Here is a 57,671-nt window from a genome sequence, read left to right as displayed (position 1 = left end):
AAGACAGAGGAGACATTCCATTTGAACGTTTCTTCTTAGGAGGTGATGGTTTAGGATCATATAGTTTAGACGGAAGAGAAACCATTGGCTTACGTGGTTATCCAAACCAGTCCATTCAACCAGTTGATGATAATGGAGTGCCAACAAATGATGGTGGAACCATTTACAACAAGTTCTCTTTAGAATTAAGATACCCAATTACCTTAAAGCAACAAGCAAAAATATTTGTTTTAGGTTTTATGGAAGGTGGAATTTCATTTAACAACTTTAAAGATTATAGTCCTTACGATTTAAAACGATCTGCAGGTGCTGGACTACGTGTATTTATGCCAGCCTTTGGACTATTAGGTATCGATTTAGGCTACGGATTCGACCCGGTTCCTGGTCAAACGAAGGCAAATGGATGGGAAACACACTTTATTATTGGGCAACAATTTTAATTTGGCACGGTATTTTCTTATAACAATTTGATTATTTACGTTGTGAATTAAAATTTATAAAGTTAAATTTCGTTAGTTTTGAAAATACTAATTCCAAAAATGTGCAGATAACTTTAAGAAGCTGGTGTTTTTAGAATTTTTTGACTCATAAATTATAATATATGACACAGATGAAATTAAAAGTTCTTTTCTTACTGATTATAATCTCAACAATTAGTATATCTGCTCATGCACAACGTGGTGTAAGAATAGGTTATATAGATACAGAATATATTTTACAAAATATTCCAGAATATCAAGAAGCAACAGCTCAATTGGATAATAAGGTTCAAAAATGGAAAACAGAAATTGAAACCCAACTAAGCGAGATTCAGCAAAAAAGAAAAGATCTAAGCAATGAAAAAGCGCTTTTAACCAAAGAGTTAATTGAAGAGAGAGAAGAGGATATAACTTTTGAAGAAAAAGAAATTCTCGACTATCAGCAAAAACGTTTTGGACCAAATGGGGATTTAATGATTCAAAAGAAACAATTAATTCAACCTATTCAAGACCAAATTTTTGCAGCTGTTCAAGATATGGCTGAAAAAAGAAAGTACGATTTTGTTTTTGATAAAGCAGCTGATGTGGTGATGTTGTATTCGGCAGATAGATTCGACTTTAGCGACGAAGTAATACGTAGTATTTCAAGAAGCTCAAAACGAACACAAGCACAAACAAAACAAGAACGAAAAGCAGCAGAAGCCGAAGAAAATCTTCCTGAAATAAACGAAGAGCAAGAAGCTAGAGAAAAAGCAGCAGAAGAAAAAAGAGAAGGAATTTTAAACGAACGCGAACAAAAACAACTGGACGCCCAAAAACGAAGAGACAGCATTATTCAAGAAAGACAACGTCTTAGAGATGAAAAATTAAATGCTAGAAATGTTCAAAATGAAGAAACAACGGTTACCGAAGATGGTGAAGAAGTAAAAGAAGGTGCCGAACCTGTAGAGCAGAAGTCCAGAGAAGAAATTTTAGAAGAACGCAGACAGCAAAAACTAAAAGACAGAGAAGACAGACAGAAAGAATTGGATGCTAGACGACAACAAATTCTTGACGACAGACAAAAAGCACAAGAAGAAAGAGAAAAACAAACACAAGAAAATAAAAATACCGATGGCACACCGCCTGAAGACACCAATAACAATTAAATAAATTATAACACTTATTAATACTATTTAGAAATGAAACATTTTAAAACCTTTTTATTTGCAGCCGCCTTATTTATTGGAGCAACAAGTTTTACACAAGCTCAAAGTAAAGTCGCTCATATTAATACCCAAGATTTAATAAAATCAATGCCTGAGATGAATACAGCTCAAGCAGAAATGGATAAACTAGGTAAAACTTATGAAGCAGATATTCAGTCTATGGTTACAGAATATCAAAACAAAATGAAACAATACGAAGCAGAATCTGGAACAAAAACAGACGAAGAAAACCAAAAACGTATTGTTGAAGTGCAAACTATGCAACAAAACATCCAACAGTACCAAGGCCAAGCACAACAAGAAATGCAGAAAAAAGAAATTGATTTATTAAAACCAATTACTGAAAAAGCAAAAGCTGCCATTTTAAAAGTTGCTAGAGCTCAAAGTTTCGATTACGTTTTAGATTCTACCCAAGGTGGAGGCGTAATTATGGCTGACGGTAAAAACTTAATTGATGATGTTAAAAAAGAATTAGGTATCTAATTTATTTTTAAAAAGATATCATAAAAGCCACTTAAATTAAGTGGCTTTTTTTATTTTTGAACTTATGAGCACGCAAGCTATTGGTATTTTCGATTCTGGTGTTGGTGGCACTTCCATTTGGAAGGAGCTAAATCTGCTATTACCACATGAGAACACCATATATCTAGCAGATAGCAAACATGCTCCCTACGGCGAAAAAACGAAAGAAGAGATTATTACTCTTAGTAAAAAGAACATCGATTTACTTTTAAGTAAAGGCTGTAAACTAATTGTAGTTGCATGTAATACCGCCACTACCAATGCCATTAAGGTTTTAAGGGATACTTACTCTGTTCCCATTATAGGCATTGAACCAGCCATTAAACCGGCTGCACTTCAAACTAAAACCAAAACCATAGGAATCTTGGCCACTAAGGGAACTCTTTCTAGCGAATTGTTCCATAGAACCACAGATTTGTTTACCAGTCATATAAAGGTCATCGAACAAGTAGGTGTAGGCCTTGTAAGTTTAATAGAATCTGGAGAAATTAATTCGGAGGAAATGAAAGCCCTTTTAAAAATCTATTTAAAGCCCATGGTAGACGCCAATATAGATTATCTGGTGCTGGGCTGCACACATTATCCATACCTTATTCCACAACTACTGGAACTGCTGCCTAAGCATATAAAAATTATCGATTCTGGAAAAGCTGTAGCAGTACAAACCAAAGCTGTTTTAGAGCAGCACCATTTATTAAACCCAAGTTTAAAAAAGCCGAAACTTCAATTTTATTCTAACGGCTCACTAGAGGTGTTGATATCTCTTATAGGCGAAACATATCACGTAGAATATTTAAATTTTTAGCTGTCTAATTTCTTTTAAATTTGAAGTCGACTTTCATAAAATCTCCATCAATGGTTCCTTCAATCCACGCATGAATGACATCTTTTTCAGGATTTGAATACGAGATCCTTGTTGGGAAATCATGTTCTGGATTTTCAAAAGTGAAGACATCTTTTTGCAAGGGCAACATTTTAAAAACTACTGGCTCCTCATTCTTTTCATTATACGCAACAACTGTCAAAAATACGTTGTCTTTATTTTGTTCGAGGGTCAAGTGTTCAGCAAAAACAGTGTCATTTTCAACTAAGATAAAACTATGCGAAAACAAGGTGCTATCGTTTATTTTTGTCCAATTCTCATAAGATTGTTTTTGATTGGTTAAATGCGACCAATTACCAATAAGCCATTGGAGTTTTTCAATTTTATCATAGCCTTTAATTGTTACTTCAACAGGCTGCCGTTCATTTTTGCACGCAACTATACCCACAAAAATACATGTTATAAAAAATAATTTTTTCATCTAATCTTCTTTAAACCAACTGGAATATTTAACATAGTTTTCGGCAATTCTATGAATTTCGCCAGAAATCAATTCTTTACTAATATCTTTCACCTTTTTGGCTGGAACACCCGCATAAATACTCCCAGCTTCTACCCTAGTGTTTTGAGTAACTACAGCTCCTGCTGCTATAATACTATTGCTTTCTACCACACAATTATCCATAACAATACTTCCCATACCAATTAACACATTATCGTGCAAGGTGCAACCATGAACAATGGCGTTGTGCCCAATAGATACGTTGTTACCAATATTTGTAGGGTGTTTTTGATAGGTAGCGTGAATTACCGCTCCGTCTTGGACATTTACCTTATTCCCCATTTTTATATAGTGTACATCGCCTCTAATAACGGCATTAAACCAGACGCTACAATCATTTCCCATAGTAACATCTCCAACTATAGTTGCATTTTCGGCAATATAGCAAGTGTCTGGAATTTGAGGAGACTTTCCGTTTACGGGTTTTATTATTGGCATGAAGACTTGGTATTAAATATTAAGGTGTACAAGATAAAAAAGTCGCTCTTATTTATAGTTGAAAATATAGAAAGATACTTGTAAAAAAAAAGCCCTGAAAATTTCAAGGCTCTAATGCTTTTAGTTAACTGCAGGACAGTTACAGTGGTAACGTTCTTTTTTACAACCAAATTTATAACCTAGTGTTAATTGATGGAATCCACTATTATTATAAACTACAGAGTTTGCTTGGTACGAATACGTATAAGCAAACATAAATTGTTCATAATCTATACCAAGAATTGGAGTGATATATTGTAGTTTTTGACTAGAAACTCCTGAACCATCCTGAAACTCGGCACCATCCAAACTTCTTCTGTATGAAAGTCCGCCCCAAAGTTTCCCAAATTCAAAATCTTTGTAAGCTTTAGCATTTACATCTATAGAAGATTCCTTTGTACCATCTTTATACATAAACATTAAAGAAGGTTCAAAACTCCATTCACTGTCATATTTCTGGAACACATTACCAGCACTAAGTAAAAACTGTCTTGGATTATCGTAAGCAAAAAGCCCATTTTCATTGGCGTTTACCCCATCATTTTTAAGCATATTCTTTACAGTAGCATGTGCGTAAAAGTTAAATAAGAAATACGAAAATCCGAAATCAATATTAAAATTAGTAGCACTTTGTTCTATCCCAGCAATAATAGGATCGAAAGGCTCATTTATAAAAGCTGTTTCATCCAACTTATATTGTAAGGCTCCAATACTTAATCCAAAAGAAAGCATGTTTAAATCAACTTCTGATCTAGAAAACATAAGATGGTGAGCATACGTTAAATACACGCCGTTTTGTGAGTGATATCCATTTTTATCAGAATAGAAAATAGCTCCAATTCCAGAATTAGACTCGCCTATTCTTCCATTGACACTCATAGTTAAAAGTCTGGGAGCATTATCGTCTCCAAACCATTGTTGACGACCAGTAACTCTAATTTTCGCACAATTGGCTGCACCAGCCATGGAAGGATGTATCAGGTAGTAGTTATCGGTTAAGTAATCGGAGTATACAGGCATACCCTCTTGAGATATGGCAGTTTGCGCTAGAAAAAGCACAAAAGCTAACATATAAAACCTTTTTAATATCATAATTTTAGTTTTCAGGGACTCTGTTCAAGTGTTTCTAAAATGCTATTAATAAAACTAAATTTTTAACAAAAAATTATAAACAGAAACCAAATATATAAAAATTACTTTTTATCAGACTCACAATAAAGTTAAAGGTTTACAGTATTTTGAGAATGTGTGACAAAAACAAGCTATTAAAAGCTAAAAAGCCAAATATATGGATATCTAAAATTATCTTTTGTATTTTTGTTAAAAATTTTTATCTTATGACTACTTTTCAAGTTTCTATTAAAGAAACCACCAATAATAGCATTATAAAATTCGAGATAAATCAGTTTGTTACCCAACATCAAAGTTTCGAATTTAGCAATATAGACGAAGCCAAGGCATCCCCATTGGCTCAACAATTATTCTATCTACCTTTTGTCAAAAAAGTATATATTTCAGGCAATTTTATTGCTATTGAAAGGTATAATATTGTAGAATGGAAAGATGTCCAAGATGAAGTTGCCGAACAAATAAAAACTTACTTGAACAATGGAGGCGTTGTGATTGAAGAAACAGTTACACCCAAAAAAGTTCCAGTAACAGTTTATGCAGAAAGTACGCCAAACCCATCGGCTATGAAATTTATTGCCAATAAAATATTAGTTACAACTTCGTACGAGTTTACTTCTATAGATGAAGCCAAAATGTCGCCCTTAGCCTCTGAATTATTTCATTTCCCATTTGTAAAAAACATCTATTTTGATGAGAATTTCGTTTCCATAACAAAATACGAAGTAGCAGATTGGAACGATATTACTATGGAACTTCGTGAATTTATTAGAAGTTATATCGAACAAGGCAAAGAGGTTATGGTAGCCAATGCACCCAAAGTATTGGACAAAACCAATGAGCAATTGGATGAGAATTTTGATAAATTGGACGATATTTCAAAAGAAATCATCAATATTCTTGAAGAATATGTAAAACCTGCTGTTGCTAGCGACGGTGGAAACATCCAGTTCACTTCTTACGATCCAGAAAGCCAAATAGTTGAAGTGGTTTTACAAGGTGCTTGCAGTGGATGCCCTTCGTCCACATATACCTTAAAAAATGGAATAGAAAACATGTTAAAAGAAATGCTCCCAGGTAAAGTTAACAGTGTAATTGCCATAAACGGCTAATTATTTCTTAACTTTAAGACTCGCGAAAGTTTCACTTAAAAAATACAAAATTATGCCAGTATTAAAAGTTATTGAAGTTTTATCCAGTTCGAAAGATAGTTGGGAAGATGCTACAAAGAAAGCAGTAAAAGAAGCCTCTAAAACAGTTAAGAACATTAAATCTGTATATATTAAAGAACAAAGCGCCGTAGTAAGTGGCGATAATGTAACAGAGTTTCGAGTAAATGTGAAACTTACTTTCGAAGTAAAGTAAGTTCTGTAAAAACTTAAAAAAAGCGTTCCTTGTTGAACGCTTTTTTTGTTGTTATAATTCTTAACTTTGATACATGAAATACGTTCCCTTACTAGTAATCAGCATTTTAATAAGCTGCCAAGGACAAACAAAAGACTCCATGAAACACGCATATACAAACAATCTAATTCACGAAACCAGTCCATATCTTTTACAGCATGCCCATAATCCAGTAGACTGGAATCCATGGAACGACACAGTTTTAGCACAAGCCAAAAAAGAAAATAAACTCATATTAATAAGTGTGGGTTATGCAGCTTGTCATTGGTGTCACGTTATGGAACACGAAAGCTTTGAAGATACTGAGGTAGCTCAATTAATGAATTCGAAATTTATAAACATAAAAGTTGATAGAGAAGAGCGTCCAGACATAGACCAGGTATATATGAATGCTGTACAACTTATGACAGGAAGTGGTGGCTGGCCCATGAACGTAGTGGCTCTTCCTGACGGCCGACCAGTTTGGGGCGGAACCTATTTTAGAAAAGAACAATGGATGAGTGCCCTGGAGCAAATTTCCGATTTATACAAAAGAAGCCCAGAAAAACTTTACGAGTATGCCGATAAATTAGAAAAAGGCATCAAAGCCATGGATGTGGTTACCTTAAATAAGGAGGAAGCAGAATTCAACATAGAATATATAGACGCCACCGTAAAAAAATGGGAAGTACATTTCGATCATCAATTTGGAGGTTTAAAACGTGCTCCTAAATTTATGATGCCTAACAACTATCATTTTTTATTACGCTATGCGTATCAAAATAATGATAAGGAACTCCAAAATTTTGTAAACCTTACATTAACACAAATGGCTTATGGAGGACTTTACGATCAAGTTGGAGGCGGTTTTTCTAGATATTCTACAGATGTGAATTGGCACATTCCTCATTTTGAAAAAATGTTATATGACAATGCCCAATTAGTAAGTTTGTATTCAGATGCTTATTTAATTACAAAAAATCCATTATATAGAGACATTGTTTACGAAACCTTAGCCTTTGTAGAACGTGAATTAACCGCCGGAAATGGTGCTTTTTACTCATCCTTAGATGCCGATAGCACTACTCCGGAAGGTCGCTTGGAAGAAGGCGCTTTTTATGTTTGGGAAAAGGAAGAGCTGCAACACTTGTTAGGTTCCGATTTTGAAATGTTTTCAGACTATTATAACGTGAACGATTATGGTTTCTGGGAAAACAAACATTATGTTTTAATTAGAAAAGATAGTGATAAAGAGATAGTGATGAAATACAATCTTTCGCTTGAAGTTTTAACTAAAAAGAAAGCTGAATGGAAACAACTTCTTTTAAAAACCCGTGAAAAAAAATCCAGACCAAGGTTGGACGACAAAACCTTGACCTCTTGGAATGCCTTGATGATTAAAGGCTATGTAGATGCTTATCGTGTTTTTGGTGAAGAACGCTTTTTAAAAACAGCTGAAAAAAATGCCAATTTCATATTAAATAACCAATTGCGGGAAGATGGTGGTTTAAACCATAATTACAAAAACAACACAAGCACTATTAACGGCTATCTAGAAGACTACGCAGCAACTATAGATGCTTACTTAGCACTTTATGAAAACACCTTAAACGACAAATGGTTGCTAACAGCTAGAGATTTAAGCAATTATGTATTCGATTATTTTTACGAAAAAGCCAATAGCATGTTTTATTTTACCTCCAATCAAGATGCGCTTTTGGTAAGCCGAAATACGGAATACAGAGACAATGTTATTCCCGCGAGCAACTCGATGATGGCGAAAAACTTGTTTAAACTCTCGCGTTATTTTGATAATAATTATTACTCCAAAACGGCAATTAGCATGTTAAATAATGTAAAACCAGAGATGCAGGAATATGGCTCCAATTATTCCAACTGGTTCGATTTAATGTTAAATTATACGCAGCCATTTTACGAAGTAGTTATTGCGGGACCTGAAGCTCATGGAAAAATAAAGAATTTAAATCTGGAATATATACCTAACAAAATAGTTGCTGGAACTACTCAAGAAAGTTCCTTACCCTTATTGGAAAATAGATTTTCAAGAAACGAAACATTTATTTATGTTTGTGTAAATCAAGCGTGTAAACTTCCGGTCAAAGAAGTTTCTGAAGCTATAAAGCAATTAAAAAACTAATACAAATGAGTCTGATTTCTATTTTTTTAATCTGTTTTGTTGCCTTGGAACATCTCTATTTTTTAGTTTTAGAAATGTTTTTATGGACTAGCCCAAAAGTAATTAGAACTTTTGGACTAAAATCTAAAACATTTGCTCAAGAAACTAGGGTTTTAGCGGCTAACCAAGGATTATACAATGGATTTTTAGCAGCAGGGTTAGTATTTGCATTGGCAAACAATGATATAAAAACCCTTCTCTTCTTTTTGATTTGCATTATAGTAGCCGGAGTTTTTGGAACAATAACCACTAAAAAACCCAAATTATTTCTATTGCAATCCGTACCAGCAATTTTTGCTATAATTTCGATATACTATTATTAAATATAATTACTTGTTTTTAATTGAAAACCAGAATTTAATCTATTTTTTTTAACTTTACAATCTAATTTAAAACACACATATGGACATTGAACATTGGACAGAGAAAGGCATTGAGTTTATAACCGCATACGGCTTAAAGCTTATAGGAGCTATTCTTATATGGCTTATTGGATCGTGGATTATCAAAAAACTAATAAACGCTACCAAAACAGTCATGGATAAGAGAGGTTTGGAGGTAAGTCTTCAAAAATTCTTAACAAATCTGTTGGGTTGGATTTTAAAAATTCTTTTAGTACTAACTATATTATCTCAAATTGGAATTGAGACCACTTCTTTTGCTGCTATTTTAGCTGCCGCAGGTTTGGCTGTAGGCTTGGCACTTCAAGGCTCTTTAGCAAATTTTGCTGGAGGGATTTTAATCATGGTTTTTAAACCTTTTAAAATTGGCGACTTTATTACCGCCCAAGGAGAATCTGGAACTGTAAAAGAGATTGAGATATTTACCACCAAATTAACTACTCCAGATAATAAAGAAGTTATTATTCCTAATGGAAGTTTATCTAACGGGAATATTACAAACTTCAGTACTGAAGATACCAGGCGTGTAGACTTTACTTTTGGAGTGGGATACAACTCGGACATCAAAAAAACAAAAGAGGTTATTTTAAGTGTCATTATGTCTAACCCTTCCATTTTACAAGAACCCGCGCCATCGGTAAATCTTTCGGGATTAGGAGATAGCTCTATAAACTTCTTAACAAGAGTTTGGGTGAAAAAAGAAGATTATTGGGCCGTAAACTTTGATACCATTGAACGCACCAAAGAAGCACTTGATGCCGCAGGAATAGACATTCCTTATCCACATCAAGTTCAAATACAAAAAGAAGGTTAATTATTTGGCTTTAGGCTTTAAAGCAATAAAATCTTTTAAATAATAAGGTTCAAAATAAGCGACATCTTCGATGTCGTTTTTTTTGTACTTAGCGTAAGCTATTTGGCCCATCTCATTTGCAGAAGGCAACTTATCTTCAATAAAATATGCGTTTACATGTTGGATGAGTGCTTTTGTTTTTTCAACACCGCTTCCAATAAAATACACTGGACCATTTTTCAAATAATCAGCAAAAGAATCTACTTCCAAAATTTCGGCTTCTACTGGTCTAATAAGGTTATAAGTTTCATCAAAAACAGCCGAATAAACCTCCATGCGTCTAGCATCCAGCATGGAAACTATTACCCCTTTTTCAATAGTAAATTGATGTGCTAAAGCTTCTAAAGTAGAAACTGCTATTAAAGGTTTGTCTAAAGCAAAACAAAGCCCTTTTGCTGCCGAAACACCTATTCTTAATCCTGTATAAGATCCTGGGCCTTTACTAACTGCAATGGCATCTAATTGGTTTGCTGTTAAATTATTTTCAGCTAAAAGTCTTTCCATATAGACGTGCAAACGCTCGGCATGGGAAAACTCCTTGCTATTATCTTCTAAAAGCGCAAAAGTCTCTCCTTGTTTAGAAAGAGAGACCGAGCAATTTGTTGTAGATGTTTCTATGTTTAATATAATAGCCACGATAACTAATCTGTTAAAGGTTTACCAAGGTAGAAATCAAGGACTTTGGTTGTGAAAACAAAATTATATTTCGCATTTATTAGATTGGCTTCTGCATTGACAAATCTATTTCTAACTTGTTCAAATTCAAAGGAATTCATAACTCCGGAATTATAGCTTTCTTGAGCGTTTTTAAACGATTCTTCCTGTGCTTCTAATGAAACGCGTGAAGACTCAAATTGTTTAAAAGCCGCTCTTGCATCCACATAAGCTTGTTCGATGGTTGAACGTAAATCTTGTTTCGCTTGGTCCAAAGAATAAGCAATCTGCTCATTATTAATCTTAGCTTTATTAACACTTACTTTTGTTTGCATCCTATTAAAAATTGGGATATCAAGTCTAAAACCTAGATTATACCCTAAATTATCTTCAAGTTGTTGTCCAAAACCATTTGGAACTATTTCAAAATTTGCAGGATCTGAAGGGTCTGGAAAAACAACTCTTAAATCTTCTTGCCCTTGAAAATGTTGATATGATGTTCCTAAACCAGCACCAAAACTCAAGGTAGGATAATAAGCACTTTTAGCTATATCAATGGCCAATTCAGAATTTTGTATGTCTAGTTCTGCTTTTTTTATTTCAGGTCTATTTTGAAGGGCATAGTCATAAATATCATTTGAATTTTTATGCTCCATTAAAACTTCCGGAAGTGTTAATTCTATTTCTTCAACATCAAAACCGTCATTTGATATTTGTAAAAGTTGCGCCAATGCCAATTTTGCAAGATCTAAACTATTTTCAACATTGGTCAGTTTTTCATTATCGCTAGCTAATTGGGCATTAACATCAAGTAAATCTGCTCGAGGTCTTACTCCTGAATCTACCAATTCTGTTACTTGAGTAACTTGTTTCTCTGTAATTTCTACTTGCTCTTGAGCTACTTTTAAATTTTCCTTATTAAGTAATATGTTTAAATACTGATTAACAACATTAACCGAAATATTATCTTTTAAAATATTTAAGTTTAAGATACTAGACTCGATTCCAAGCTGAGCCTGTTTGTAAATACTTGTATTACGGAAACCATTGAATAATATGACCCCAGTGTTTAAGCCAAAACTATTTCCTCTAGAATCTCTACTAACCCGATTACCATCTTGCCCAATAAACGACCCAAAGTTCCAATTTTGTGAGGCGCTACCACTTAAATCAGGCAGGAAATTACCTTTAGCAGATATTAAATCTTGATCTGCAGTTTTAGTGTCCAATTCAGTTTGCTTTATGGAAATATTGTTTTCCAGCGCATAATTAACACATTCTTCCAGAGACCATTTTTTATCTTGGGCAAATGCAGATATACCTATAAAAACGGTTAGAAATGCGGTTGTTATTATGTTTTTATTAATCTTCATCGTTATTGTCTTTAGATGCTTTGTTCCACACTTTTATTTTGTCTCCTTCTTTTACACCGTCTAAAATTTCAACATTAATACCATCTGAAATTCCCAATTCCACATATTTCTCTTCAAATTTATTGTTGCTAGTTAAAACTTCAACATACGGTTTTTCGGTAATTCTATTAAACTGAAGTAAGGCTTCTTTAATAACTAAAACACTGTCTTTGCTTTCCATGTCAATTTCAGCATTAGCACTATAACCTGCTCTAATTCTTGTGGAAGGTGTAACTTCAACATCGGCTTTAATGGTAAATTGAACGGCACCATTTTCTTCTTTCCCTTTTGGGGCAACAAAGGTCAATTTTGCAGGAAATTCTTGTTCATTTAAAGCTCCAAGTATTACCTTAATTTGTCTGCCTTCTTCTATTTTGCCTACTTCAGCTTCGTCCACTTTTCCTTCAAAAATCATTTTACTCATGTCGGCAATGGTAGCCACGGTTGTTCCAGCATTAAAACTATTGGATTCGATAACCTGATCTCCTTCACGTACCGGAATCTCCAAAACTGTTCCAGAAATTTGTGCTATAATATTTGTGTTTGCAGAACCTCCACCAGAAAGAGATCCTTGTCTGATAATTTGATAATCGTTTTGAGATTGGATTAACGATTCTTTAGCTTGATTGAAAGATAGCTCACTATTTTCAAAATCTTGTTTAGAGATTACTCCTTTTTCAAAAAGGCCTTTATTTCTATCGTATAAAATTTGCGCATTGTCTAAAGCTAAACGAGCTGTACGTGTTCTACTGTTAGCACTTGCTAGGTTTTGCTCGTTTGGTACCACTCGAATTTTAGCTATTAAGTCGCCTTTTTTAACAACATCGCCTTCTTCTACCATGATTTTATCGATAATTCCTGCAATTTGAGGTTTTAGTTCAATTTCCTCTTCAGGGTTAAGCTTTCCTGTTGCCACAACTTTGGTGTTTATAGACGAGTAAAAAGGCTCTTCTAATTTAAAGTCCTCAATAGCTTTTGAATTTGAATCTTTAAAATATTTGATGACCCATACAAACAGCACAAGTAATACAATTCCAATTATGATTTTTAGCGTTTTATTCATTTTTAATTCTTTTTATAATTCTTGCTTGGTTTTATACTCATCGTTAAACCATGTTTTAAAGATGATATATGATTGATTTTTAATTGATTATTCTTCTCTTAAGGCATCTATTGGTTTAATACTGGTTGCTTTAAAAGCTGGAATCAATCCTATTAATGTTCCTAAAACAACTAGTATTATTAAGGATAGAAAAACCACTCCTATAGATACTGAGGCATTTACAATAACGGCTTCGTCGCCTTGTCCAAAAGCACTATCTAAGGCAATAAGAATCCAGCCTCCTGTTATAATTCCAAGAAATCCAGCTAAAAGCGTAATAAAAACAGCTTCTACAACTATTTGTCTTTTAATTTCGAAAGGTGTGGCTCCCAAAGCGCGACGCACCCCAATTTCCTTGGTCCGTTCTTTTACCGTTATCAATAAAATATTTCCAATAGCAAACACTCCCGCAATTAAAGTAGCTATTCCAACAAACCAGGTTAAAAACTGCATACCTACTAGAAATCCAGTGATTTTTTTAAATTCCTTTCCAAGGTTAAAACTTCCAAAAGCACGCTCATCTTTAGGGTGTACGTCATTTAGGTTTTTAAGAATAAGCTTGGCATCGGCTTCAATTTGAGTAATATCAAATTCAGGTTTCCCTGTAATCATCATAAAACCTATATTGTCTCCTTGATTGAATATTTGCTGAAAAGTTGTAAAAGGAATATGAATATCGCTGGTTGGCCCCATATTGACATTGCCATTTTCAAACATGCCGACCACAGTAAAATTCATGCTATTTATTTGAATTAATTGGCCAATCATGTCTTCGTCTTTTTCGAACAATTGCTTATAGATATCTTCTGAAATTACTGCTACTTTTCTGTTATCGTCTATATCACTCTGATTGAGAAAACGCCCATGAATCAACTTCTTTTTCTGAACTTTATCCAATAATGGAAAATCTCCATTAATTGAAAAATTCCCTGATAAGAACTTCCTAACTACCTGACTCTGATTTTGATTTCTTGGTACAACAAACTCAATTCCTTCAACGTTTTCTTCAACTTTTTTAGCATCTGTAAGTGTTAATCGAACAAGCTTTCCTTCTTGAAAACCTTTAAAAGGTATGCTGGTATTTTGACCCCAAACAAACACACTATTAGTAGCAAAGCTTCCAAAAAGTCTATTAAATGAATTTTCCAAACCTTTAGCAGAGCCCAGTAAACCAATTAGGAGTAAAATGCCCCACCAAACACCAACCATAGTAAGCATGGTTCTTAGTTTGTTTTTACTAAGACTATCCCATACTTCTTGCCATGTATCTCTTGCAAATAAAAACTTTATCATATTAATCGTCTCTTAAGGCAACAATTGGTTTAATCTGTGATGCTTTTTTGGCTGGTAAATATCCAGCAATTCCACCAGCAACAATTAGTGTTATGGTTGCTCCAATAACTAACGTTGTGCTAACACTTGGGTCTTTTATAAAATAAGCTTCTAGACTTGGACCGATAAATTTTAAAACACCTACTCCTATTAAAAGGCCTACATAACCTGCAATGGCAGTAATTAAAATAGACTCCATTAAAATAATGGAAATAATAGATTTAGGAGAAGCTCCCAAAGCTTTTCTAATCCCAATTTCCTTGGTGCGTTCTTTCACAATAAAAATCATGATATTACTAACACCTACCACGCCTGCAATTAAAGTTCCAAAACCAATAACAATAATTATAACCCCAAGACCAAAGGTCATTTGGTTAACAGTTTTCGACTCGTTGGCCAAATTTCTAATTCGAATGGCTCTTTGATCACTACTGGCAACATCAAACCTGTTTTTTAAATCTTTCGTTAAGTCGTTACTAAAAGCAATGGCTTTGTTGTAATTCATTTTTGGGTTATACGTTAGATTGATTTGGTCTATATAGTCGTTATTTCCATAAACACGTTGGGCCGTGCTAATTGGCATGTATATAATACGTTCTTCATTGTCGCCACCATCGTCTTCAAAAACGCCAACAATTTTATATTGTAACCCATTTAAACTGATATATTTTCCAAGAGCTGTTGTTTTTAAAAACAAGTCTTGTTCTACCAACCTTCCAATGACAACCACTTTGGTCTTATTGTCTAAATCCAATTGGTTGATAAATCGTCCTTCTCTAATTATTGTATTTTCTAAAAACTGATGGTCCGGATGAACAGCTCTTAGCGGATAAGTACTTTTTTCATTTCTAAAAGTGGCATTAACAGTTAAATACAACCTAGAAGTTATGTATTGAACCTTGTCTCCGTATTCTTCCTTAATATAATCGAGGTCTTTATTTTTAAATTGAATTTGTCTTCCTGCCTGATAGCCTTTATTGGCCTTGGTAGTAGTTCCGGATTGAATAAAAATAGAATTATTAGCATCGTCTGCGAAAGCTTCGGCAAACGTATTATTTAGTCCATTGGCAATACCAAAAAGTATGGTAAATAACAAAATTGCAAATGCCACAGTAAAACCAGAGAGCACACTTCTGGTTCTATTCATATTAATACTTTGAAATATTTCCCTCCACAGGTCTCTATCGAACATATTGCGAGGCTCTAACTTGTTCTACTTCTACATCTTCCACAATAAGGCCATCTCTCAATCTTACAATGCGCTTACACATTCGGGCAATATCTTCTTCATGGGTTACTATTAGGATGGTTTTCCCTTCATCGTTCAATTGTTGGATAAACTCCATAATCTCGTACGATGTTGTTGTGTCTAAAGCTCCTGTAGGTTCATCGGCTAATAACAATTTTGGATTTGCGGCTAAGGCTCTAGCAATGGCAACACGCTGTTTCTGACCTCCAGACAACTCGTTAGGCAAGTGGTTTGCCCAAGGCTTTAGTCCTACTTTTCCTAAATGGAACATGGCCAACTCCTGTCTTTCCTGACGTTTCATCCCTTGATAATATAAGGGTAAAGCGACGTTATCTAATGCGTTTTTGTAGTTTATTAAGTTGAAGGACTGAAAAATAAATCCGAGAAATTTATTTCTATAAATAGCAGCTTTTTTCTCTGTTAAGTTTTTAATAGGAACGCCATCTAGAATGTACTCTCCTTCATCCGCTTCGTCCAGCATGCCTATAATATTCAATAAGGTCGATTTTCCAGATCCTGAAGAACCCATAATCGCAACCATCTCGCCGTCGTCTACAGAGAGATCGATACCTTTTAATACATGTAAACTTGAATCTCCTATAGGATAGGATTTATGAAGTTTTTTTATGTTTAACATTTTTATTAGTTGTTGGTTAAAGTAGCTTTCTATAGTAAGACTATATAAAAGTCTATTTGTTACAACAAAACTAATTATATTTTAGAGGCCGTTTTTTTTAGATTTGTTAAAATTTCTATAAATAAAAAAGCCAATTCCAGCAATAAGAACGTATGGAACAGCCATTAGGTAAACAATTCCATTATTTATACCTTTTGCTATGTCTTGACTTTCCCCGGTTTCTAAAACCGCACGACACATAGCACATTGGGCATTTGTATCTAGGAGAAAGATAAAAGAAAAGAGAATAAAGAGAATAATGCGTTTCATGTGTTTTTTATTTATTTATAAAATGGAACATCCATATAATTATACCCTTTTATGTTTAATGAGTAGTTTTAGATGTTTCATAAATTTAAACATTAGGTGTAATAAGGCGAAATCATAAGATAAACAATAACTCCTGAGGTTGCAACATATAACCACAAAGGAAATGTAATTCTAGCTATTTTTTTATGTCTTTCAAAATTTCCGGCCAAGGCTCTAACAAAAGTTATTAATACAAAAGGAATAATAACGATAGATAATAAAATATGTGTTATTAAAACAAAATAATAGACATATTTAATAACTCCTTCTCCTCCAAACTTTGTAGAATCGCTTGTCATGTGATAAGCCACGTACAAAATTAGAAAAATAACAGAACACCCAATGGCTGTTTTCATTAAGCTTTCGTGAAGTGCTATTTTCTTGTTTTTAATAGCAAGAAAAGCAAGCACCAAAATAACAGCAGTTAGAGCATTGATACTAGCATAAATAGGTGGCAAGAAGGTTAAGGGTTTTACATCGAAGCCCAAGTCTCTTAAATTAACTCCAAACAAAGCAGCTACAACCAGTGGAATGGTTATGGACAAAACAAGTATCCATTTGTTATACTTCTTTTCTCTCTGTAAAATGTCTTTACTCATTTAGCAATTTCTTTATATCTTCCTTAAGCATGGATATTTGTTCTTCCTGACCGTCTTCATCTGTTTTTTCTGCTTCCGAAATAATTCCATTGTAATAAATTACTGGATTTCCATTTAAAACTCTAGATCTAATAAATCCATTTTTATCTATAAGGGCGAAATTCCCGGAATGCTCGAAACCTCCTTCAACTTCATCATCTTGGGCGGTATACAAATTAAAGCCTTCGTTGGATAATTTATAAATATCTTCTTTTTTACCTGTAAGCAAATGCCAGTTAGGATTTGTAATTCCGTGTTGACTTTCATATTCTTTTAGCACTTCTGTGGTATCGTGCGCTGGATTTATAGAAAAAGAGGCTACGCCAAATTCTGTATTTCCTTTAAAAGCATCTTGAATATCCACTAAGTTCTTATTCATTTTTGGACAAATAGATGGACAGGTTGTAAAGAAAAACTCCACGACATACACTTTCCCTAAATAGTCCTTATTGGTAATGGTTTTACCATTCTGGTCGGTAAAAGAAAAATCGGGTACTTTTTTTGCTTCTCCATTAATTTCAAGGAAAATCAATTTACTGTTGTCTTTAAAGTTATTGTCTTGGCCTTGACTCATTCTATCGTTACGAGTAATGTCTTGATTTTTTATTCTATCAACAATTCTTGGAACGAAAATAATTCCAAATACCAAGATAATAAAGGCCATACCTACGTATGAATAATTTGTTTTATTGCTCATGATTGTTTTTTTAAATCGTTAGCCCGTCTGGTGGACGAGTCGTAATTTCCTTTTCTTTTTTCTCTGTATTCTTGAATTAGCACACGCAAATCGTCTGCACTCATTTTGTTTTTTATTTCTGAAACCTCAATACAATTATAAGAATACAAAGGATATGCTGGTTTGTCCTTTTCTATTTCCTTATCGGTTCTGTCGTCCAGTCTTCCTCGTTGGTTCAAATCTTTATCCACAATAAACACCTCGTGGGTGCCTAGGTCATCGTCTAGTTCCTTCATGGATTTTAAACTATTAAAAACACGTTTAATATCGGCTTCTTCGCCATAAACAAAGTGCCAATATTTTAAATCTTCATAAGATTTGATTTCTTTTTTAAGCAAATCGATGTCACTATCAGAACCAAAAGGTAATAACAATACCACTTGGAAACCTTTAAACCCTTTAAATTTATTATAAACCAATTCTTTTAAGTTAGAAGCAGCCATCACATTGTCCATAGGATTTTTACCCAAAAAACCTAAAACGGTAATATGATCCTTTAATACCACTTCTTGATCATCTTCTGAAGTGAAATTATTTAATTCGGATATCCCTTGATGAACAACGCTCAATGGACTATAATTATGTTTGGCTGGAAACAACATCAATAAAAACACCACTGGAAGAAAGAATAATATTCCCAAAGTTGTATAACGTATTATAAGCTTTTTTTTCATTTATATAAGGCGTGAAAATGGTTTAAAATACATGAAACTTATTTTCAATTTTAATATTGCAAAAATAAAAAAAGACGGTCTAATAACCGTCTCTTTATATCTATTTAACTTTTAATAAGTTGTTTAAAAATCGTTCTTAACGAAACCGTTTGTAAAAACGCTTCCTACATATTCTCCTTCTTGAAGTAATATAAATATGAGGTAAGCAATCAAGAAAACCCCAGTCCATACCACCATACGTCTTAAACTTGCTGTTTCATCTCTCATGTGCATAAAATCCCAAGTAATATAATATGCTTTCACTAGGGTTAAGATAATGAAAATCCAGTTTAAAACTTTCAAGCCTATAAAATGGCCATTAAAAACCTCAGGTTTATAAATTCCTAAAACAACTTCAATAGCTGTTACAATTGATAAGAAGATTAATACACCCCAGATTTTTTGGGTATTGGATTTAAATTTAATTAATCCTCTAAATATTTCTAATTTATGTGCGTCTGCTGCCATGTTTAAAATAAATTATCTAAAAATTATACTAAATAGAAGAATGTAAATACAAACACCCATACTAAATCCACAAAGTGCCAATACAATCCTACTTTCTCAACCATTTCGTAACTTCCTCTACGTTCGTAAGTTCCAAGAATTACGTTAAAGAAAATAATAATGTTTAGCATCACCCCTATCGATACGTGGAAACCGTGGAATCCAGTAATAAAGAAGAAGTAGTTAGCAAATAATGGTGGGCCGTATTCATTGTGAATAAGGTTTGCCCCTTCCACGACATCTTTTCCTTTAGTTTTTAATTCTTTTAAAGATTCGCTTCTAGACAAAATAGTTTTGTGTCCAGTAGCCGGATCTGTATATGTTGTTTTAACCAGTAAATTTTGATTTGCTTCAAAACCAGCTACAACCTCATCAAAGGTATAACTTGGTAAACCACTTTCTTTATTAAACCACAGCCCGTTTTTAGCTAAATGCTGTGTACGTTCTGCAGGTTGCCCAATAGCAAAATCCTTTAAAGCCACTCGATTTCCATCGTTATCAACAAAATGAATAACGTTTCCTCCGTGGGTTGTAACAGCTCCATAATCTCCTTTAATAAAGGTGGACCATTCCCAAGCTTGAGAGCTTAAGAATATAAAACCTCCAAGAACAGTTAAGAACATATAAATGGTTGTTCTTTTCTTATCTAATTTACTCCCCGCATCTACAGCTAATACCATAGTTACGGACGACATAATTAAAATAAAGGTCATGAATGCCACGAAAATCATTGGGTAATTTCCATGAATAAAAGGAACGTGTGTAAACACATCGTCTGCAATTGGCCAAATTTCGGAAAATTTGAATCTTGAAAATCCGTACGATGCTAAAAATCCGGTGAAGGTCAAGGAGTCGGAAGTAATGAAAAACCACATCATCAATTTCCCGTAACTTGCTTTTAAAGGTCTTTTCCCTCCTCCCCAAGTTTTTTCGTCTGTACCAGCATCTACAACTGTCGTATTCATATTTTTGGTTTAGTATTTATTTAAAAGTTGAACAAAAATAATCAATTTATCTTTCTAACGAAATTTACACCTCTAAAATTTACAGACTCTAAATAAGCTTCGCTATAGATATGAGGCTATATTGTTAGAATTCAAGACTAATTATCCTATAAAATATAAAAACAAAAACAGATATAACCATAGGATATCTATAAAGTGCCAAAACGTTGCGGCTAACTCCAGCCCCAACATTTCACTTGAATTATATTTTTGTTTAAAATGATTATAAATAACAACTAACAAACAGATTATGCCTACCGCCACATGCAAAATATGCACAACAGCAATTAAATAAATGTAAGACATAGTAATATTGCTAGTAGGTCCTGTAAAATTGTAACCTAAATCTATTATTTGTTGAAAGCCTAAAAACTGACTTGCTATAAAAGAAACTCCAAGAATTAAGGTAGCAAGTAACCAAAGCATGGTTAGTTGTCTATTATTGGTTTTTAAGGCTCTTTTAGCCAAGGCAAACGTTAAACTGCTAAGAACTATAAATACGGTGCTAATAATAAACGCATTTGGCAATTTAAAATCGTGAAGCCAATCTGGTCTACTACTACTAACAACAAAAGCACTTGTCCATCCTGCGAAGGACATAACTAGTGAAATAATTCCAAACCAAAGCATCATTTTTTTTGCTCTGCCTTGTTTCTCTTCTAAAGTACCTTGGGTTAAATCCATGATTTATCTAATAAACTTATCTATTACGTAAACTATTTGCAACAATGTAATGTATATTACACTTGCCAACATAAGATGTCGTGCTGCTAAAACAGTCATTTTTTTATATAATTGAACGGCATAATACAACATGCCTACTCCTAGTAAAAACACAATAATCGCTGAAACTGGGGTTAAATACAAACGTCCTGTAAATCCAAATGCTGGAACTATTGATATTAAAATAGTCCAAATGGTGTACATTATGGTTTGTACTGCGGTGCCCTTATCTTGTTTTCCGGTAGGCAACATAAAGAAGCCTCCTTTTTTATAATCGTCGTATAAAAACCATCCTATAGCCCAAAAATGTGGGAATTGCCAAAAAAACTGAATGGCGAATAAAGTTCCTGGCTCCACACCAAATTCATTTGTAGCTGCAACCCAACCTAACATAAAAGGAATAGCTCCTGGGATGGCTCCAACAAAAACAGATAGTGGGGTTTTAGTTTTTAAAGGTGTATAAGCACAAGTATAGAGGAATATAGAAATAGCTCCAAACATAGCCGTTTTTGGATTAATGCTATATAAAATAGCAAGTCCTAAAATGGTAAATAACGTAGCTATTACAAAGGCCGAAGTTACAGACATACGCCCTCCAGGAATCGGCCTGTTTTTAGTACGATCCATTAAGATATCTAAATCCTTTTCTATAATTTGATTAAAGGCATTAGAAGCGCCTACCATAAAATACCCACCAAATGCCAAAAGAATTAAGGTGGTATAATCTACGCTTTCTACTCCTAAAAGATATCCCGCCAAAGAAGAAAAAACCACACTAACCGACAAACGGATTTTGGTGATTTCTTTAAAATCTGAAACCAACGAATATTTAATTGATGAAGTGACTGTTTGACTCAATGTAATTAATGCTTTGCCTGAGGCTTTATATTGCGTTTGCAAAGATACTTTGAAAAGTTAATTCTACAAATCAAAATACCAATTAAATAGGTCGGTTCTAATTCCTATGTTAAACCAGAGCGTGTTACTACTTATTGTATTGAGGGTTTGAGCTTCAGGGTTAAAATCCCTATAGGTAACATCCGTAAAAATCTTTAGATTGGTAGCTGGATTTATAACATAACCTGCTTGAAGGTTAAAGAAAAACGTATTGGTTTTATTTCCTTGGCCTACTTTTATCCCTGTATCGTAAGGTCTTTCGTTGTAATTTCTATAAATATCCTCTCCATAACTGTAGTTATCTGTACCATCGTTAAAATCGTAGCCCCTGGTACCAAGAACCATTTGAGCATTCCCAAACCAACGCTTGTAATGATAACGCCCAATTAGCACAAACTCGCTAAAGTTAGCTCCCCAAAGATGCGCCATGGATTGATTGCTATGCCCATAATTTAACACTACGGTATTATGCGAGTACGTATATGGTCTTACCCTATTATATTCCGTTTGTAACATTAAGTTTTTTACTTTGAAGGCGTTATAATATTTAAAGCCTAGTTGATATCCGTATTTGTTTTTCCAGCTTTTTTCTCCACCAGACATATCGCTTAACGAAAATTCATCCAGAATAAATTGCCCGTAGATATTCATGTTATCGTTTAACTTATATTTTCCAGACATTCCCATAAGTGCATTTCCTGCACCTTGACCCGTTTCAAATTCTATAGCCCTAAAAAAGATAATAGGGTTTAGGTAATTTATATCAAAGCCTCTATTATTGGCATTGTTCCAGATAACCGATTCGAAAAGTCCAACATTCAATCTTTTAGAAACATTCCAGCTTAAAAAATGGGTTGCCATGTATTTTGGCATATAGGCACCATCTACTTTAACTTCTGGTCTAACATCTTTTAGCCACATCCAAGTACTGGTGTATTTTATTTTCCAAAAGGTGGTATTCAATTTTAAAAAGGGATGAGGAGTAGCCACATCACTAATAAATAAAGAGCGATAGCCATCTCCAATAAAGTTTTTGCCATGTCCAAACTGAAGATTTAAAAACTTAAAGGGCGTGTAAGATAAGTAGGCTTCAGCTACAGGATAATCGTAGCCACCATCTTTAAAGGCTTTTGCAATGCCACGTCCAGGAATGATGGCTGCCTCGTCTGCAGCCTTAATCGATTCGGCATATTGATTGTAATATTGTGCGAAACGGCCTTGACTTTCAAAAAACGAGGTATAAAAGCTAAATTTTTCACCAAAACCTCCTTGAATATTAATTCCTCTGGTATTGTTATAGGTGCTTGAAAAGTCGGCTTTGGTGTCTTTTCCTACTTCAAAATCGAAAATAGGATCTATGGTAAACCAGTAATCCTTTCCTTCTACTCTTACCAATCTTTCGTTCCAAAGTTTTCGTCCAGCGAAAGTTTGAGTGTCTTTTGCCAAGGTGTCAATTTCAGCTTGAAAATTGTAGTAAGGTGCAACATCTTCATACATATAAGGTTTAGAAGCTGTATGACTATTCGTGCCAACTAAATTGATACTTCTGTCGAATTTGGCATAATTACTATGCGTAAACGGAATGTTTAACTGACTTTTATATTCCTTATTTGAAAATGGAACCAGTTTGGCGTTAACGCTATCATATTCTTTTTTAGCTGCATTCTCTAAGACAGTCAACTCTTTATCTATGTTTGGATCATCATCTTTTGACAAATCCTTGGTTGCCACAGATTGATCAACCAATGGTATTTTAATTGCTATAGAATATTGTTTGTAGGTTGGTTTCCCGTTATAGGTGCCTGGTTTAATTTTTGGAAACTCTCCAAAAACACGTTTGGCTTCTTTTTTCAAGTCCTGATATGTAGCATCTACATAGATCACTCGAAAGTTGCCTTCTTTATCCACTTCAAAAAGCACGACTACGTCTCCTTTATAATTTTCGTTGCTTACCTCTTGAGGTACTTTAAAATGATTAAAAACATGATTAAAAACCTGATTGTCAAAGCACTTTTGCAAAAGCTCTACATCCATATTTTCACACTCGGAAAACACGGGAGGCTTTTCGTATAAAAATTTATTTTGTGCGTAACTATATATTTGAAAAAATAGAATAACAATTACGAAGAACTTCTTCATATTCATAGATGGGATTATTTGCGTTGAAAGATACTATTTTTTTAATAATGATGATACGAAAAAAAGCCGTTAACATAGATGCTAATGGCTTTTTATTGTGAAATATTTAAACTTTAATTTATTATATTAAAATTTATAGGCAAACTATAAAGTACTTCTACATTCTTATCTTTTTGTTTGGCCGGAGTCATTTGGGGTAGTTTCTCCATAACTCGCACAGATTCCTTATCCAATTGGCTGTATTTGGAACTAGTTTTAATATTGGTGACATGACCAGTCTTATCTATTTTAAAAGTTACATAAATTTTCTGCTCCCCATTTAAGCCCAAATTACTGGCAACATTTGTATTAAAGCTTCTCTGAATATGCGTTGCTATTTTATTGGACATACATTGTCTTCTAGCCTCGTTTGAAGTTGCATCCTCACATCCAGGAAAAATAGGAACCTGCTCAACTACCATAATATTCATAGGAGGAGCTTCTTCTGGTATTTCTATTACTGTAATATTTCCTGGATTAAGAGGGATTTCGGTTGGTGTTGCCTCTACAACAACATCAGTAGGCTCAATAAACGCATCATTATTTTTGATAATAGGCTCGTTAAAAAGTACTGGTTTCTTTTTATTCTGTTCTACTTGGATTGGTTCCTTATAAATTGTAATGGGAGCATTATAGGCATACATTTCGTCTATAGGCAATTCGGGAACGTCTGGAACATGTACTTCCAACGTTTGAAAAGAGGCCTCAAGCAAGAAAAAACTAACCAGTAAGCAGACAATTAATCCTACCTGAAAATAAACCGTTGAATTTGTTTTAAGCTTTGTGTCCTGCTTTTGAGGCTTTAATGGTTTTTGATCATTCTTTTGATTGGCTTCGGAATTATTCTTTGAGAAAGTCATAATACTTAAGTTTAAATGCCTGCCTGACGGAAGGGCGGTTCATATTATGTCGAAATATCAATAAACATACCAAAAAGAAAAATCCCGTTACTTCCGGGAAAACGGATTGGTAACGAGATTTATATATTATTTTAAAAACTAGTTTCTTAGTCTTGTACTTGGAATTTTATTGGCAAGTAGTATGGAACTCTTACTGCTTTTCCACGTTGCTTTCCAGGTAGCATTTTAGGCAATAAGCCTACCACACGAATAGCTTCTTGTTCTAATCTTGGATGTGGCGCTCTTGCTTTAATATCTACAATTTCGCCAGTTTTATCAATTTTAAAGAACACGCTAATTTTTTGAACACCACTTAAGCCTAGATCTCCGGCTAAATCGGTGTTAAATTTACTTGAAATGAACTTACTCATTTTTTCGTTCATACAAGCTTTTTTAGCTTCGTTATTTCCACTTTCACAACCAGGGAAAACAGGAACGTTTTCAATAACAGCAAAAGGAACTTCAATGTCTTCTTCAACTTCTTCAACAAACACCTCTTCTACTTTAACAATTTTCTCTTCTTGGCTTGTTTCTGTCGATTCAATAACTGTTTCCTCAACTTCTACCTCATCTTCAACAACCTCAATAACTTCAGGTGCGGAAGGTGGAGGTGGTGGAGGTGGTGGAGTTTGTAATTGCTCTGTAATTGGAATTTCTTCGTCAAACTCATCATCCATATTTAACATCCCAATATCTATAGCTTCCTTATCATAGGTTTTATAGTTAATGGCTGTATACGTTACAAATAACATCAATACCATTCCCACTAAGAAGAACAGCGAGCTATTACGACCTACATTTGCTTTAGGATTTTTCTTTTGTTCCATGATTTCTAATTTTCCTGAGTGCTAAAATAACCAATTATTTGGCAATAATGCAAACGATTAATATTTTTTAACGTCTATGTTAATTTTGCTATTTAATAAAAAAGCTGTGAATAATACACCTAGAACGTTTGCTAAAATATCTAACAAATCGAAACTTCTAGATGAAGTTAACAACCACTGCAACACTTCAATAATTATACCAAAAACAATTGCAATTACAACTGTTGTAAAGATACCTTTTATTTTATTGAAATTAAATTTGAAGTAAAAAGCATTAAACCAAAGCCAAGTAAATAAAGCATAGGCCATAAAATGAAATATTTTATCGCTAAAAGATGGTACTATATCTTCTACAGATTTTAAATCAAGTTTGACTAAACTTACTACTACAAGTCCTATGGTATAAAAAGCAGCAATTAATAAAGCTCTTTTTTTAAGCACCAATTAATTCTTTATAAGCCTCTGCCGACATTAATCCTTCTATTTGAGACATGTCTGAGCATTTAACTTTTATCATCCAACCGTCTCCATAAGGATCGCTATTTACTTTTTCTGGTTCGTCTTCAAGAGTTTCGTTAAACTCGATAATTTCTCCAGAAACAGGTAAAATTAAATCTGAAACCGTTTTTACAGCTTCAACAGTACCAAAAATCTCATCGGCTTCAAGGGTGTCGTCTAAAGTTTCAACCTCTACGTATACGATGTCTCCTAATTCACTTTGTGCAAAATCCGTGATACCAATAGTGGCTACATCGCCATCCATTTTTACCCATTCATGATCTTTGGTGTACTTTAAATTTGATGGAATATTCATTTATAATTGTATTTGTTTCAGCAAATGTATTTATTCAAACGGTAATATCAAATAGATTTCACTAATTACCGAAATTATATCTTAATGTAATCCCAGAACGAATGGTTGTTTGTGGATATGCGGTTGAAATAGCATACTCAGAAAACATATAATCAAAATAGAAAATACCTGTTAAGTTTTTACTAAAGGAATAATCTGCTGTAAGTTTTCCAGACCAAACCGTTTGACCTGAAGTAATTTGATTGTTCATAACGTCTAAATATCTTATAATAGTTTCGTTTCGTCTATAAGATAAATCTGCCTTAAAGTTTAAATCGCTGACAATTCTTTTGGTTGGACCTGCTAATTTTGAATTGATCCTAACATCCTTAATTCTATAACCCAAACCAATAATATATTCATTTCCTTGAATTTCTGTCATTAAATTATTGTCAAAGCTTAAAGAAAGGAGTCTGTCTTTTTTGATTTCTGCCAAAATCTTTACCGAGTTTTTCATTTCCATATCAATACGCATTAATGGACTGAACATTTCGGTTAAGTTAATATTGCTATAAAGAGTTTCGTTTTTAAAGTTTCCTCCTTGGTCTAAAGCTTCTGGTTCTAATGGGTCGTAATCTAAATTAGATCTAAATTGATTGATGGTATAAGACGCACGATATCCATGGATTAAAGAGAAACGTTTAAAGCGTTTTTTAAACCATTGCACGTTCATTAAACCTGTATATTTTATGTCCCAGTTTGGAATCGGGAAATCCTTTATAGCTGAAAGTGAAATCCCTTCGGCGTCTTTTCCAGAATAAGCTGAAAGGAACGATGGCAATAACACAGATTGGCTGTTTTTACCAAATCCAACAGGATATCCTTCTGCGTCGACTGGATATCCAGAAGTTCCGTAATGGGATTCTGCCAATCTATTAGCTACTTTTAATCGGTTTGATCTAAAATCGTCGAAGGCAGCAGACTGGGTTTGATCGCTTTTACTAAAAGCCGTATTTATAAGAATGGTAGAAATACTGAAGTTTCCAAAACTATTAGGCGTTAAGGATTCGTATTCCGGTCCATCTCCATAGTCGTTAATGATATAGTTTTCTGTATAATTTTCTGCATACAATCTATTCCCTACTAAATCGATTTTTAAATCTTTCAAGGGCTCTATGTTTGCAGAGTAATCGAATTGCTTGGTTTTTACTGCGGTATATTGTTCGTTAAAATCCGGATATACAGTTAACCAACCGTTTTTAGCAGCAAGGTGTCTTACATCGCTCTGACTACCAAATGTAAAACCAACCGTAGGTTTTAAAGTTCCAATAAAACCAGGGGTTCTTAAATAACCTGGCAAGTATGTTCCATTGGTTTCAGAGTAATTTACCTGAACTCTTTTTAAACTTGTCAAAACATCTATTCCTACGTTGGCCAATTTCTGACCGCCATTTTTAGCTTTGGCAGGTTTGGGTTTTCTATCTAAATCCTCATCTGATTCGGTTGCAGTTATAGGCCTTGATGTTGGTGTAGGAGATCGTCTTACCGTTTTCTTTTTAAGTCCTATGTAATTATAGAACTTATTCATGTTCAATGTGCTGTTAATGTTATGCCTGTTGGCATTAGACACCGTATTCCCTAAATCGTAAGTCTCCCCATCTACTTCTAGGTTTCCAAATAAATCCGACCCTTTTTGCCATTGGAAATCGCCACTATAAGAATAAGTAGCATCAACAAAACTAAAGGTTGGAATTTTTTTAAGTGGAATATCGTAATTAACCGTAAGTTGTTGAAATTGCCTGTTTGGATCTCCAAAATCGAAGAAACCATCCCAAACTGTTAAACTCGGATCCTGTTCTCCATTGATAATATTGTTTTGAAAATAGTTTCTTACAATGTTATTATTGGAAGCCGTTAGGTTTACCTGAAGCGATTTTGTTAAGTTATAATTAATGGTGTACTGATAGTCGAAAGTGTAGTTTCTTCTATAAAATTCGTCCAAACCAATATTGTTCCCGGCCAACTCTATTTCTCTAAATTTTTGCTGATTAAACTGACGGTTAATATTTGTATTCACCGTAAAATTTGAAGGCAGCGGATTAAAATTAAAGTCTTTTAACAGTTTCCAATATTCTCCGGTAAACAAGGAATCCCTTTTCTTAAAAGGCTCTATGGAAACAGGTTGGAAATTATAGGCATAATTAACTCCCGCTCTCACCGTTTGATCGACCGAGTTTTCTATTTCGAAATCTCTGTGCTTTATTTTATTATAGGAATAATTAAAGGTCAGGTTTTCCACATCGTAGAATCGAGCCTTGGATTCGTTGGTTTTAATTTTTCTAACCCCTATAAAATTAATACTTCTTCGTTTTGTATAATTTTCAGATTGCTCTCTAATATTATCTTTTTCGTCGCTAGTTGTTGCAGCTTCCAATCTAGATTCCAAAGTTAAATCCTTATAATACTGATCGTATTTAGGTGTAATCATTTCTTCTCCCTGTCCATAATTAAAAGGAAGTTGAATACCCCATTTTGGAGGTAGTAACTGACCAACATTTACGTTAGTAACTACATCGTATTGTTCTACATCTTCTCGGCTTCTTTGATTTGGGCCTTGCTCAATCGAACCAAATCCAGTGGTGCTTTTTCTTCCGGTGGCGCTTACATTCGCAAAATCTGCAAAGTTGGTATCCATTGTTAAAATAGCTGCCCATCCACCTTCATTATCCATGTCTGACATGCGCAGTTCATTAAACCATAATTCCCCACATTTATCAACTCCAGCGGCGTTTTTAACTCCAACCATTAAAGTTCTAATATCCCCAAAATTTGGATTTCCAATAATACCAATTCGTTCTTGACCCAGTATATAAGGCGAGTATTCTGGTACTGGATTTTCACTTAAAACATCGTCAATAACATTGTAGAAAGTTGGGGTTGGGTTTGCAAGGGTTCCGTTACTAATTCCTTTAGACTTAATATCTTGTAGTAAACTTAAAGCTAAATTAATTTCGTTTTCTGTTGGCCATAGCAGTTCTCTACTTGTACCTGTGCTTACTTTTAGTGGCACTTCTATTTGGTAGTAGTTTTGGGTTAAATCGTTACCCATTCTAATAAAACCTACTAGATCTTCATCGGCCAAACCTGGAATTTCACCTTCTTGGGCATGAATAAACATTCTTAAACGTTTATATTGACGCATGTCTACATTAATATTTTTGTAAACTGCTCTGGCATCGTGAGATTCTAAATCGCAAACTCTCAAGACCAAGGATTGTTCATTTTGACGAATAACCGTATTGTTATTATAATACTCTTCAGGATCTACGCCTGGAGGTGAAATGTATATTCCATCGTTTTCTATGGTACCAATAACTCCTACAGAAAATTCTGTATTATCTAAATTCGGGTCTCCGCCATCTTCATCTAAAGTTAAACCATATCTTCTCCAATCGCTTCTTACCAAGTCTAAAGTTCCAAATCTAAAAACTGTTTTTTCTGAAAATTCCTTTAAATACATACGTGAAAAACGAATGGATCTCATATCTGAAATCCCTCCAATAGCTCCAGTATAATCTGTTACAGGAATTCTAAATTGTATCCATCTTGGAGTAACCGTTTGTCCGTTAGGCAAGGTTCTAACTTCATCTTGCTTAATATCAACAATATAAGGGTTGTTCATATTTAAGGTACCTGGAGTTAAGTTTAACTCATATTCGTAATAACTATCTATGGTATTCATAGTATTATCACGATTAATATCCTCTACATCTGGCTGAGTTGTAGAACCACGATTGGTGTCTGAAAACTCTGATGGCGAGTTTCCTTCTACGCCATTATAAAATTTGTAGCGATCAAAAATATCTCCTTCTGTATTCAGGAAATATTTGTAATTATCGTTTGAAGGATCATCTAAGGCTGCAAAATCAGGGAATGCCAATCTTTCTTCAGCATCATTATATCCATCGTAACCCACATCTTGGTTAGCTCGTTCTTGTCCCGTCGTGTCGAAGGCATAAATCAAGGACTGGTTTTGTGGATAAACCGTGCCCCATGAATCTGAAACCGGTAAAACTCCAATAACATTCCCATCGGCTGGAAGGCCGTTTTCATATAATTTTCTACCGTCCTTTACAATGTCTTCAGAAATATTACCTAAGTTAAAAACAAGTTTTCCACCTGGATTAGAAGTGTTTTCCTGAAAGGGATCTTGTAACCAAAATTCGATGTATTCTACATTCGATTGTTCAAAATCTGTTGAAGTTAAAGCTCTCGTAATTCCTCCCCAACTACTTTGCGGATTTAACAAAGTGTTACTATTGATGTCGATATCTGTGGTTTGGAAATTATAAGGTCCTCTTTCTGTTGGGTAATAAGCCAAATCCAAAGTATTAACCACAGTTGTTTGCCCTTGGGCAATGTCTTGATTTGGAAACAATTCCTGAATAAACACACGACTGGTGTAAAGATCTGAAATATCGTCGTTTGAAATCCCACTTGGACTTCTGCTGCCATAAAAGATAGGGTCGATATTGTACCAGTTTAACATGGCTCTATGGTAACCCTGTTCAATGCCATTTACGTTATCGTTATTACCATTAATACCATGAGGTCTACTTGATAAGAACCAAGATTGAGGCGATTTCAAATCGATAGAATTTTGCGAACCTTCAAAGTCGTCCACATAAGAAGTTGCTTCACCATTAAAATCTGTTCCTTTTGGGGAACCTGGGGTTAAATAAGCGAATTCTCCTCTAATCGAAAGATTGGATGGCACATCTGTGTCTATGTTTGGTAATTTATTAACCAATCTGGTAAAAAACGGAACTTCAGTAGAGTAATTTCCATTAATCCCAAAAATATGATTATTAATTGGCTCTTGATTGTAATTGGCTTTTTGCGTGATCGGCCTTTCATTTAAATGAAGCCAAGTAGCTCCAAGAACAAAGTTTTCGTTGAATTGGTGGTCCACGTTAAAGCCTGTAAAGCGTTTTGTTTGTTGTCCAAAAACAGCATTGTTTTCAGTGGTAACTTGAATAGGCGTGTTGGATGCTTTTAAGGCTTCGTCTAAAATTTGAACGGTTCCTTGCATATAGTTTACGGTATAATCAATACCCTCAACCAACATTCTACCTCCAGCAGTTACTTTTACAGAGCCACGAGGTACGTTAAACGCTCCAATAGGAATTCCGTCTCCTCCAGAAGATTTATAACGTCCTTTTATTTTGAACTTGTTCTTTTCGGCTGCTTCTAGGGCAGCTGTTTTGGTCTGCTTATAAAGAATATCATAAACATATTTAGCCTGGTTGTTGTTATAGGTTAAATTGTTGTTATAATCTTCTCCTCCAACAGCTAATTTATCGAATAAATATTTCCCGAAAGGTTCTGCTTTAGTAAATATGATCTTTCCATTTTCTGGAAAAACTGTTATCCCTGGAACAAAATCGAAAAACCCATCTCCGTTTGTTTGTGGATCGCCGTTAAAATTCAATCTGTCTAAATTAAACAAATTCAATAGGGTGGTGTTTTCAATTAAATCTCCAGGAGGCGTACTTCCCGTAATTGGGTTTCCATTAATATCAACCCCAAAAGAACCTCCACCTACAGGTGAAATAAAGTTTAAAGGAGATGCTTCGTTATAAAAAATATTTAATTTAAAATCGTCTTGACTTAATTGATAAGCACCTGTATTATAGATATTCTTCATCATTAAGTCCCAAATTGGCTGATTGACATTTGTAATCGGGCTCTTTAATAATTTTAGAATTAAGGTGTTGTTGGTTACGGTAGTAATACCACTTGGATCTGTATTTACCCCTGTGGCGTCCAATCCGTCATTGGCAAATTCACCTACTTGATACACTTGTCCTCCAACCGTATATTGAAATGCAACCGCTAAAACCTCGTCGTTATTTAATCTTTGGTTTAAAGAGATATAACCTAATTGCTGATTTAGATTATATTCTTGACCTTGTTGTAGTTTTTTGGCATTTTCTAGTTTGGCGTAATCCGAACCTTCGCTAACTTGAGCCGATAAAGTTCCAAAACCTTGTTGTACGGTAGCAATATCTCTAATTTGTTGTGTAAGTACGGAGCCTGAACCTATTCTGGTTGGGTCGTAATCGTTATTTTTATTGCTTGGAAAGGCATTAGGTCCCACATTTATAAAACCTGGAGGAATGGGTTGCAATAAAATATTATTGGCATTAGGATCTGGATTGGACTCTCCTAAATCCTGTAAAGCCACAATGTTTCTAACGTTTTCCGTGTTGTTGTTTCTATTTGTGATCCAAACTTCTATTCTAGTAATTTGCACATTAGAGTTAATGAATGGATAATTTGCCAAACTCTTATCGTAATTATCCCTAAAGTAATGTGATAAGAAATAGTGTCTGTTCTCGTCATAATCCCTTGCAAAAAAATCGAATTCCTCTAAGGTTCCACCTCCTTGGGCAACAACTGTTTTGGTATCAGATTTTTGTTCTGAAAACACTCCAGTAATCGTTGTTTTACCAAACTGTAATTGGGCTTTTACACCAAATAAACTTTGTGCTCCAGTAATTAAAGAACTATTTAATGGCATACTCACGTTACCAACTTCAATTTTCTGAATAATATCGTCTTCTGTTGGGGTGTACTCTAGTTTTATCAGGTTTTGAAAATCGAAAGTCGATTGCGTATCATAATTAGCTGTTACTTGCAACCTTGTTCCTACTTTTCCTAGTAAACTTAAACTAATACGCTGGTCGAAATCAAAGGTGAAATTACTTCTATTTTGAGGAGAAAACGTAGGATTGTCTTGTTTGGTAAACAGCACACCCAAATCCATTTCTACCGAACCTTGTGGAATTACATTTATGGTATTTCCTCCAAAAATTGTTTCAAACAGACCAGATCTTACATAAAACTCTGGTAGTAAATTTTTCTGATTGTCTTCAGCGCCTTCTTTTTTACCTTCAAAGGCATCAATTTTTTCTTTGTAATATGCTTTCAGATTTTCTTGTAAAACCAGTTCTCTAAACTCTTCAGGTGTTAAAATTATAGGATATTTAATATTAAAACTTCCTACCATTTCGGTATAAATATATCTATCTGTAAGAGGATCGTACGTGTATTTAGCCTCAATACTAGACGGATTGGGCATGTAAATATTTCCCATAGAAAACCCCGTACTTGTAGTGTCCTGAGGCGTTGGTGTTACCTGGGAGAACGAATAAAGGCTAAAAAGCAACAGTGTGCTTAATAGTATATTTTGTCTGGTTGTTTTTAAATACTTTTGATGGGTTGCACTCAAATTTTTTACAATTTTTTTAAGGCCTGTTTGATTATGTCTTCTACACTAGCATCTGGTTCAATGGATACAATTTTCTCAACCACACGTTCCGATTGTTTCTTATTAAATCCAAGAACTTCTAAAGCAGATAACGCTTCGTCTTTGTTCGTATTGCTTTTTCGGGTTGAAAGTTCATCAATATCATAAACTTTCAAAATTTTATCTTTTAAATCCAAAATTACTCGTTGAGCGGTTTTTGCTCCAATCCCTTTTATGGATTGAATTAATGCTACATCTGCAAGGGCAATTCCTTCTCTTACTTGTTTAGGTGTTAAGGAAGACAGCATGGTTCTTGCTATGCTAGCTCCAACGCCACTTACAGAAATTAACAGTCTAAAAATCTCTCTTTCGGCTAAAGATGAAAACCCAAACAAGGTGTGGGAATCTTCCTTAATTTGAAGATGGGTAAATAATTTGATATTTTCTTGATCTGGTATCTGTGAAAAAGTATGTAAAGAAATATTTAATAAATAACCCACACCATTGCAGTCTATAACAACATCGGTTGGGTTTTTCTCAACAAGTTTCCCTTGAATATGTGTAATCATTAACAAAACTTTAGTAAACTTTCAAATGTAATAAAATTATTCACATTATAAAGCCGTTTATTTCTCTAATGCATATATTAAGCCTTAGCCTCTTTTTCTTTTTGTTGCGCGTCTATAACCGCAATGGCAGTCATGTTAACAATTTCGTCTACACTTGCATCCAGTTGAAGGATGTGAACAGGTTTTTTTAAACCCATCATAATTGGCCCTATTGAGTCGGCATTGTTGAGTTCTTTCAATAGTTTATAGGTAATATTAGCCGATTCCAAATTAGGAAAAATCAAAGTGTTTACTTTCTTTCCTGCCAATTTAGAAAACGGAAAAATATCTTGAAGCATGTCTCGGTTTAATGCAAAATCTGCTTGAAGCTCGCCATCAACTGCTAAATTAGGGTGTCTTTTATGCAAATAACTTACAGCCTCCCGCACTTTGATAGCCGTTTGGTTTTTTGAAGACCCAAAATTAGAATAGGAAATCATAGCCATTACTGGTTCCATTCCAAACATTTTAACCACTCCAGCCGTCATTTGAGTGATTTTTGTTAAATCTTCGGCTGTAGGGTTTATATTTATGGCTGTATCGCTTAAAAACAATGGACCACGTTGTGTTATCATTAAGTTTGTTGTTGCAATTCTGGTGGAATCTGGTGCTAAACCTATTAATTCTAATACTGGAGTTACTACGGAAGGATAGCTTCTAGAATACCCAGAAATCATGGCATCGGCATCTCCTTCGTTGACCATCATGGCCGCAAAATAATTGCGCTCTCTCATAATTTTTTGAGCTGAATACAAGGTAACTCCTCTTCTGTTACGTTGATTCCAATAAACTTTTGCGTATTTATTTTTACGGACCTCTTCCTCATCGGATTTAGGATCGATAATCTCTACATCAGAATCGAATTCAATCTCTTCTTTTAATTTTTCAATAAGATCACGTCTTCCAAGAAGAATGGGAATAGCAATTCCTTCGTCGTGCACAATTTGAGCAGCTTTCAACACATCTAAATGATCTGCCTCGGCAAAAACCACTCTCTTTGGATTGATTTTAGCTCTATTTAATAAGAGTCTAACTAGTTTATTATCTGAACCTAAACGCTCTAAAAGTTCTTCTTTATATTTTTCCCAATTTTCAATAGGCTCCTTGGCAACACCACTTTCCATAGCTGCTTTTGCTACTGCGGGTGGCACTTCGGCAATTAGCCTTGGATCAAACGGCTTAGGGATAATATATTCCTTTCCAAAAGTTAAACGAGTTTCACCGTAAGCAATGTTTACTTGTTCTGGAACTGGTTCCTTCGCTAAATTTGCCAAAGCAGTTACGGCAGCCATCTTCATTGCTTCGTTAATTTTTGTGGCTCTTACATCTAAAGCACCTCTAAAAATAAATGGAAAGCCAAGCACGTTATTCACTTGGTTTGGATGGTCTGAACGTCCAGTGGCCATAATAATATCGTCCCTGGTGTCTACGGCTAATTGGTATTCTATTTCAGGGTCTGGATTTGCCATTGCGAAAACAATCGGCTTTTCTGCCATGGACAATAACATGGCTGGGCTTACAATATTGGCTTTAGAAAGTCCAATAAATACATCGGCATTTTCCATAGCTTCGTCCAGCGTATCTATTTCTCTGTGAGTAGCAAATTCGGCCTTTTCATCTGTAAGATCGCCTCTAGTTTGTCTAATCACCCCTTTGCTATCCAACATGACGATATTTTCACGCTTGGCACCAAAAGCTTGATATAATCTGGTACATGAAATAGCGGCAGCTCCTGCTCCACTAATAACAATTCGTGCGTCCTCTATTTTTTTATCGGAAATTTCTAAGGCATTCAATAAAGCGGCAGCCGAAATAATAGCGGTACCATGCTGATCGTCGTGCATAACTGGAATATCCAATTCTTCTTTTAAACGTCTTTCTATCTCAAAAGCTTCGGGAGCTTTAATATCTTCTAAATTAATACCTCCAAAAGTTGGGGCAATCATTTTTACGGTTTGAATAAATTCTTCTACATCTTCCGTATTTACTTCAATATCAAAAACATTTATGTCTGCAAAAATTTTAAACAACAAACCTTTGCCTTCCATTACTGGCTTTGAGGCTTCAGGTCCAATATTACCAAGTCCTAAAACTGCAGTTCCATTGGATATTACTGCCACTAAATTTCCTTTGGCCGTATATTTATAGACATTGTTGATATCTTTTACAATTTCTAAACAAGGTTCTGCAACCCCAGGAGAATAGGCCAAAGACAAATCTCTTTGTGAGGCGTATTTTTTGGTTGGGATAACTTCAATTTTGCCAGGAGTTGGTTTGGCATGATATACTAGGGCTTCTCTACGTTTGCTTTGTTTGCTCATATTCTCTATTGATTTAAGCTTCTTCCAGAAAAATTCTGAACTCACAAATGTAATAATACTCAAACTTAAAGCCTAATCTTTTAAGAAATTGATGTTGCGTTTTAATCCAGAAAATTTAGTCCGCTTCACGGCCGATTTCTGAAAGACCTTTTTAAAAGTATCTTCGGTAATCTCTTCCCAATCTTTTCTGGTCATTGATAATAATTCGGGATGGGGATTAAACAGAGGCTCGTTATGTGGTTTTGAAAATCGATTCCATGGACATACATCTTGACAGATATCGCAACCAAACATCCAGTCTTCAAATTTTCCTTTAAACTCGGTTGGAATATTATCTTTTAACTCGATAGTAAAATACGAAATACATTTACTGCCGTCTACCACATAAGGTTCTGTAATGGCTTGTGTAGGACAAGCATCGATGCATTTGGTACAAGTGCCACAATGATCTGTAGTAATGGTATCATATTCCAGTTCCAAATCGATAATTAATTCGGCAATGAAATGAAAGGAGCCGGATTTCTGGGTCAATAACAAGGTATGCTTGCCCACCCAACCCAAACCAGATTTTGCTGCCCAAGCCTTATCTAAAACGGGTGCGGAATCTACAAAAGCACGACCTTCAACTTCGCCAATTTCATCTTGAATAAAATGTAGCAAGGATTTTAATTTATCTTTTATAATAAAATGATAGTCGGTGCCATAGGCATATTTTGAAAGCTTAAAAGTATTTTGAATTTGAGTTTCTTCGGGATAATAATTAAATAACAAGGAAACAACCGATTTTGAACCTTCTACCAATTTGGTTGGATCCAAACGTTTGTCAAAATGGTTTTCCATGTATTGCATGGTGCCATTCATGTTTTGGTTCAACCAATTTTCAAGTCTTGGCGCTTCTTCTACCAAAAATTGAGCTTTACTAATACCGCAAGACAAAAATCCGAGGCGTTTGGCTTCGGATTTTATAAGTTGCGTGTATTGCTGCTTTTTATCCACAGCGTAAAGTTAATACTATTTAATTTCTTTGTTTCAAAATTATTAATACCCACAAATTTCGAGAGACCAATTAATAAGTGATCCACTATCACCATCAGAGTCATCAGTAATTCTTAGTGTCCAATTTCCATTTGATTGGAGACCGTTAAAAGTGGCTAAACTTCCTTCTGGTTGGTATCTATTTGTAAAAGGAGCATCAGCACTTGTTATATTAACAATTAAAAGTGTTGCATCGTCGTCAAAAACGGTATTTACTAAATTATCTCCACTGCTACCATTATCCGTAGTTAATTCAACTATGGTAATGCCATCTGGCGCTATAAGAAATATCTCAAGGTCAGCTACCCAAGTATGATTAATGTTTAGCGTTACATTTATATCTCTAACCGTAAAGGAGTCTGGAACATTAATTATTGAGTTAGTTATTGTTCCACTATCAGGTCCCACAGGAAGAACCGTAGAATTCATCAATGTTTGACAAGGAACCTCCAAACCAGTTGCGGTTATAATTAATGGCGAACCACTTAACGGAGTGACTCCATCTGCCATAAATACACTGGCAGTTAATAATTGAGAGCCAACTGTATTACCAAGTACCCACTTATTAGTTACAATACCATTTGCATCACTCGTAGATGTTGATGAAAATATACTCCCTTCTGCTACCGAAAAACTAACCATAGCACCTTCGAAAGGTCTCCCATATTGATCTTTAATGACCATTTTTATTGGGTTTGCTAATTCGGTTCCTATTACTGCAGACTGGTTGGATCCTGAGCTAATTTCAATTCGATTTGCTAGAGAAGGAGCAACATCTCCGTCATCATCTGATGAACACGAGAAACTAAAAGCAACTAAAAGTGCTAATAATACATACTTTGATTTTGAAATTCTTGTTCGAATTTTTCTTGAATATTTTTTCATGGTTTTAAAATTTAAATGAATAATAGTTATATAGTGTTAATACAGCTTTTCCTTAAAAGGTTAACATATGGGATAAAAAAAACCGAAGCATTTTTAGCTTCGGTTTTAAAATAATTCTATATGTTTTTGAAATAAGTTTTTTTTGAGGTTCTTGGAACCTGAACATTTTAGAAATGCATTGAGCGATATGTCATTCTAAAACAAACCTCCTTGAGTTGGACCTTTTATTCTTCCAAGATGTTTATAAGCCAATTCGGTGACTTCCCTACCTCTTGGTGTTCGCATAATAAATCCTTCTTGAATTAAAAAAGGTTCATAAACCTCTTCAATGGTTTCGGCACTTTCGCTAACTGCTGTTGCAATAGTGGTAATGCCAACTGGACCGCCTTTAAACTTATCGATAAGTGTTGTTAAGATTTTATTATCCATTTCATCCAAACCATAAGCATCTACATGAAGCGCTTCTAAAGCAAACTTTGCAATTTTAATATCTATTTCTCCATTACCCTTAATTTGGGCGAAATCTCTAACCCTACGCAGCAATGCATTGGCTATACGAGGTGTTCCTCTACTTCTACCAGCAATTTCTACAGCAGCTTCCATAGAAGTAGGAACTTTTAAAATGGAGGCACTTCGTTGGACAATTGTGGTTAATAATTCCGTATTGTAATATTGTAATCTACTTTGAATCCCAAAACGTGCTCTCATAGGAGCTGTAAGAAGTCCTGAGCGTGTTGTGGCACCAACTAAAGTAAATGGGTTTAAATTTATTTGAACGGTTCTGGCGTTGGGGCCAGACTCAATCATGATATCAATTTTATAATCTTCCATGGCAGAATAGAGATACTCTTCTACAATAGGACTTAACCGATGGATTTCGTCTATAAATAACACATCCCTTTCATCCAGATTGGTTAAAAGTCCAGCCAGATCTCCAGGTTTATCAAGTACAGGTCCAGAAGTCACTTTTATTCCAACACTCAATTCGCTAGCTAAAATATGTGCTAAGGTGGTTTTTCCTAATCCAGGAGGTCCATGAAATAAGGTATGGTCTAAAGCTTCATTCCTTAAATTTGCGGCTTGAACAAATATTTGAAGATTTTCCAACACTTGATCCTGGCCTGTAAAATCGTCGAAGGATAAAGGTCTTAATTTTTTTTCTACGTCCAGTTCTTCTGGGCTAAAGTTATCTCCTGTAGGATCTAGGTTTTCGTTCATGCTAACTTCCCACGAAAGTGGAAATCTTATTAATTAAATTAATTGACTTATTTTGAATTAACTAAAAAACAAGTCGATAGAAAAAATAACTCCATTATTTCTTTGTGTAAATATAAAGAAAAAGCCTTTCTGATTTAAGAGAAAGGCTTTTTTGATTTTCTAAATCTTATTTGCGGTCCTTCAATTTGTAAAGGAACAAGTGCCGTATTGGATCTATTTCAACATTATAAGAACTAATGAAAAAGACCTTTAAATGAATTTCTTCAATTAAAGGTCTTTTATATAAGTTTTATGAAGCTCCTTTTATGAACTTCCTTTTTTCAAAGGGACTTAATGATGTAACTCTTCTTCTCCTTCTTTTAAAGGAACGTTTTGAGGCACAAAATCATCGTCATGACCTGGTTTGCTATAATCATATGGCCAACGGTAAACATGAGGAATTGCACCTGGCCAGTTTCCGTGTATATGTTTTACAGGAGCAGTCCATTCCAATGTAGTCGATCTCCATGGGTTTTGAGTTGCTTTTTTACCATAGAACATACTTACAAAGAAATTGTATAAGAATACTATTTGGAATATAGCTCCAATAATTGCGAACACTGTAATTACCACGTTAACATCATGCAAATCGTCAAATAGTGGAAATGCTGAGTTGGTATAATAACGTCTTGGTAATCCAGCCATTCCAATAAAGTGCATTGGGAAAAACACCCCGTAAGCACATATAGCTGTTATCCAGAAATGGATATACCCTAAGTTTTTATTCATCATTCTACCAAACATTTTTGGATACCAATGATACACCCCTGCAAACATTCCATAAAGTGCCGAGATACCCATTACTAAGTGGAAGTGGGCAATTACAAAATACGTATCGTGCACGTTAATATCTAAAGCACTATCTCCAACAATAATTCCTGTTAAACCACCAGTAATAAAGGTAGAAACAAATCCAATAGAGAACAGCATGGCCGTATTCATTTGAATATTTCCTTTCCATATAGTTGTTATCCAGTTAAAGGCTTTTACTGCTGAAGGAATAGCAATTAATAAGGTAGTAAATGTAAATACCGACCCTAAGAATGGATTCATTCCAGAAACGAACATGTGGTGACCCCAAACAATGGTTGATAGGAACGCAATGGCTAAAATTGAAGCAATCATGGCACGATATCCAAAAATAGGTTTACGTGAGTTTGATGCCAATATTTCAGAAACGATTCCCATGGCTGGTAAAATAACAATATATACTTCTGGATGTCCTAAGAACCAGAATAAATGTTCAAACAAAACAGGCGATCCACCTTGATAGTGAAGCACTTCACCTTGAATAAAAATATCCGATAAGAAGAAGGAGGTTCCAAAACTTCTATCCATAATTAACAATAAGGCTGCAGAAAGTAATACTGGAAAAGAAACCACACCAATAATAGCAGTTACAAAAAATGCCCAGATGGTTAAAGGTAATCTAGTCATAGACATCCCTTTAGTTCTTAAATTGATTACTGTAACGATATAGTTTAATGATCCTAACAAGGAGGAAGCAATAAAGATAGCCATAGAAATTAACCATAAGGTCATTCCCATTCCAGATCCAGGCTGAGCCATTGGCAAAGCACTAAGCGGTGGATAGATGGTCCATCCAGCTGCTGCAGGTCCTGCTTCAAGAAATAAGGATGACAACATGATTATTGCAGATAAAAAGAATAACCAATACGAAACCATATTTAAGAAACCAGAGGCCATATCTCGTGCTCCAATTTGCAACGGAATCAATAGGTTACTAAACGTACCACTTAAACCAGCTGTTAATAAAAAGAATACCATAATAGTACCATGTATGGTTACCAATGCCAAATATACATCAGCATCCATAACACCATCTGGTGCCCATTTTCCTAATAAAGCTTCAAATAACACATTTGGTTCTTCCGGCCATGCAATTTGTATACGAAACATAACCGACATTAATACACCTATAACACCCATAATGGTTCCTGTTATAAGGTATTGCTTAGAAATCATTTTATGATCCTGACTAAATATGTATTTAGTTATGAATGTCTCTTTATGATGATGCCCGTCATTTTCTTCGTGTGCGTGAGTATCTGCGTGTGTTGACATAATCTATTTATATACTTTTTTAAAAACGTTTCTTAATTTACTTAATTAAAGAATCCTTAAATTCCTTTTGTTCTTTTATCCAAGCGTCGTACTCTTCTTGAGTCTCAACAATAATATTCATTTGCATGTTGTAATGGGATTTTCCACAAATTTTATTACAAAGTAATAAGTAATGGAACTCGTAAGGATCTAATGCTTCCTCTCCCTTAGCAGCTAATTCTACACTCTTTTCTGCTCTAAGTCTATTGATATTAGCAACTTTATCCAACATCTCTGGCGTTTGTCTCATATCTGCAGTCGTTGTAACCGGAGTAAAACCAAACTGGGTAATCATTCCTGGTACACAGTTCATTTGAGCTCTAAAGTGAGGCATATATGCAGAGTGCAATACATCTTGGGAGCGGATTTTAAACAATACCGGTCTTCCTACAGGTAAATGTATTTCGGAAACAATAATATCGTCTTGACCATTAGGGTCTGCTTCATCCAATCCTAAAATATTGGCATTATCCAAGTTTATCAATCTTACGTTAGCTTGTCCTAAAGTATTATCATTACCACCATAACGCGCCTTCCAGTTAAACTGTTGAGCATATAGTTCGATAATTAATGGATCGTCGTCCTCATTGACGTTCATAATAGTAGTCCAAGTAAACAATCCGTAGATAATTAAACCAGATAAAACAATTACTGGAATAATAGTCCAGATAGCTTCTAAAGTATTATTATCCGCATAGAATAAGGCTTTTTTTCCTTTTTCTCCTCTGTATTTGTACGCAAAATAATGCAGTAAATACTGGGTGATAAATTGAACAATAAAAAGGATTACCAAGGTAATAATCATTAAATTATCAACTTGAGCCCCATGCTCTGATGCCGCATTTGATAATAAAGGTAAATCGCCCCAATAAATAAAACATATAAAGGTTAAGATATATATGAAGGCCAAGAAAGCCAACATAAGATAAGCATTTACCTTGTTATCATTGTCTGTTGCTATCTGTGTATTTGAAACGCCTACTTGCGCCAAATCAAATATTTTAACCATTTGCCAAATGGCTATAGCTACAAAAATTACTATTATAATTGTTAAAAAAGCTGTCATTGTCTTTTCTCTTCTTTAATTAAGTTTCTTAATAATGGAAATGTTCACTTTCCTTCAAAAATGGATTTCTTTTAACTACTAATGGTGCTTTGGTTAAAGCTGTAAATACGATGAATAAAAACAAACCTAAAAACAACATTACCGATCCGATTTCTGGAATTCCAAAACCCCATCTATCACCAACTGTTCCTGGCATGATCATAACATATACATTTATATAATGTCCTATTAAAACAATTACTCCGGACATAGCTACAAACCAAGGTAGACGTTTGTAATCACTATTCATTAAAACCAAGAATGGGAACACAAAGTTTAAAACCAACATTCCGAAGAAAAGTAAATTATAATCTTCAACACGTGTAATAAAATAGGTTACCTCTTCAGGGATATTTGCATACCAGATTAGCATAAATTGAGAGAACCATAAGTACGCCCAGAAAATACTAAAACCAAACATATATTTTGCTAAATCGTGAATGTGGCTATCGTTAACTACTTCTAAATATCCTTTAGATTTTAAGTATAAGGCAACAAAAGCAATTACCGTAATACCAGTTACAGCCATTCCAGCCCATACATACCAACCGAATAGGGTACTAAACCAGTGTGGATCTATACTCATTATCCAGTCCCAAGACATGATAGATTCTGTGTATATAAAGAACACTAAGAATCCTGCTGAAATACGGAACGCCTTTTTAAAATAACTATTATCTGTTGCCGTATCGTTAGCTTTAGAAAACTTACGAGCAAAGTAACTATACAAACTCCAACCAGCAATAAAGATAACTCCTCTTACAGCAAACCAACCAATACTTAACCAACTAGCTTTTCCTTGGAGTAATTTATCATCGGCCACTACATCTGGATTCATCCAAACAAAAAGATTGTAATCTCCTATTATTCCAGATGCCAATGCTATTGCTAACACGATAACTCCACCAGGCAATACGTAGGCTGAAAGACCTTCCATAACTCTAAATAGTACCGGAGACCATCCAGACTGAGATGCAATTTGAATGGCATAAAAAGACAACACGCCAATAGCAATCATAAAAAAGAAAAAGGCTGCAACATATAATGCAGACCAAGGTCTATTTGCTATTTGATGTTGTACATGCTCTACGTGTTTGGTGTGTTCATCAACTTGAGCGGAAGCATCTTGTGCTTTTGTTTCATGACCGTTATCTGAATGTTCTGAAACGCCAGCTACAGCATGATCTTCACCGTGATGAGACGCTTCTTCTGCAAGCATGGTTTCAACGTCTTCAAAAGATTTATGAGATGTCATAAAACCATATCCTACCCCTAATAGACCTAAAATCATTAAGGCAATAGAAAATGTCTTTAATTTATTTGAGAATGTGTACATATCTATATTGAATCTTTATCTTTCTTACTTTTATAATTTAGCTTTCAAATCTAATACATAAGCAACTACTTGCCAACGCTCTTCTTCATTAAGTTGGTTTGCATAGGACCCCATAGTGTTTTTACCGTAGTAAATAACATGGTAAATACTTCCAGCTGTAATAGCTCTACCTATATCGTCGTATTTTGGAATTCCAAGGATTTTTTCTCTTTTCACTAAATTCCCTTGTCCATCACCTTTGGTCCCGTGGCAAATTCCACAGTAAATGTCGTATAATCCTTTGGCACGAACAAAATCAATTTGAGTTGAATCCAATGGACTCATTAATTCTGTTTTTGCTAAATTATAATCATCAATGGTATTCGAGTAATCGAAAGGCAAATGTCCTCTAGGAACCGTTCCATCCACAGGTAATTGGGCTTCTACGCCATTACTAAAGGCAGCCGATTCTGAGTACGTTTCATAACTTACAGCTTCATACATATCTGGCATGAACTGGTAGTTAGGTTTTGACTTGTTTTGGCAAGCCACAAACGATGCGAATACTAATGCGATAACCGTTATTTTTACTAAGCTCTTCATATTACAATATTAATGTGCTTCTTCTTTTTCTATTAATTTAATTTCAACTGCTCCAGTTTCTTTAAGTAAGTTTTCTAAATCCAATTGATTTCCATGAACTGGGATTTCCATTAAAAAGTGGTCGTCTGTAGTTCTTAAATCTGGATTTTCAGCTTTTTTAAATGGCCACAACTTACTTCTTAAATAAAAGGTAATAACCATTAAGTGGGCAGCGAAAAATACGGTTAGCTCAAACATAATTGGTACAAATGCCGGGCTATTTTCCATATAACTAAAACTTGGCTTTCCACCAATGTTTTGAGGCCAATCGTCTATCATGATATAATTCATCATAACAATAGAAACAATTAAACCTAATAAACCATATATAAAAGATGTGATTGCTAATCTTGTTGGAGCTAATCCCATAGCCTTATCTAGTCCGTGAACTGGAAAAGGTGTATATATTTCTTCAATGTGATATTTTTCAGCCCTTACTCTTTTAACGGCGTTCATTAAAACATCATCATCTGTATAAATAGCGTGAATTACTTTTGAAGTTTCCATATGCTACTCGTCGTTTTTAGTTTTGTTAACTTGACTTCCAGAAGTTCTTTCATCAACTCCAGTTCCTACTAAACTTTGTCCAGATTCTCTTAGACTCTTATATTTATCTCCAGAAGATTTCAAAATAGTTTTTATTTCTGCTTGTGCAATCACTGGGAAGGTTCTAGCATATAATAAAAATAACACAAAGAAAAACCCAATGGTACCAATAAAGATTCCTATGTCTACAAATGTTGGAGAGAACATGGTCCATGATGATGGTAAATAATCTCTATGTAACGAGGTTACAATAATTACAAAACGTTCGAACCACATTCCTATGTTTACAACAATAGAGATAAAGAATGAAAACATGATACTTGTTCTTAATTTTTTGAACCACATAAATTGAGGTGAAAATACGTTACAAGTCATCATTGCCCAATATGCCCACCAGTAAGGACCAGTAGCTCTGTTTAAGAATGCATATTGCTCATATTCTACTCCAGAATACCACGCAATAAATAACTCGGACATATACGCCACACCAACTATAGAACCTGTAATCATGATTACAATGTTCATTAATTCAATATGTTGAACTGTGATATAATCTTCTAGGCTTGCTACTTTTCTCATTATAATAAGAAGCGTATTTACCATGGCAAAACCAGAAAACACGGCTCCGGCAACAAAGTACGGAGGGAAAATGGTAGTATGCCATCCTGGAACTATAGACGTAGCAAAGTCAAAAGATACAATGGTATGTACAGAAAGTACTAAAGGTGTTGCTAAACCTGCAAGAACCAAAGATACTTCTTCAAAACGTTGCCAATCTTTAGCACGTCCAGTCCATCCAAAACTTAATAAAGAATAAATTTTCTTCTGAAAAGGTTTAATAGCTCGGTCTCTTAGCATGGCAAAATCAGGTAATAAACCAGTCCACCAGAAAACTAGCGATACCGATAAATATGTTGAAATTGCAAACACGTCCCAAAGTAATGGTGAGTTAAAGTTTACCCATAAAGAACCAAATTGGTTTGGTATAGGTAATACCCAATATGCTAACCATGGACGACCCATATGTATAAGTGGGAACAAACCAGCTTGAATAACCGCAAAGATGGTCATTGCTTCTGCAGAACGGTTAATTGCCATTCTCCATTTTTGACGGAAAAGTAAAAGTACAGCAGAAATTAATGTTCCTGCGTGACCAATACCAACCCACCAAACGAAGTTAGTAATATCCCAGGCCCAACCTACGGTTTTGTTTAAACCCCAGGTACCTATACCAGTTGCTATTGTGTAAATGATACATCCTATTCCCCAGAGAAACGCTGCTAGTGCAATAGAAAAAACTATCCACCAAGATTTGTTTGCTTTACCTTCTACAGGTCGTGCTACATCCACAGATACATCGTGGTATGATTTTTCGCCTGTAACTAAAGGTCTTCTAATAGGTGCTTCGTAATGAGACGCCATAATCCTTCTATAATTATTTTCTTAATTCCTTTTTATTATGCTTCGGTTGTATTTCTCACTTTAGTATGATACTGCACATTTGGTTTTGTGCCAATATGCTCTAATAGGTGATACATACGGTTATCTTCTAAAAGTTTTGCAACTTTACTTTCCTTATCGTTGATGTCTCCAAATACCATGGCTCCATTGCTACATGCAGCAGAACAAGCTGTTTGGAATTCGCCATCCTTAATAACACGTCCATCACGTTTGGCATCCAGAATTGTTTTTTGTGTTTTCTGAATACACAAAGAACATTTTTCCATAACCCCACGAGAACGCACTACAACATCTGGGTTTAAAACCATACGTCCTAAATCGTCGTTCATATGATAATCGAACTCATCGTTTTTAGAATATAAGAACCAGTTAAAACGACGTACTTTATACGGACAGTTGTTTGCACAGTAGCGCGTACCTACACAACGGTTATATGCCATGTGGTTTTGTCCTTGACGTCCGTGTGAAGTTGCAGCCACTGGGCAAACAGTTTCACAAGGTGCATGATTACAATGCTGACACATAACTGGTTGGAAAGCTACTTGAGGGTTTTCTGAAGCATGCTCCATTTTACCAAACCCACTTAAAGAACTTCCTAATCCTGAAATGTTATTTTTATTTTCATTATCACCAGCAAAAGTTTCGTCAGAAGAATAATATCTATCAATACGCAACCAGTGCATATCGCGACTCTTACGTACTTCTTCTTTCCCTACTACCGGCACGTTGTTTTCAGCATGGCAAGCAATAACACATGCTCCACAACCAGTACAAGCGTTTAAGTCGATAGATAGGTTGAAGTGATGTCCAATAGAACGATCGAACTCATCCCAAAGACTTACTTCAGCAACTTCTGTTTCAACATGATTTAAAGACACAACTGTTGGAGGGTTCCAAACTTTTTTATCTTTCGTATTAAAAATCTCAAGAGAAGTTTCTTTAATAATATCTCCACGTCCCATTAACGTGTTATGCAACTGAATGCAAGCAAATTCGTGCATGCCTGATGCAGCAGTAACACTTATATTCTGAAACGTATTAAAGTCTTGGTATAATGCATAAGCATTTACACCCGTTTTCATTTCATTTTTTAATCCAGCAGTTCTTCCATAACCAAAAGATAGACCCACAGAGCCTATAGCTTGTCCTGGCTGAATAATTACCGGCACTTTTTCTATAGTAACACCATTGGCAGTAATATCTACATAGCTTCCATTTAGTCCACCATCTGCCATATGCTCGCTTTTTAAACCTAATGTATTAGCATCAGCTTTAGAAACGGTTAAATAGTTGTCCCAAGAAGTTCTTGTAAGCGGATCTGGAAACTCTTGTAACCATGGGTTATTGGCCTGTTGACCATCTCCCATTCCCACTTTGGTATATAAAGAAAGTTCTAAACCTCCTGAAGCACTGGTAGAAGCTAAACTTCTAGCAGCAGCAGCCCCGTCAATCTTAGAAATAGTTGAAGTATTGTTAGCAGTAGCTGTTTGTTCTTCTTCTTTTTTCAAGCCTAAACCTTGTGCAACGTCTTCTATAATTCCACCCACTAGGGTTTTATCGCCTTCAGTCTTTGTTTCTCCAGCGTTAACTGTTGTAGAAACAAAACCATCGGCTACGAAAACACCATCGTGTAAAGCTTGACTAAACGAGCTAGAGCCAAGAATTCCTTCGTTCCAAGTTTGTTTAATATAATCATGGTAAGATACTTCGCTTCCAATCCATTCTAACAAAGCATCTTGGAATTGCATGGTATCAAACAAAGGACGAATGGTTGGTTGCATTAAAGCAAAATGACCTTTCTTTAATTCTACATCTCCCCACGATTCTAAATAATGAGGTGCGGCAGCAATATATTGGGTTTGTCTAGCCGTTTCATCTGCTTTCATTGAAAAAGATAGCGTCAAATCTGTAGCTGCTAAACCTTCTGCAAAATCTGCTGCATTAGGCAAGGTATATATTGGATTAACACCACTCATAATAAGGGCTCCAACTTTCCCTGCTTTCATATCAGCAATTAAAGCGTTCATTGCTTTATCGCTTCCTTGTCTTGTTTTAATTGGCGTAGAAGGATCAAAAGCCTTAGAGTTTAAATATTCGTTAATCTCTAAAACCACTGTTTGAGCATTCACATCTTGTATTCCAGTTACCACAACGGCATTGCTGCCCGCTGTTTTAATTTGTGAAGCAGCTTTACTTACTGCATCTAAAATATTTTCTGGTAAATCGACTGAAACTGAGCCACCAACAACTTCACTATAAAGTTTAGCTAAAACCAACTTTTGTTGCGTTGGTGTTATCGGCACACGCTTATCTGCATTTGCTCCAGTTAAAGACATATTCGATTCAAACTGAATATGACGAGACATCTTCCCTTTAGTAGGAATACGTCCAGAGGCATATCCGGAGTCAAAACCACCACCTTGCCAATCGGAAAGGAAGTCGGCTCCAATAGAAACGATGGTAGCTGCTTTTGAAAAATCGTAACTAGCTAAACCACGTTCGTTATATTTTGCTTGGAAGGCATCCAGCCCAGTAGATTCTGAAATAGAGTCGTACTGCACGTGATTAACGTTTCCAAATTTTTGTTTAAATTCTCCAATCAATTTTGAAGTGGAAGGACTGGCAAAGGTTTGTGTTAATAATACAATTTGCTTTCCAGAATCAGTTAATGCCGATAATCCTTGAGCAACTTCAGCATTTAAATCTTCCCAAGAGGTATATTCTCCCTCCTTCATTGGACCTTGTACTCTCATACTATCGTACAACCCTAAAACCGAAGCATGTACTCTAGCATTAGCACCACCATTTGTGGTTGCCAGGGTATTGTTTTCAATTTTAATTGGACGACCTTCGCGAGTTTTTACCAATACGCTAGTAAAATCAAATCCATCTGCAATAGTAGTTGCATAGTAATTGGCTACCCCAGGTATTATAACATCGGGTTGAATTACATAAGGAATGGATTTAACAACTGGCCCCTCGCACGCTGCTAAAGATGCCGCAGCTGTACTAAAACCAACATATTTTAAGAAATCACGACGTGTTGTTTTAGAACTTTCCAAAGAATCTTTATCACCTAAAAACTCATCGGTAGGAATTTCTTCAACAAACTCGTTTTGTTGTAGAGCCTTAACAATAGAGCTATCTTCGTTCAGCTCCTCAACACTTTTCCAGTATTTCTTGTTTGATGACATATTATATAATGAATTACTTCTTATTATTTTTAATTATTTTATATCTCTATAGAGAATTTAATAGTGGCACTTACCACATTCTAAACCTCCCATTTGAGCTACTGTAAGCTTATCTACCCCATACTTTTTAGATAATTCTTCGTGTATTTTGGTATAGTAAGCATTGTCTTCAACTTTTACGTTTGTACCTCTATGACAGTCTATACACCAACCCATTGTTAAAGGGGAATATTGCGACATAATTTCCATAGTCTCAACTGGACCGTGGCAAGTTTGACATTCCAAACCACCAACAGTAACGTGTTGCGAGTGATTAAAGTAAGCAAAATCAGGTAAATTATGGATTCTTACCCATTTTACCGGTTGCGAATCGCCTGTGTAAGCTTGATCCTCATCACTCCATCCTGCTGCTGCATATAATTTTGCAATTTCTCCATCATAAAATTCTTTACTGTATTCATCGGTTGCAGTTGTTTCAGCAACTTCATAAACAGATTTATGACAGTTCATACATACATTTAAAGATGGAATTCCAGAAGTTTTACTAACTCTTGCTGAAGAGTGACAGAATTTACAATCTATTCCGTTATCTCCGGCGTGAATTTTATGTGAAAAATGAATTGGTTGCACTGGTTGATAACCTTGGTCAACACCTATCTGCATTAAATAACCATAAACGTAATATCCGCTGGCCAATAGTAAAAAGATAACTGTTACCAATACTAAAAATTGGTTTTTAACAAAAGCTTTCCAAATAGGAGTGCGTTCTGTTTTAGTAATATCTACGCCCTTAGCGTCCGCAAAACGAGTTAAGGTACGTCTAACTAATAACAATGCCATTGCCAACAAAGCAAACAACAATGCTAGCGCCCCTAAAACAACTTTGTTAGAAATACCAGAATCGGAAGCAGATCCCGAAGCACCTCCTCCAGCAACATCGGCAGCAGGCGCAGCAACTGCACGCTCTTGCGATGTATAAGCTAGGATATCGTTAATATCCTCATCTGATAATTGTGGGAAAGGAGTCATCGCAGCTCCTCCATATTCATCGAAAATCTTTTGTGCATAAGCATCTCCAGATTTAAGGACAGCAGAACTATTACGAATCCATGCTGCTAGCCACTCTCTATCTAAACCTTGTTCGTCTGCTAGAATTTGCTCGATATTACGCAAAGCTGGCCCTGTCATCTTCTTATCTAATTGATGACAAGCAGCACAATTGGTATTGAATAAGGTTTTTCCTTTTTCAGGATCGCCGTCTTGAGCGAAAATCGAGGTTGAAAGTGTTAGAATAAAAATTAAACTTAATGTAAGCACATTTCTACTTAACTTACGGTCACTCACCTGTTTCATATTAATAGTTGAATTAACTTCTTTAGTTTGGTATGATTTTTTCACTTAGGTAAACAAAAATTACAATTAGATACAATTATAAAATCACTCGCAAAAATAGTATTAAAAGTCGATTCTAGAAATGTTAGGGAAGTGTTAATTGGTAATTTAGAGGTATTCTAAATAATAAATCGATATAAAAATCAGTTTATATCACATACATTTGCATTAAACAACCTTGAAAATGAAAATATTGAACTCAAAGAACAGTCTTTACACCCTTGGATTTATGGTATTGTTTACCAGCCTAAGTTTTGCGCAACAAGGCAACGTAATTGTCAATCAAGATAAGGAAATTGACCAATTATTGAATTTAAAGAAGACTATTAACACCTCAGAAAACACTTCTGATAGGTATAAAATTCAAATTTACTCCGGACATAGAAGCGAAGCTGAAAGCACACAAAGCAACTTTAGAGCTTTAAGTCTAGAAATGCCTTCGAAATTGGTTTACGAAACACCAAACTATAAAATATGGGTAGGTAATTATAGAACCCGTTTGGAAGCTGATAGAGCTTTGATTAAAGTAAAAGCCAAGTTTCCTACAGCTTTCATCTTTAAGCCTAAGAAAGACAAGGAGTAGCTTGTTTAGGTTTAAATTGAAGCTGTTAATGCTCTCTGACTTTAGAGCAGGAATGGCGTAAAGCGAATAAAAATACTGAAGAGAACTAAAGAAAAGCCGTCTAAAATTGATGTTTCAAAAGAGACTAACTCTAAGAAAAACCATTTTTAGACGGTCATTATTTTTTATTGTACCACTAGTTTTTTCAAAAAAATCTGATCATTCGTAGTTAGTTTTATAAAATATACTCCTTTAGACAATTTAGAAACGTCTATTTGAGATTTTAACTCCATATGTTTCATAACCAGTCTCCCAGAGATATCGAAAAAATCTATTTCCTGAATTTGCCATTTCTCAAAATTACCAATAGTTATAATTGTATTTGAAGGATTGGGATAAATGCTTATCTGATTTTCCATCAGCAAATTTCTTACACCTAAAGTCGTGTCCTGCACATCTCCCGTTAGAGAAATAATTGCTCCACAAAGCGATTGTGTTACCGATGTTTCTTCAGTCCAATTTCCTAGGGATAAACTAGGTGGGTTTGGCAAGGATGGTTCGGTGTTATAATATAATACATAGGTATTGGCAAATGTACCGTTTCCATCGTCGGCATAAATTTCCCAACGAGTGCCACTCTCATTCCATGCTATTTGAAACTCACAATTTCCTATTCCTCCACATGGCGAGTCTTCATCTACCGGAGTAGTTTCAAACGTATTCCTTCCCGTGTTATCTACAGTTTTTTGAATAAATACATAGTCCTGATTTTCTATTAACGGATGACATGCATTAAGTGTTATAGTCTGTGAATAAACACAGGTTCCGATTAAAACAAAAATCAGTCTTAAAATATAATTTCTCTGCTTCATAAGTACCATTTAGTTTTGAGATGGGAAAACGCCCTGTAAAGCAATAATAAAAGTTACCGTTTGATAGGGCTGTACAATACTAAAGGGTTGATTGTACCCCGTACTTCCAATCATACCAGAATTCATTGTGGTTGGTGTACCCACAGAAGCATATTCTTTATCTAGTAGTTTTGTATTTGCAGGAAAATTACTTTCTGGAGACGAACTATCACCCTCATTCAACACGGCATTTACTTGATGGCTGTGTGCTGGTAAATTAGCAACTGTTAAAGAAACGTTAGAGTCACCTCCGGCTTGACCATGCCCGTAGGAAGGTAAGCCAGGACCATTACCAGAATGCATGGGTACACGTCCTCTTAAATCTGGAAGCGCAAATGTTGTTTGTCCGTTTCCGCCATAGGCTGTACCTATTATGGCAAATAAAACACTGTTTTGTGAAATTGCCAATAACTGTCCTTCACATTTTGCCCATCCAGATGGGGCATAACTCCCTGCAAACATTCTAATTTCACCCACATAAGGATCTTGTGCACTTGCTAAATGACTCACGCTTAAGCATAATAAAAGGAATAAAATAGTAATTGTTTTCTTCATGATAAGATTGATTTTAAGTTTATATAATTTTATGGAAAAGTAAATAAATTCTTTCAATCCTAAAATAAAAAAAGCGACCAATTGGTCGCTTTTTTCTTTACTTATAATTACAAATTATTTCAATTTCTTTTTAACTTCTACCTCATGGTAAGCTTCAATTATATCTCCTTCTTTAATGTCGTTATAATTTTTAATTTGCATTCCACAATCGTATCCTTTAGCGACTTCTTTAGCATCGTCTTTAAAACGTTTTAATGAACTAAGTTCTCCGGTATAGATTACAACACCGTCACGTATTAAACGAACCCCAGAGTTTCTAAATATTTTACCGGTTAATACCATACAACCAGCAATGCTTCCAATTTTAGATACTTTAAAGATTTCTCTAATTTCAGCTGTTCCAGTAATTTCTTCTTTAAGTTCTGGAGACAACATTCCTTCCATGGCGTCTTTAAGATCGTTGATAGCATCGTAGATAATAGAATACATTCTGATATCGATTTCTTCTTTATCTGCAATTTGACGTGCATTACCCATTGGTCTCACGTTAAATCCAATAATAATGGCATCGGAAGCTGTTGCTAACAAGACATCACTTTCTGTAATTGGACCAACTCCTTTATGAATAATGTTTACTTCGATTTCTTCGGTAGATAATTTCTGGAACGAATCTGTTAAAGCTTCAACAGAACCATCTACATCTCCTTTAAGAATGATGTTCAACTCTTGGAAATCTCCAAGTGCAATACGTCTTCCAATTTCATCTAAAGTAATATGACGTTGTGTTCTAACAGATTGCTCACGTTGTAATTGTGTACGTTTGGTTGCAATTTGTCTCGCTTCACGCTCGTCTGCAAATACATTGAATTTATCACCTGCTTGTGGTGCGCCATCCAGACCTAAAATAGATACTGGTGTAGACGGTCCTGCAGCAATAATTTCTTTTCCACGCTCATCGTGCATGGCTCTAACTTTTCCACTGTGTTTCCCAGCTAGTACATAATCTCCTACTCTTAGGGTTCCTGCTTGCACCAATATAGTTGATACATAGCCTCGACCTTTATCTAAAAAGGCTTCGACAACAGTTCCTACAGCAGCTTTATTTGGATTGGCTTTAAGATCTAATAACTCAGCTTCAAGCAATACTTTTTCTAATAATTCTTTCACCCCAGTTCCTACTTTCGCTGAGATATCGTGAGATTGGATTTTTCCTCCCCAATCTTCTACCAACAAGTTCAACTTAGCAAGTCCTTCTTTAATTTTTTCAGGATTGGCCGTTGGTCTATCTATTTTATTGATAGCAAAAACTATTGGTACTCCGGCAGCCTGCGCATGCGCTATGGCTTCCTTGGTTTGAGGCATTATATCGTCGTCGGCAGCTACTACAATAATTGCAATATCTGTAACTTGGGCTCCACGAGCACGCATCGCCGTAAAGGCTTCGTGACCAGGAGTATCCAGGAAAGCCATTTTTTGGCCATTTTCTAGTTGTACCGCATAAGCTCCAATATGTTGGGTAATTCCACCAGACTCACCAGCGATTACATTTTCTTTACGGATATTATCCAATAAAGATGTTTTACCGTGATCCACGTGACCCATTACCGTAACAATTGGTGCACGTTCAACTAAATCTTCAGGTTTATCTTCAACTCTTTCAATAGCATCCTCAATACCAGTGTCTACAAATTCAACCTCAAATCCAAATTCTTCGGCTACAATAGTTAGAGTTTCAGCGTCTAAACGTTGGTTCATGGTTACCATCATTCCTAGCGACATACATGCCGAAATAATCTGGGTTACCGGAACGTCCATCATTGTCGACATTTCGCTAGCTGTTACAAATTCTGTAACTTTTAGAATTTTGCTATCTGCAGCTTCAGCTTGTTGATCTTTAGCTGTTTGCTCTCTGTGTAAATCTCTTTTATCTCTACGATATTTAGCACCTTTTCCTCTACTGGATTTACCTTGTAGTTTCTCTAAGGTTTCACGTACTTGTTTTTGTACTTCTTCCTCACTAGGCTCTTCTTTAACCGTGGCTCTTCTGCCTTTACCAACAACACCAGGTTTTCCTTTAAATCTGTCGCTTGCTCCTCTTGCAGGAGTAGCAGTGGTAGTTGCACTTCCAGTACCTGGAGCTCCTGCCTTGCTAATTCTACGACGCTTTTTCTTATTGGCGATTCCAGCTTTATCAGCTTTCTTTTTATCGTCTATTTTTTTCTTTGGTTTATTAAATTGAGATAGATCTATCTTCTCTCCAGCAATTTTAGGTCCCGAAAGTTTTTGGTATTGCGTTTCTAATCTTTCCTCCTCCACAGGTGCTTCAGGGGTTTTAGGCGCTTCTTTTTTAGGGTCGGCCTTTTTAGGCTCAGCCTTTACAGGTTCTACTTTTGTAGGTTCTGCTTTTGTAGTTTCTATTTTTTTAGAGTTGTCTTCCTTTGGCTTTTCGGTAATCTTCTCTATATCTTTTGTAGTTGGTTTTTCAACTGCTTTTTCTTTAGGTTTTTCAGGTGCTTTTTCAGCAGCTTTTTCAATAACCTTTTCTGAAACTATTTCAGGCGTTTTCTCAACTGGCTTTTCAGCTTTTACCTCTTCCTCCTTTTTAACAGGGGCTTCGGCAACTTTTTTGTTTGGCTCCAAGTCAATTTTACCAACTTGTTTTGGACCAGTCAAAGTAGCTTTAGCTTTTACAACCTCGGCCTCTTTAGCCTCAGCTTCTCTTTTAGCTCTAGCCTTTTCCTTTTCTTCAAGCTCACGATCACGCTGTTCTTTCAAAGCTTCTTTTTCCTTTTGCTTTGCCTCACCAACTTCTTGGGACGCCATTTTTTTACTGGCATCTGTTTGAAATTCGTCGGAAAGAACCTGGTAAACCTCGTTTGAAATTTTTGTAGTAGGACGCTTCTCTATCTCGACACCTTTGGAATCCAAGAACTCCACGGCGCGATCTAAAGAAATGTTCAACTCGCGTAATACTTTATTTAATCTAATTGTTTCAGCCATAAATTGCTTTAATATAACCTAAAAATATGTTATTCTTCAAATTCTTCTCTAAGAATTCTAATAACATCTAAAATTGTTTCTTCTTCTAAATCTGTTCTTTTTACTAAATCTGCCACCTCTTGTTCTAAGATGCTTTTGGCAGTATCTAAACCAGCTTTGCTAAACTCAGCAATGATCCAGCTTTCTATTTCATCAGTAAATTCAGATAATTCAACGTCTTCTTCAGCACCTTCTCTAAATACATCAATCTCGTAGCCAGTTAATTGTCCAGCCAAACGAATGTTGTGCCCTCCACGTCCAATGGCCTTACTTACTTCTTCTGGTTTTAAAATAGCTTCGGCACGTTTATTCTCCTCATCTATTTTAACCGACGTTACACGAGCAGGACTTAGAGCTCTAGTAATATACAACTGTAAATTTGATGTATAATTAATAACGTCAATATTTTCGTTTCCTAACTCACGAACTATGCCATGGATTCTAGATCCTTTCATTCCAACACAAGCTCCAACAGGATCTATTCTATCGTCGTAAGAGTCTACAGCTACTTTTGCTTTTTCACCAGGAATTCTTACTACTTTCTTAATGGTAATTAAGCCATCGAATACTTCTGGGATTTCTTGTTCGAATAATTTCTCCAAGAAAACCGGTGAGGTACGAGACATAATAATAGTAGGCTTATTTCCTTTTAGCTCAACACTTTCAACAATACCACGCACATTATCACCTTTTCTAAAAAAGTCTGAAGGAATTTGTTTTTCCTT

49 protein-coding genes and 1 pseudogene (1 of these 50 running past the window's edge) are annotated in these 57,671 nt (G+C 35.1%); 10 read left to right on the top strand and 40 right to left on the bottom strand.

What is annotated here, in order from left to right; translation table 11 throughout:
• From VKY47_RS05010 to murI, 4 genes are all read left to right on the top strand, one after another.
• Positions 1-440, top strand: the end of a protein-coding gene (locus VKY47_RS05010; protein ID WP_324310882.1) for a BamA/OMP85 family outer membrane protein. It extends 2,203 nt beyond the left edge of the window; only the last 440 of its 2,643 coding nucleotides appear in the window; its start codon lies beyond the left edge, outside the window; it ends in the stop codon at positions 438-440.
• A gap of 161 nt (positions 441-601) precedes the next feature.
• Positions 602-1,627, top strand: a complete 1,026-nt coding sequence (locus tag VKY47_RS05005; RefSeq protein ID WP_324310880.1) for an OmpH/Skp family outer membrane protein — start codon at positions 602-604, stop codon at positions 1,625-1,627.
• 33 nt (positions 1,628-1,660) lie between these two features.
• Complete coding sequence (locus tag VKY47_RS05000) at positions 1,661-2,170, top strand: OmpH/Skp family outer membrane protein (RefSeq protein ID WP_324310879.1); 510 nt, start codon at positions 1,661-1,663, stop codon at positions 2,168-2,170.
• Positions 2,171-2,234: 64 nt separating this feature from the next.
• Complete coding sequence (gene murI, locus VKY47_RS04995; RefSeq protein ID WP_324310877.1) at positions 2,235-3,014, top strand: glutamate racemase; 780 nt, start codon at positions 2,235-2,237, stop codon at positions 3,012-3,014.
• Between the two features lie 4 nt (positions 3,015-3,018).
• Here the strand turns inward: murI and VKY47_RS04990 are convergent, their stop codons facing one another.
• The 3 genes from VKY47_RS04990 to VKY47_RS04980 form a co-directional block, all read right to left on the bottom strand.
• Positions 3,019-3,513 (bottom strand): DUF6265 family protein, encoded by a 495-nt coding sequence (locus VKY47_RS04990; RefSeq protein ID WP_324310876.1) that lies wholly within the window; start codon positions 3,511-3,513, stop codon positions 3,019-3,021.
• Positions 3,514-4,032, bottom strand: a complete 519-nt coding sequence (locus tag VKY47_RS04985) for a gamma carbonic anhydrase family protein (protein ID WP_324310874.1) — start codon at positions 4,030-4,032, stop codon at positions 3,514-3,516.
• Between the two features lie 120 nt (positions 4,033-4,152).
• Positions 4,153-5,163, bottom strand: a complete 1,011-nt coding sequence (locus VKY47_RS04980; protein WP_324310872.1) for a PorP/SprF family type IX secretion system membrane protein — start codon at positions 5,161-5,163, stop codon at positions 4,153-4,155.
• 245 nt (positions 5,164-5,408) lie between these two features.
• On the opposite strand from VKY47_RS04980, the gene VKY47_RS04975 reads away from it, so the two are divergent.
• The 5 genes from VKY47_RS04975 (at position 5,409) to VKY47_RS04955 (ending at position 9,994) form a co-directional block, all read left to right on the top strand.
• Positions 5,409-6,311: a NifU family protein gene (locus VKY47_RS04975; RefSeq protein WP_324310870.1), complete on the top strand. Its 903-nt coding sequence runs from the start codon at positions 5,409-5,411 to the stop codon at positions 6,309-6,311.
• Between the two features lie 52 nt (positions 6,312-6,363).
• Positions 6,364-6,564 carry a dodecin family protein gene (locus VKY47_RS04970; protein WP_324310868.1) on the top strand — a complete coding sequence of 67 codons (201 nt, stop codon included), beginning with the start codon at positions 6,364-6,366 and terminating at the stop codon, positions 6,562-6,564.
• Between the two features lie 139 nt (positions 6,565-6,703).
• A complete protein-coding gene (locus VKY47_RS04965; protein WP_324310881.1) occupies positions 6,704-8,740 on the top strand; it encodes a thioredoxin domain-containing protein in 2,037 nt (678 codons plus the stop codon).
• Positions 8,741-8,745: 5 nt separating this feature from the next.
• Entirely contained in the window at positions 8,746-9,102 is a 357-nt protein-coding gene (locus VKY47_RS04960; RefSeq protein ID WP_324310866.1) for a DUF1304 domain-containing protein, read from the top strand.
• A gap of 79 nt (positions 9,103-9,181) precedes the next feature.
• The gene (locus tag VKY47_RS04955; protein ID WP_324310864.1) at positions 9,182-9,994 is read left to right on the top strand and encodes a mechanosensitive ion channel family protein; all 813 of its coding nucleotides are present in this window, start codon (positions 9,182-9,184) and stop codon (positions 9,992-9,994) included.
• Here VKY47_RS04955 and tsaB read toward each other — a convergent pair whose 3' ends face one another.
• From tsaB to VKY47_RS04790, 33 genes are all read right to left on the bottom strand, one after another.
• Positions 9,995-10,669, bottom strand: a complete 675-nt coding sequence (tsaB, locus tag VKY47_RS04950) for a tRNA (adenosine(37)-N6)-threonylcarbamoyltransferase complex dimerization subunit type 1 TsaB (RefSeq protein WP_324310862.1) — start codon at positions 10,667-10,669, stop codon at positions 9,995-9,997. It abuts the gene before it with no gap.
• A gap of 5 nt (positions 10,670-10,674) precedes the next feature.
• The gene (locus tag VKY47_RS04945; protein WP_324310861.1) at positions 10,675-12,060 is read right to left on the bottom strand and encodes a TolC family protein; all 1,386 of its coding nucleotides are present in this window, start codon (positions 12,058-12,060) and stop codon (positions 10,675-10,677) included.
• A complete protein-coding gene (locus tag VKY47_RS04940; protein WP_324310859.1) occupies positions 12,050-13,162 on the bottom strand; it encodes an efflux RND transporter periplasmic adaptor subunit in 1,113 nt (370 codons plus the stop codon). The genes VKY47_RS04945 and VKY47_RS04940 overlap by 11 nt, the downstream gene beginning before the upstream one ends.
• An 87-nt stretch (positions 13,163-13,249) precedes the next feature.
• A complete protein-coding gene (locus tag VKY47_RS04935; protein ID WP_324310857.1) occupies positions 13,250-14,494 on the bottom strand; it encodes an ABC transporter permease in 1,245 nt (414 codons plus the stop codon).
• A 1-nt stretch (position 14,495) separates the two neighbouring features.
• Positions 14,496-15,725, bottom strand: coding sequence for an ABC transporter permease (locus VKY47_RS04930; protein ID WP_324310855.1), 1,230 nt, complete (start codon positions 15,723-15,725; stop codon positions 14,496-14,498).
• The gene (locus VKY47_RS04925) at positions 15,715-16,419 is read right to left on the bottom strand and encodes an ABC transporter ATP-binding protein (RefSeq protein ID WP_324310853.1); all 705 of its coding nucleotides are present in this window, start codon (positions 16,417-16,419) and stop codon (positions 15,715-15,717) included. The genes VKY47_RS04930 and VKY47_RS04925 overlap by 11 nt, the downstream gene beginning before the upstream one ends.
• An 81-nt stretch (positions 16,420-16,500) precedes the next feature.
• Complete coding sequence (locus VKY47_RS04920) at positions 16,501-16,728, bottom strand: hypothetical protein (protein WP_324310851.1); 228 nt, start codon at positions 16,726-16,728, stop codon at positions 16,501-16,503.
• Between the two features lie 92 nt (positions 16,729-16,820).
• Positions 16,821-17,366 (bottom strand): DUF420 domain-containing protein, encoded by a 546-nt coding sequence (locus VKY47_RS04915; protein WP_324310850.1) that lies wholly within the window; start codon positions 17,364-17,366, stop codon positions 16,821-16,823.
• Complete coding sequence (locus VKY47_RS04910; protein ID WP_324310848.1) at positions 17,359-18,102, bottom strand: SCO family protein; 744 nt, start codon at positions 18,100-18,102, stop codon at positions 17,359-17,361. Before VKY47_RS04910 ends, VKY47_RS04915 begins: the two co-directional genes overlap by 8 nt.
• Positions 18,099-18,815, bottom strand: a complete 717-nt coding sequence (locus VKY47_RS04905; RefSeq protein WP_324310846.1) for a hypothetical protein — start codon at positions 18,813-18,815, stop codon at positions 18,099-18,101. Before VKY47_RS04905 ends, VKY47_RS04910 begins: the two co-directional genes overlap by 4 nt.
• Before the next feature lie 123 nt (positions 18,816-18,938).
• The gene (locus VKY47_RS04900) at positions 18,939-19,322 is read right to left on the bottom strand and encodes a cytochrome C oxidase subunit IV family protein (protein ID WP_324310844.1); all 384 of its coding nucleotides are present in this window, start codon (positions 19,320-19,322) and stop codon (positions 18,939-18,941) included.
• Positions 19,323-19,345: 23 nt separating this feature from the next.
• Entirely contained in the window at positions 19,346-20,326 is a 981-nt protein-coding gene (locus VKY47_RS04895; RefSeq protein WP_324310842.1) for a cytochrome c oxidase subunit 3, read from the bottom strand.
• A gap of 141 nt (positions 20,327-20,467) precedes the next feature.
• The gene (locus tag VKY47_RS04890; protein WP_324310840.1) at positions 20,468-21,049 is read right to left on the bottom strand and encodes a cytochrome c oxidase subunit 3; all 582 of its coding nucleotides are present in this window, start codon (positions 21,047-21,049) and stop codon (positions 20,468-20,470) included.
• A 3-nt stretch (positions 21,050-21,052) separates the two neighbouring features.
• On the bottom strand, positions 21,053-21,946 hold the full coding sequence (gene cyoE / locus VKY47_RS04885) for a heme o synthase (protein ID WP_324310838.1): 894 nt from the start codon (positions 21,944-21,946) through the stop codon (positions 21,053-21,055).
• 63 nt (positions 21,947-22,009) lie between these two features.
• A complete protein-coding gene (locus tag VKY47_RS04880; protein WP_414731215.1) occupies positions 22,010-24,130 on the bottom strand; it encodes a gliding motility protein RemB in 2,121 nt (706 codons plus the stop codon).
• A 107-nt stretch (positions 24,131-24,237) separates the two neighbouring features.
• Complete coding sequence (locus tag VKY47_RS04875; protein WP_324310835.1) at positions 24,238-25,023, bottom strand: energy transducer TonB; 786 nt, start codon at positions 25,021-25,023, stop codon at positions 24,238-24,240.
• A gap of 146 nt (positions 25,024-25,169) precedes the next feature.
• The gene (locus VKY47_RS04870; protein ID WP_324310833.1) at positions 25,170-25,889 is read right to left on the bottom strand and encodes an energy transducer TonB; all 720 of its coding nucleotides are present in this window, start codon (positions 25,887-25,889) and stop codon (positions 25,170-25,172) included.
• Positions 25,890-25,946: 57 nt separating this feature from the next.
• Positions 25,947-26,330 carry a VanZ family protein gene (locus VKY47_RS04865; protein WP_324310831.1) on the bottom strand — a complete coding sequence of 128 codons (384 nt, stop codon included), beginning with the start codon at positions 26,328-26,330 and terminating at the stop codon, positions 25,947-25,949.
• On the bottom strand, positions 26,323-26,703 hold the full coding sequence (gene gcvH, locus VKY47_RS04860; protein ID WP_324310830.1) for a glycine cleavage system protein GcvH: 381 nt from the start codon (positions 26,701-26,703) through the stop codon (positions 26,323-26,325). Before gcvH ends, VKY47_RS04865 begins: the two co-directional genes overlap by 8 nt.
• Positions 26,704-26,764: 61 nt before the next feature.
• Positions 26,765-33,976 carry a T9SS outer membrane translocon Sov/SprA gene (gene sov / locus VKY47_RS04855; protein ID WP_324310829.1) on the bottom strand — a complete coding sequence of 2,404 codons (7,212 nt, stop codon included), beginning with the start codon at positions 33,974-33,976 and terminating at the stop codon, positions 26,765-26,767.
• A 5-nt stretch (positions 33,977-33,981) separates the two neighbouring features.
• Positions 33,982-34,563, bottom strand: a complete 582-nt coding sequence (gene ruvA, locus VKY47_RS04850) for a Holliday junction branch migration protein RuvA (protein WP_324310827.1) — start codon at positions 34,561-34,563, stop codon at positions 33,982-33,984.
• A 77-nt stretch (positions 34,564-34,640) separates the two neighbouring features.
• Positions 34,641-36,923, bottom strand: a complete 2,283-nt coding sequence (locus VKY47_RS04845) for an NADP-dependent malic enzyme (RefSeq protein WP_324310826.1) — start codon at positions 36,921-36,923, stop codon at positions 34,641-34,643.
• 72 nt (positions 36,924-36,995) lie between these two features.
• Complete coding sequence (queG, locus tag VKY47_RS04840; protein ID WP_324310824.1) at positions 36,996-37,919, bottom strand: tRNA epoxyqueuosine(34) reductase QueG; 924 nt, start codon at positions 37,917-37,919, stop codon at positions 36,996-36,998.
• 42 nt (positions 37,920-37,961) lie between these two features.
• A complete protein-coding gene (locus VKY47_RS04835; RefSeq protein WP_324310822.1) occupies positions 37,962-38,642 on the bottom strand; it encodes a proprotein convertase P-domain-containing protein in 681 nt (226 codons plus the stop codon).
• A gap of 396 nt (positions 38,643-39,038) precedes the next feature.
• Positions 39,039-40,061, bottom strand: a complete 1,023-nt coding sequence (ruvB, locus tag VKY47_RS04830; protein ID WP_324310820.1) for a Holliday junction branch migration DNA helicase RuvB — start codon at positions 40,059-40,061, stop codon at positions 39,039-39,041.
• A gap of 330 nt (positions 40,062-40,391) precedes the next feature.
• Positions 40,392-42,185, bottom strand: a complete 1,794-nt coding sequence (locus VKY47_RS04825) for a cytochrome c oxidase subunit I (protein WP_324310818.1) — start codon at positions 42,183-42,185, stop codon at positions 40,392-40,394.
• 37 nt (positions 42,186-42,222) lie between these two features.
• Positions 42,223-43,290: a cytochrome c oxidase subunit II gene (locus VKY47_RS04820; protein WP_324310817.1), complete on the bottom strand. Its 1,068-nt coding sequence runs from the start codon at positions 43,288-43,290 to the stop codon at positions 42,223-42,225.
• Positions 43,291-43,318: 28 nt separating this feature from the next.
• Positions 43,319-44,665, bottom strand: a complete 1,347-nt coding sequence (locus VKY47_RS04815; RefSeq protein WP_324310815.1) for a quinol:cytochrome C oxidoreductase — start codon at positions 44,663-44,665, stop codon at positions 43,319-43,321.
• 30 nt (positions 44,666-44,695) lie between these two features.
• Positions 44,696-45,247 (bottom strand): c-type cytochrome, encoded by a 552-nt coding sequence (locus tag VKY47_RS04810; protein WP_324310813.1) that lies wholly within the window; start codon positions 45,245-45,247, stop codon positions 44,696-44,698.
• 9 nt (positions 45,248-45,256) lie between these two features.
• A complete protein-coding gene (locus VKY47_RS04805) occupies positions 45,257-45,793 on the bottom strand; it encodes a DUF3341 domain-containing protein (RefSeq protein ID WP_324310811.1) in 537 nt (178 codons plus the stop codon).
• 3 nt (positions 45,794-45,796) lie between these two features.
• Entirely contained in the window at positions 45,797-47,254 is a 1,458-nt protein-coding gene (gene nrfD / locus VKY47_RS04800; protein WP_324310809.1) for an NrfD/PsrC family molybdoenzyme membrane anchor subunit, read from the bottom strand.
• A 35-nt stretch (positions 47,255-47,289) separates the two neighbouring features.
• Complete coding sequence (locus VKY47_RS04795) at positions 47,290-50,487, bottom strand: TAT-variant-translocated molybdopterin oxidoreductase (protein ID WP_324310807.1); 3,198 nt, start codon at positions 50,485-50,487, stop codon at positions 47,290-47,292.
• A 57-nt stretch (positions 50,488-50,544) separates the two neighbouring features.
• Complete coding sequence (locus tag VKY47_RS04790) at positions 50,545-51,840, bottom strand: c-type cytochrome (protein ID WP_324310806.1); 1,296 nt, start codon at positions 51,838-51,840, stop codon at positions 50,545-50,547.
• A 223-nt stretch (positions 51,841-52,063) separates the two neighbouring features.
• Between VKY47_RS04790 and VKY47_RS04785 the strand changes: the two genes are divergently transcribed.
• On the top strand, positions 52,064-52,462 hold the full coding sequence (locus VKY47_RS04785; RefSeq protein WP_324310804.1) for an SPOR domain-containing protein: 399 nt from the start codon (positions 52,064-52,066) through the stop codon (positions 52,460-52,462).
• A gap of 164 nt (positions 52,463-52,626) precedes the next feature.
• Here VKY47_RS04785 and VKY47_RS04780 read toward each other — a convergent pair whose 3' ends face one another.
• The 4 genes and pseudogenes from VKY47_RS04780 to VKY47_RS04765 all read right to left on the bottom strand — a co-directional run.
• Positions 52,627-53,313 (bottom strand): T9SS type A sorting domain-containing protein, encoded by a 687-nt coding sequence (locus VKY47_RS04780; RefSeq protein WP_324310803.1) that lies wholly within the window; start codon positions 53,311-53,313, stop codon positions 52,627-52,629.
• Positions 53,314-53,322: 9 nt separating this feature from the next.
• Entirely contained in the window at positions 53,323-53,907 is a 585-nt protein-coding gene (locus VKY47_RS04775; RefSeq protein WP_324310801.1) for a phage tail protein, read from the bottom strand.
• A 114-nt stretch (positions 53,908-54,021) separates the two neighbouring features.
• A complete protein-coding gene (gene infB / locus VKY47_RS04770) occupies positions 54,022-56,907 on the bottom strand; it encodes a translation initiation factor IF-2 (RefSeq protein ID WP_324310799.1) in 2,886 nt (961 codons plus the stop codon).
• 29 nt (positions 56,908-56,936) lie between these two features.
• Positions 56,937-57,671, bottom strand: a pseudogene (locus VKY47_RS04765) (transcription termination/antitermination protein NusA); the annotation flags it as partial.

Source organism: Xanthomarina sp. (assembly GCF_035306705.1).
GTDB lineage: Bacteria > Bacteroidota > Bacteroidia > Flavobacteriales > Flavobacteriaceae > Xanthomarina.
This window is presented reverse-complemented; position numbering and strand designations above follow the sequence as displayed.

Bases quoted from the DNA above. Each gene is read 5' to 3' on its own strand.
- VKY47_RS05005 (WP_324310880.1), top strand. From the start codon at position 602: ATGACACAGATGAAATTAAAAGTTCTTTTCTTACTGATTATAATCTCA.
- VKY47_RS05000 (WP_324310879.1), top strand. From the start codon at position 1,661: ATGAAACATTTTAAAACCTTTTTATTTGCAGCCGCCTTATTTATTGGA.
- murI (WP_324310877.1), top strand. From the start codon at position 2,235: ATGAGCACGCAAGCTATTGGTATTTTCGATTCTGGTGTTGGTGGCACT.
- VKY47_RS04990 (WP_324310876.1), bottom strand. From the start codon at position 3,513: ATGAAAAAATTATTTTTTATAACATGTATTTTTGTGGGTATAGTTGCG.
- VKY47_RS04985 (WP_324310874.1), bottom strand. From the start codon at position 4,032: ATGCCAATAATAAAACCCGTAAACGGAAAGTCTCCTCAAATTCCAGAC.
- VKY47_RS04980 (WP_324310872.1), bottom strand. From the start codon at position 5,163: ATGATATTAAAAAGGTTTTATATGTTAGCTTTTGTGCTTTTTCTAGCG.
- VKY47_RS04975 (WP_324310870.1), top strand. From the start codon at position 5,409: ATGACTACTTTTCAAGTTTCTATTAAAGAAACCACCAATAATAGCATT.
- VKY47_RS04970 (WP_324310868.1), top strand. From the start codon at position 6,364: ATGCCAGTATTAAAAGTTATTGAAGTTTTATCCAGTTCGAAAGATAGT.
- VKY47_RS04965 (WP_324310881.1), top strand. From the start codon at position 6,704: ATGAAACACGCATATACAAACAATCTAATTCACGAAACCAGTCCATAT.
- VKY47_RS04960 (WP_324310866.1), top strand. From the start codon at position 8,746: ATGAGTCTGATTTCTATTTTTTTAATCTGTTTTGTTGCCTTGGAACAT.
- VKY47_RS04955 (WP_324310864.1), top strand. From the start codon at position 9,182: ATGGACATTGAACATTGGACAGAGAAAGGCATTGAGTTTATAACCGCA.
- VKY47_RS04945 (WP_324310861.1), bottom strand. From the start codon at position 12,060: ATGAAGATTAATAAAAACATAATAACAACCGCATTTCTAACCGTTTTT.
- VKY47_RS04940 (WP_324310859.1), bottom strand. From the start codon at position 13,162: ATGAATAAAACGCTAAAAATCATAATTGGAATTGTATTACTTGTGCTG.
- VKY47_RS04935 (WP_324310857.1), bottom strand. From the start codon at position 14,494: ATGATAAAGTTTTTATTTGCAAGAGATACATGGCAAGAAGTATGGGAT.
- VKY47_RS04930 (WP_324310855.1), bottom strand. From the start codon at position 15,725: ATGTTCGATAGAGACCTGTGGAGGGAAATATTTCAAAGTATTAATATG.
- VKY47_RS04925 (WP_324310853.1), bottom strand. From the start codon at position 16,419: ATGTTAAACATAAAAAAACTTCATAAATCCTATCCTATAGGAGATTCA.
- VKY47_RS04920 (WP_324310851.1), bottom strand. From the start codon at position 16,728: ATGAAACGCATTATTCTCTTTATTCTCTTTTCTTTTATCTTTCTCCTA.
- VKY47_RS04915 (WP_324310850.1), bottom strand. From the start codon at position 17,366: ATGAGTAAAGACATTTTACAGAGAGAAAAGAAGTATAACAAATGGATA.
- VKY47_RS04910 (WP_324310848.1), bottom strand. From the start codon at position 18,102: ATGAGCAATAAAACAAATTATTCATACGTAGGTATGGCCTTTATTATC.
- VKY47_RS04905 (WP_324310846.1), bottom strand. From the start codon at position 18,815: ATGAAAAAAAAGCTTATAATACGTTATACAACTTTGGGAATATTATTC.
- VKY47_RS04900 (WP_324310844.1), bottom strand. From the start codon at position 19,322: ATGGCAGCAGACGCACATAAATTAGAAATATTTAGAGGATTAATTAAA.
- VKY47_RS04895 (WP_324310842.1), bottom strand. From the start codon at position 20,326: ATGAATACGACAGTTGTAGATGCTGGTACAGACGAAAAAACTTGGGGA.
- VKY47_RS04890 (WP_324310840.1), bottom strand. From the start codon at position 21,049: ATGGATTTAACCCAAGGTACTTTAGAAGAGAAACAAGGCAGAGCAAAA.
- VKY47_RS04880 (WP_414731215.1), bottom strand. From the start codon at position 24,130: ATGAATATGAAGAAGTTCTTCGTAATTGTTATTCTATTTTTTCAAATA.
- VKY47_RS04875 (WP_324310835.1), bottom strand. From the start codon at position 25,023: ATGACTTTCTCAAAGAATAATTCCGAAGCCAATCAAAAGAATGATCAA.
- VKY47_RS04870 (WP_324310833.1), bottom strand. From the start codon at position 25,889: ATGGAACAAAAGAAAAATCCTAAAGCAAATGTAGGTCGTAATAGCTCG.
- gcvH (WP_324310830.1), bottom strand. From the start codon at position 26,703: ATGAATATTCCATCAAATTTAAAGTACACCAAAGATCATGAATGGGTA.
- ruvA (WP_324310827.1), bottom strand. From the start codon at position 34,563: ATGATTACACATATTCAAGGGAAACTTGTTGAGAAAAACCCAACCGAT.
- VKY47_RS04845 (WP_324310826.1), bottom strand. From the start codon at position 36,923: ATGAGCAAACAAAGCAAACGTAGAGAAGCCCTAGTATATCATGCCAAA.
- VKY47_RS04835 (WP_324310822.1), bottom strand. From the start codon at position 38,642: ATGGTCATTAAAGATCAATATGGGAGACCTTTCGAAGGTGCTATGGTT.
- ruvB (WP_324310820.1), bottom strand. From the start codon at position 40,061: ATGAACGAAAACCTAGATCCTACAGGAGATAACTTTAGCCCAGAAGAA.
- VKY47_RS04825 (WP_324310818.1), bottom strand. From the start codon at position 42,185: ATGTCAACACACGCAGATACTCACGCACACGAAGAAAATGACGGGCAT.
- VKY47_RS04820 (WP_324310817.1), bottom strand. From the start codon at position 43,290: ATGACAGCTTTTTTAACAATTATAATAGTAATTTTTGTAGCTATAGCC.
- VKY47_RS04815 (WP_324310815.1), bottom strand. From the start codon at position 44,665: ATGTACACATTCTCAAATAAATTAAAGACATTTTCTATTGCCTTAATG.
- VKY47_RS04810 (WP_324310813.1), bottom strand. From the start codon at position 45,247: ATGAAGAGCTTAGTAAAAATAACGGTTATCGCATTAGTATTCGCATCG.
- VKY47_RS04805 (WP_324310811.1), bottom strand. From the start codon at position 45,793: ATGGAAACTTCAAAAGTAATTCACGCTATTTATACAGATGATGATGTT.
- nrfD (WP_324310809.1), bottom strand. From the start codon at position 47,254: ATGGCGTCTCATTACGAAGCACCTATTAGAAGACCTTTAGTTACAGGC.
- VKY47_RS04795 (WP_324310807.1), bottom strand. From the start codon at position 50,487: ATGTCATCAAACAAGAAATACTGGAAAAGTGTTGAGGAGCTGAACGAA.
- VKY47_RS04790 (WP_324310806.1), bottom strand. From the start codon at position 51,840: ATGAAACAGGTGAGTGACCGTAAGTTAAGTAGAAATGTGCTTACATTA.
- VKY47_RS04785 (WP_324310804.1), top strand. From the start codon at position 52,064: ATGAAAATATTGAACTCAAAGAACAGTCTTTACACCCTTGGATTTATG.
- VKY47_RS04780 (WP_324310803.1), bottom strand. From the start codon at position 53,313: ATGAAGCAGAGAAATTATATTTTAAGACTGATTTTTGTTTTAATCGGA.
- VKY47_RS04775 (WP_324310801.1), bottom strand. From the start codon at position 53,907: ATGAAGAAAACAATTACTATTTTATTCCTTTTATTATGCTTAAGCGTG.
- infB (WP_324310799.1), bottom strand. From the start codon at position 56,907: ATGGCTGAAACAATTAGATTAAATAAAGTATTACGCGAGTTGAACATT.